69 protein-coding genes, 1 rRNA gene and 8 pseudogenes (1 of these 78 only partly in view) are annotated in these 54156 nt (G+C 54.7%); 21 read left to right on the top strand and 57 right to left on the bottom strand.

Annotated elements, in window-relative coordinates; translation table 11 throughout:
* The 4 genes and pseudogenes from lon to JCM15764_RS14875 form a co-directional block, all read left to right on the top strand.
* Positions 1-896, top strand: a pseudogene (lon, locus tag JCM15764_RS14890) (endopeptidase La); it begins 1422 nt to the left of the window's first position.
* A 7-nt stretch (positions 897-903) separates the two neighbouring features.
* Positions 904-1677 carry an MlaE family ABC transporter permease gene (locus tag JCM15764_RS14885; protein ID WP_054697098.1) on the top strand — a complete coding sequence of 258 codons (774 nt, stop codon included), beginning with the start codon at positions 904-906 and terminating at the stop codon, positions 1675-1677.
* A gap of 67 nt (positions 1678-1744) precedes the next feature.
* Entirely contained in the window at positions 1745-2545 is an 801-nt protein-coding gene (locus JCM15764_RS14880; RefSeq protein ID WP_279384475.1) for an ABC transporter ATP-binding protein, read from the top strand.
* Positions 2529-3611: an MlaD family protein gene (locus JCM15764_RS14875; RefSeq protein WP_054697095.1), complete on the top strand. Its 1083-nt coding sequence runs from the start codon at positions 2529-2531 to the stop codon at positions 3609-3611. The genes JCM15764_RS14880 and JCM15764_RS14875 overlap by 17 nt, the downstream gene beginning before the upstream one ends.
* A gap of 144 nt (positions 3612-3755) precedes the next feature.
* On the opposite strand, the gene JCM15764_RS14870 is transcribed toward JCM15764_RS14875, so the two are convergent.
* The 4 genes from JCM15764_RS14870 to JCM15764_RS14855 are packed head-to-tail and all read right to left on the bottom strand — an operon-like array spanning position 3756 to position 5648.
* The gene (locus JCM15764_RS14870; protein WP_243689102.1) at positions 3756-4343 is read right to left on the bottom strand and encodes a methyl-accepting chemotaxis protein; all 588 of its coding nucleotides are present in this window, start codon (positions 4341-4343) and stop codon (positions 3756-3758) included.
* Positions 4289-4891 (bottom strand): methyl-accepting chemotaxis protein, encoded by a 603-nt coding sequence (locus JCM15764_RS14865; protein ID WP_054697090.1) that lies wholly within the window; start codon positions 4889-4891, stop codon positions 4289-4291. Before JCM15764_RS14865 ends, JCM15764_RS14870 begins: the two co-directional genes overlap by 55 nt.
* Positions 4891-5343, bottom strand: coding sequence for a hypothetical protein (locus JCM15764_RS14860; RefSeq protein ID WP_054697087.1), 453 nt, complete (start codon positions 5341-5343; stop codon positions 4891-4893). Before JCM15764_RS14860 ends, JCM15764_RS14865 begins: the two co-directional genes overlap by 1 nt.
* Positions 5280-5648 (bottom strand): hypothetical protein, encoded by a 369-nt coding sequence (locus tag JCM15764_RS14855; protein WP_243689101.1) that lies wholly within the window; start codon positions 5646-5648, stop codon positions 5280-5282. Before JCM15764_RS14855 ends, JCM15764_RS14860 begins: the two co-directional genes overlap by 64 nt.
* Positions 5649-6153: 505 nt before the next feature.
* Here JCM15764_RS14855 and JCM15764_RS14850 point away from each other — a divergent pair.
* Together JCM15764_RS14850 and JCM15764_RS14845 are read left to right on the top strand one after the other, a co-directional pair.
* On the top strand, positions 6154-6462 hold the full coding sequence (locus JCM15764_RS14850) for a hypothetical protein (protein ID WP_054697082.1): 309 nt from the start codon (positions 6154-6156) through the stop codon (positions 6460-6462).
* A gap of 229 nt (positions 6463-6691) precedes the next feature.
* A complete protein-coding gene (locus JCM15764_RS14845) occupies positions 6692-7219 on the top strand; it encodes an RNA-binding protein (protein WP_243689100.1) in 528 nt (175 codons plus the stop codon).
* 70 nt (positions 7220-7289) lie between these two features.
* On the opposite strand, the pseudogene JCM15764_RS30010 reads toward JCM15764_RS14845, so the two are convergent.
* The 12 genes and pseudogenes from JCM15764_RS30010 to JCM15764_RS14800 all read right to left on the bottom strand — a co-directional run bounded on the left by JCM15764_RS30010 (position 7290) and on the right by JCM15764_RS14800 (position 14863).
* Positions 7290-7819 (bottom strand): annotated as a pseudogene (locus tag JCM15764_RS30010) (acyl carrier protein phosphodiesterase).
* 142 nt (positions 7820-7961) lie between these two features.
* Positions 7962-8312, bottom strand: a pseudogene (locus JCM15764_RS30005) (phosphatidylglycerol lysyltransferase domain-containing protein); the annotation flags it as partial.
* Positions 8212-8598: a phosphatidylglycerol lysyltransferase domain-containing protein gene (locus tag JCM15764_RS28600; protein ID WP_369412343.1), complete on the bottom strand. Its 387-nt coding sequence runs from the start codon at positions 8596-8598 to the stop codon at positions 8212-8214. The pseudogene JCM15764_RS30005 and the gene JCM15764_RS28600, both read right to left, overlap by 101 nt.
* A gap of 204 nt (positions 8599-8802) precedes the next feature.
* On the bottom strand, positions 8803-9243 hold the full coding sequence (locus JCM15764_RS14830; RefSeq protein ID WP_054697079.1) for a DUF4149 domain-containing protein: 441 nt from the start codon (positions 9241-9243) through the stop codon (positions 8803-8805).
* 13 nt (positions 9244-9256) lie between these two features.
* A complete protein-coding gene (nudC, locus tag JCM15764_RS24170) occupies positions 9257-9646 on the bottom strand; it encodes an NAD(+) diphosphatase (RefSeq protein ID WP_369412342.1) in 390 nt (129 codons plus the stop codon).
* A gap of 34 nt (positions 9647-9680) precedes the next feature.
* Positions 9681-9983: pseudogene (locus JCM15764_RS28595) on the bottom strand (NUDIX-like domain-containing protein); the annotation flags it as partial.
* A 266-nt stretch (positions 9984-10249) separates the two neighbouring features.
* A pseudogene (locus JCM15764_RS14820) lies at positions 10250-11885 on the bottom strand (methyl-accepting chemotaxis protein).
* Between the two features lie 36 nt (positions 11886-11921).
* Positions 11922-12982: pseudogene (locus JCM15764_RS24155) on the bottom strand (methyl-accepting chemotaxis protein); the annotation flags it as partial.
* A gap of 152 nt (positions 12983-13134) precedes the next feature.
* Positions 13135-13431, bottom strand: a complete 297-nt coding sequence (locus JCM15764_RS24150; protein ID WP_243689099.1) for a hypothetical protein — start codon at positions 13429-13431, stop codon at positions 13135-13137.
* Positions 13428-13559 (bottom strand): MCP four helix bundle domain-containing protein, encoded by a 132-nt coding sequence (locus JCM15764_RS24145; protein WP_243689098.1) that lies wholly within the window; start codon positions 13557-13559, stop codon positions 13428-13430. Before JCM15764_RS24145 ends, JCM15764_RS24150 begins: the two co-directional genes overlap by 4 nt.
* Before the next feature lie 348 nt (positions 13560-13907).
* Complete coding sequence (locus tag JCM15764_RS14805; protein ID WP_054697072.1) at positions 13908-14291, bottom strand: FxsA family protein; 384 nt, start codon at positions 14289-14291, stop codon at positions 13908-13910.
* Between the two features lie 29 nt (positions 14292-14320).
* On the bottom strand, positions 14321-14863 hold the full coding sequence (locus JCM15764_RS14800; protein ID WP_054697070.1) for a beta-class carbonic anhydrase: 543 nt from the start codon (positions 14861-14863) through the stop codon (positions 14321-14323).
* A gap of 258 nt (positions 14864-15121) precedes the next feature.
* Between JCM15764_RS14800 and JCM15764_RS14795 the strand changes: the two genes are divergently transcribed.
* On the top strand, positions 15122-15556 hold the full coding sequence (locus tag JCM15764_RS14795) for a hypothetical protein (protein WP_054697065.1): 435 nt from the start codon (positions 15122-15124) through the stop codon (positions 15554-15556).
* A gap of 359 nt (positions 15557-15915) precedes the next feature.
* On the opposite strand, the gene JCM15764_RS24140 is transcribed toward JCM15764_RS14795, so the two are convergent.
* Genes JCM15764_RS24140 through JCM15764_RS14785 form a run of 5 tightly spaced genes read right to left on the bottom strand, consistent with a single transcriptional unit; the run spans position 15916 to position 19195 of the window.
* A complete protein-coding gene (locus tag JCM15764_RS24140; protein WP_243689097.1) occupies positions 15916-16116 on the bottom strand; it encodes a hypothetical protein in 201 nt (66 codons plus the stop codon).
* Positions 16101-16613, bottom strand: coding sequence for an amylo-alpha-1,6-glucosidase (locus JCM15764_RS24135; RefSeq protein ID WP_243689096.1), 513 nt, complete (start codon positions 16611-16613; stop codon positions 16101-16103). Before JCM15764_RS24135 ends, JCM15764_RS24140 begins: the two co-directional genes overlap by 16 nt.
* Positions 16614-16630: 17 nt before the next feature.
* On the bottom strand, positions 16631-17152 hold the full coding sequence (locus JCM15764_RS24130) for an amylo-alpha-1,6-glucosidase (RefSeq protein WP_243689095.1): 522 nt from the start codon (positions 17150-17152) through the stop codon (positions 16631-16633).
* 14 nt (positions 17153-17166) lie between these two features.
* Complete coding sequence (locus tag JCM15764_RS24125; protein WP_243689094.1) at positions 17167-18075, bottom strand: glycogen debranching N-terminal domain-containing protein; 909 nt, start codon at positions 18073-18075, stop codon at positions 17167-17169.
* Positions 18076-18091: 16 nt separating this feature from the next.
* Positions 18092-19195, bottom strand: coding sequence for a glycosyltransferase family 4 protein (locus tag JCM15764_RS14785; RefSeq protein ID WP_054697063.1), 1104 nt, complete (start codon positions 19193-19195; stop codon positions 18092-18094).
* A 228-nt stretch (positions 19196-19423) separates the two neighbouring features.
* On the opposite strand from JCM15764_RS14785, the gene JCM15764_RS14780 reads away from it, so the two are divergent.
* Entirely contained in the window at positions 19424-19984 is a 561-nt protein-coding gene (locus JCM15764_RS14780) for a nitroreductase family protein (protein WP_054697060.1), read from the top strand.
* Between the two features lie 282 nt (positions 19985-20266).
* Here the strand turns inward: JCM15764_RS14780 and JCM15764_RS14775 are convergent, their stop codons facing one another.
* The 5 genes from JCM15764_RS14775 to JCM15764_RS14765 are packed head-to-tail and all read right to left on the bottom strand — an operon-like array spanning position 20267 to position 24765.
* A complete protein-coding gene (locus tag JCM15764_RS14775) occupies positions 20267-20950 on the bottom strand; it encodes an outer membrane lipoprotein LolB (protein WP_243689093.1) in 684 nt (227 codons plus the stop codon).
* Positions 20943-22610, bottom strand: coding sequence for an alpha-amylase family protein (locus JCM15764_RS24120; RefSeq protein ID WP_243689092.1), 1668 nt, complete (start codon positions 22608-22610; stop codon positions 20943-20945). The genes JCM15764_RS14775 and JCM15764_RS24120 overlap by 8 nt, the downstream gene beginning before the upstream one ends.
* Entirely contained in the window at positions 22607-23452 is an 846-nt protein-coding gene (locus JCM15764_RS24115) for an alpha-amylase family glycosyl hydrolase (RefSeq protein WP_243689091.1), read from the bottom strand. Before JCM15764_RS24115 ends, JCM15764_RS24120 begins: the two co-directional genes overlap by 4 nt.
* On the bottom strand, positions 23416-24453 hold the full coding sequence (locus tag JCM15764_RS24110; protein WP_243689090.1) for a hypothetical protein: 1038 nt from the start codon (positions 24451-24453) through the stop codon (positions 23416-23418). Before JCM15764_RS24110 ends, JCM15764_RS24115 begins: the two co-directional genes overlap by 37 nt.
* A 54-nt stretch (positions 24454-24507) precedes the next feature.
* Positions 24508-24765: a hypothetical protein gene (locus JCM15764_RS14765; RefSeq protein WP_243689089.1), complete on the bottom strand. Its 258-nt coding sequence runs from the start codon at positions 24763-24765 to the stop codon at positions 24508-24510.
* A 221-nt stretch (positions 24766-24986) separates the two neighbouring features.
* Here JCM15764_RS14765 and JCM15764_RS24105 point away from each other — a divergent pair, with 221 nt between their 5' ends.
* The 3 genes from JCM15764_RS24105 to JCM15764_RS14755 are packed head-to-tail and all read left to right on the top strand — an operon-like array spanning position 24987 to position 27015.
* Positions 24987-25382, top strand: a complete 396-nt coding sequence (locus JCM15764_RS24105) for a cobalamin-dependent protein (protein ID WP_243689088.1) — start codon at positions 24987-24989, stop codon at positions 25380-25382.
* A gap of 14 nt (positions 25383-25396) precedes the next feature.
* Positions 25397-26404, top strand: a complete 1008-nt coding sequence (locus JCM15764_RS14760; protein WP_243689087.1) for a B12-binding domain-containing radical SAM protein — start codon at positions 25397-25399, stop codon at positions 26402-26404.
* Entirely contained in the window at positions 26398-27015 is a 618-nt protein-coding gene (locus JCM15764_RS14755) for an acyloxyacyl hydrolase (RefSeq protein WP_243689086.1), read from the top strand. Before JCM15764_RS14760 ends, JCM15764_RS14755 begins: the two co-directional genes overlap by 7 nt.
* Before the next feature lie 48 nt (positions 27016-27063).
* Here JCM15764_RS14755 and JCM15764_RS24100 read toward each other — a convergent pair whose 3' ends face one another.
* From JCM15764_RS24100 to JCM15764_RS24000, 28 genes and pseudogenes are all read right to left on the bottom strand, one after another.
* Positions 27064-27690: an RND transporter family protein gene (locus JCM15764_RS24100; RefSeq protein ID WP_243689085.1), complete on the bottom strand. Its 627-nt coding sequence runs from the start codon at positions 27688-27690 to the stop codon at positions 27064-27066.
* Positions 27602-28036: a hypothetical protein gene (locus JCM15764_RS24095; RefSeq protein WP_243689084.1), complete on the bottom strand. Its 435-nt coding sequence runs from the start codon at positions 28034-28036 to the stop codon at positions 27602-27604. Before JCM15764_RS24095 ends, JCM15764_RS24100 begins: the two co-directional genes overlap by 89 nt.
* A gap of 47 nt (positions 28037-28083) precedes the next feature.
* Positions 28084-28863, bottom strand: coding sequence for an MMPL family transporter (locus JCM15764_RS24090; RefSeq protein ID WP_243689083.1), 780 nt, complete (start codon positions 28861-28863; stop codon positions 28084-28086).
* Between the two features lie 2 nt (positions 28864-28865).
* Positions 28866-29216 carry a hypothetical protein gene (locus JCM15764_RS24085; protein WP_243689082.1) on the bottom strand — a complete coding sequence of 117 codons (351 nt, stop codon included), beginning with the start codon at positions 29214-29216 and terminating at the stop codon, positions 28866-28868.
* A gap of 11 nt (positions 29217-29227) precedes the next feature.
* Positions 29228-29548 carry a hypothetical protein gene (locus tag JCM15764_RS24080; protein ID WP_243689081.1) on the bottom strand — a complete coding sequence of 107 codons (321 nt, stop codon included), beginning with the start codon at positions 29546-29548 and terminating at the stop codon, positions 29228-29230.
* A gap of 18 nt (positions 29549-29566) precedes the next feature.
* Entirely contained in the window at positions 29567-29704 is a 138-nt protein-coding gene (locus JCM15764_RS24075) for a LolA family protein (RefSeq protein WP_243689080.1), read from the bottom strand.
* Positions 29652-30011, bottom strand: a complete 360-nt coding sequence (locus JCM15764_RS24070; RefSeq protein WP_243689079.1) for a LolA-like protein — start codon at positions 30009-30011, stop codon at positions 29652-29654. Before JCM15764_RS24070 ends, JCM15764_RS24075 begins: the two co-directional genes overlap by 53 nt.
* On the bottom strand, positions 30008-30172 hold the full coding sequence (locus JCM15764_RS24065) for a LolA family protein (RefSeq protein ID WP_243689078.1): 165 nt from the start codon (positions 30170-30172) through the stop codon (positions 30008-30010). Before JCM15764_RS24065 ends, JCM15764_RS24070 begins: the two co-directional genes overlap by 4 nt.
* A 34-nt stretch (positions 30173-30206) precedes the next feature.
* The gene (locus JCM15764_RS24060) at positions 30207-31439 is read right to left on the bottom strand and encodes a beta-ketoacyl synthase N-terminal-like domain-containing protein (RefSeq protein WP_243689077.1); all 1233 of its coding nucleotides are present in this window, start codon (positions 31437-31439) and stop codon (positions 30207-30209) included.
* A 184-nt stretch (positions 31440-31623) separates the two neighbouring features.
* A complete protein-coding gene (locus tag JCM15764_RS14730) occupies positions 31624-32829 on the bottom strand; it encodes a beta-ketoacyl-[acyl-carrier-protein] synthase family protein (protein ID WP_054697048.1) in 1206 nt (401 codons plus the stop codon).
* A gap of 254 nt (positions 32830-33083) precedes the next feature.
* Positions 33084-33686, bottom strand: coding sequence for an SDR family NAD(P)-dependent oxidoreductase (locus JCM15764_RS14725; protein WP_243689076.1), 603 nt, complete (start codon positions 33684-33686; stop codon positions 33084-33086).
* Positions 33683-35089, bottom strand: coding sequence for a lipid biosynthesis B12-binding/radical SAM protein (locus tag JCM15764_RS14720; RefSeq protein ID WP_054697045.1), 1407 nt, complete (start codon positions 35087-35089; stop codon positions 33683-33685). Before JCM15764_RS14720 ends, JCM15764_RS14725 begins: the two co-directional genes overlap by 4 nt.
* Entirely contained in the window at positions 35089-35337 is a 249-nt protein-coding gene (locus JCM15764_RS24055) for an acyl-CoA thioesterase (RefSeq protein ID WP_243689105.1), read from the bottom strand. Before JCM15764_RS24055 ends, JCM15764_RS14720 begins: the two co-directional genes overlap by 1 nt.
* Complete coding sequence (locus JCM15764_RS24050; RefSeq protein ID WP_243689109.1) at positions 35268-35534, bottom strand: acyl-CoA thioesterase; 267 nt, start codon at positions 35532-35534, stop codon at positions 35268-35270. The genes JCM15764_RS24055 and JCM15764_RS24050 overlap by 70 nt, the downstream gene beginning before the upstream one ends.
* On the bottom strand, positions 35515-36168 hold the full coding sequence (locus JCM15764_RS14710) for an acyltransferase domain-containing protein (protein WP_243689075.1): 654 nt from the start codon (positions 36166-36168) through the stop codon (positions 35515-35517). The genes JCM15764_RS24050 and JCM15764_RS14710 overlap by 20 nt, the downstream gene beginning before the upstream one ends.
* Before the next feature lie 194 nt (positions 36169-36362).
* On the bottom strand, positions 36363-37319 hold the full coding sequence (locus tag JCM15764_RS14705) for a B12-binding domain-containing radical SAM protein (protein ID WP_243689074.1): 957 nt from the start codon (positions 37317-37319) through the stop codon (positions 36363-36365).
* Between the two features lie 72 nt (positions 37320-37391).
* Positions 37392-37652, bottom strand: coding sequence for a hypothetical protein (locus JCM15764_RS24045; protein ID WP_243689073.1), 261 nt, complete (start codon positions 37650-37652; stop codon positions 37392-37394).
* On the bottom strand, positions 37649-37843 hold the full coding sequence (locus tag JCM15764_RS14700; RefSeq protein WP_243689104.1) for a phosphopantetheine-binding protein: 195 nt from the start codon (positions 37841-37843) through the stop codon (positions 37649-37651). The genes JCM15764_RS24045 and JCM15764_RS14700 overlap by 4 nt, the downstream gene beginning before the upstream one ends.
* Positions 37844-38006: 163 nt before the next feature.
* A pseudogene (locus JCM15764_RS24040) lies at positions 38007-38651 on the bottom strand (lysophospholipid acyltransferase family protein); the annotation flags it as partial.
* A gap of 223 nt (positions 38652-38874) precedes the next feature.
* The gene (locus tag JCM15764_RS24035; protein WP_243689072.1) at positions 38875-39747 is read right to left on the bottom strand and encodes a B12-binding domain-containing radical SAM protein; all 873 of its coding nucleotides are present in this window, start codon (positions 39745-39747) and stop codon (positions 38875-38877) included.
* Positions 39748-39770: 23 nt separating this feature from the next.
* Positions 39771-40190, bottom strand: a complete 420-nt coding sequence (locus JCM15764_RS24030) for a B12-binding domain-containing radical SAM protein (RefSeq protein WP_243689071.1) — start codon at positions 40188-40190, stop codon at positions 39771-39773.
* Positions 40187-40399 carry a hypothetical protein gene (locus JCM15764_RS24025; protein ID WP_243689070.1) on the bottom strand — a complete coding sequence of 71 codons (213 nt, stop codon included), beginning with the start codon at positions 40397-40399 and terminating at the stop codon, positions 40187-40189. The genes JCM15764_RS24030 and JCM15764_RS24025 overlap by 4 nt, the downstream gene beginning before the upstream one ends.
* Before the next feature lie 8 nt (positions 40400-40407).
* The gene (locus JCM15764_RS24020) at positions 40408-40983 is read right to left on the bottom strand and encodes an SPASM domain-containing protein (protein WP_243689069.1); all 576 of its coding nucleotides are present in this window, start codon (positions 40981-40983) and stop codon (positions 40408-40410) included.
* Complete coding sequence (locus tag JCM15764_RS24015; protein ID WP_243689068.1) at positions 40931-41215, bottom strand: radical SAM protein; 285 nt, start codon at positions 41213-41215, stop codon at positions 40931-40933. The genes JCM15764_RS24020 and JCM15764_RS24015 overlap by 53 nt, the downstream gene beginning before the upstream one ends.
* Entirely contained in the window at positions 41212-41565 is a 354-nt protein-coding gene (locus tag JCM15764_RS24010; RefSeq protein ID WP_243689067.1) for a hypothetical protein, read from the bottom strand. The genes JCM15764_RS24015 and JCM15764_RS24010 overlap by 4 nt, the downstream gene beginning before the upstream one ends.
* Before the next feature lie 62 nt (positions 41566-41627).
* Positions 41628-42296 carry a glycosyltransferase family 2 protein gene (locus JCM15764_RS14680; protein WP_054697040.1) on the bottom strand — a complete coding sequence of 223 codons (669 nt, stop codon included), beginning with the start codon at positions 42294-42296 and terminating at the stop codon, positions 41628-41630.
* A 115-nt stretch (positions 42297-42411) separates the two neighbouring features.
* A complete protein-coding gene (locus tag JCM15764_RS24005; RefSeq protein WP_243689066.1) occupies positions 42412-42579 on the bottom strand; it encodes a DUF3473 domain-containing protein in 168 nt (55 codons plus the stop codon).
* The gene (locus JCM15764_RS24000) at positions 42573-43124 is read right to left on the bottom strand and encodes a polysaccharide deacetylase family protein (RefSeq protein ID WP_243689065.1); all 552 of its coding nucleotides are present in this window, start codon (positions 43122-43124) and stop codon (positions 42573-42575) included. Before JCM15764_RS24000 ends, JCM15764_RS24005 begins: the two co-directional genes overlap by 7 nt.
* A gap of 486 nt (positions 43125-43610) precedes the next feature.
* Here JCM15764_RS24000 and mltG point away from each other — a divergent pair.
* Together mltG and JCM15764_RS14665 are read left to right on the top strand one after the other, a co-directional pair.
* Positions 43611-44566 (top strand): annotated as a pseudogene (gene mltG / locus JCM15764_RS28590) (endolytic transglycosylase MltG).
* A complete protein-coding gene (locus JCM15764_RS14665; protein WP_054697037.1) occupies positions 44535-46481 on the top strand; it encodes a response regulator in 1947 nt (648 codons plus the stop codon). The pseudogene mltG and the gene JCM15764_RS14665 overlap by 32 nt, the downstream one beginning before the upstream one ends.
* A 40-nt stretch (positions 46482-46521) precedes the next feature.
* On the opposite strand, the gene JCM15764_RS14660 is transcribed toward JCM15764_RS14665, so the two are convergent.
* Positions 46522-46785, bottom strand: coding sequence for a hypothetical protein (locus JCM15764_RS14660; protein WP_054697034.1), 264 nt, complete (start codon positions 46783-46785; stop codon positions 46522-46524).
* Positions 46786-47001: 216 nt separating this feature from the next.
* The gene (locus JCM15764_RS14655) at positions 47002-47973 is read right to left on the bottom strand and encodes a sensor domain-containing diguanylate cyclase (protein ID WP_243689062.1); all 972 of its coding nucleotides are present in this window, start codon (positions 47971-47973) and stop codon (positions 47002-47004) included.
* A 296-nt stretch (positions 47974-48269) separates the two neighbouring features.
* On the opposite strand from JCM15764_RS14655, the gene JCM15764_RS14650 reads away from it, so the two are divergent.
* From JCM15764_RS14650 to JCM15764_RS14630, 8 genes are all read left to right on the top strand, one after another.
* A complete protein-coding gene (locus JCM15764_RS14650) occupies positions 48270-49793 on the top strand; it encodes a TolC family protein (protein ID WP_243689061.1) in 1524 nt (507 codons plus the stop codon).
* A 72-nt stretch (positions 49794-49865) separates the two neighbouring features.
* The gene (locus JCM15764_RS23985; RefSeq protein ID WP_243689060.1) at positions 49866-50237 is read left to right on the top strand and encodes a hypothetical protein; all 372 of its coding nucleotides are present in this window, start codon (positions 49866-49868) and stop codon (positions 50235-50237) included.
* Positions 50228-50845: a 4Fe-4S dicluster domain-containing protein gene (locus JCM15764_RS23980; RefSeq protein ID WP_243689059.1), complete on the top strand. Its 618-nt coding sequence runs from the start codon at positions 50228-50230 to the stop codon at positions 50843-50845. Before JCM15764_RS23985 ends, JCM15764_RS23980 begins: the two co-directional genes overlap by 10 nt.
* Positions 50846-51583 (top strand): FAD/NAD(P)-binding protein, encoded by a 738-nt coding sequence (locus JCM15764_RS14640; RefSeq protein WP_243689058.1) that lies wholly within the window; start codon positions 50846-50848, stop codon positions 51581-51583.
* Positions 51580-51693, top strand: coding sequence for an iron-sulfur cluster-binding protein (locus JCM15764_RS23975; RefSeq protein ID WP_243689057.1), 114 nt, complete (start codon positions 51580-51582; stop codon positions 51691-51693). Before JCM15764_RS14640 ends, JCM15764_RS23975 begins: the two co-directional genes overlap by 4 nt.
* Before the next feature lie 139 nt (positions 51694-51832).
* Complete coding sequence (locus tag JCM15764_RS14635) at positions 51833-52432, top strand: NADH-quinone oxidoreductase subunit B family protein (protein WP_243689056.1); 600 nt, start codon at positions 51833-51835, stop codon at positions 52430-52432.
* Complete coding sequence (locus tag JCM15764_RS30635) at positions 52425-52532, top strand: hypothetical protein (protein WP_500778431.1); 108 nt, start codon at positions 52425-52427, stop codon at positions 52530-52532. The genes JCM15764_RS14635 and JCM15764_RS30635 overlap by 8 nt, the downstream gene beginning before the upstream one ends.
* Complete coding sequence (locus tag JCM15764_RS14630; protein ID WP_369412345.1) at positions 52526-53701, top strand: Ni/Fe hydrogenase subunit alpha; 1176 nt, start codon at positions 52526-52528, stop codon at positions 53699-53701. The genes JCM15764_RS30635 and JCM15764_RS14630 overlap by 7 nt, the downstream gene beginning before the upstream one ends.
* A gap of 170 nt (positions 53702-53871) precedes the next feature.
* On the opposite strand, the gene rrf is transcribed toward JCM15764_RS14630, so the two are convergent.
* Positions 53872-53988: ribosomal RNA gene (rrf, locus tag JCM15764_RS14625) — 5S ribosomal RNA — on the bottom strand.
* Positions 53989-54156: the final 168 nt, after the last annotated feature.

The following is a 54156-nucleotide window of genomic DNA, read 5'->3' as shown; positions in this document are numbered from 1 at the left end:
TCGATCCGGTGCCCCCTGCCCTCAAGGACAGAATGGAAGTGATCAACCTTTCCGGATACACGGACGAGGAAAAGGAAAGAATAGCCGTAACCTATCTGATTCCCAGGGAGATCGAAGAAAACGGCCTGTCGAAATATCAGCCCAAGTTCAGTGAAGACGCCATCTACAAGATTATCCGCGACCATACCCGCGAGGCAGGTGTCCGCAACCTGCAGCGCCATATCGGAAGCATCTGCCGCAAGGTCGCCAAGGAAATCACCCAGAACAAGCCGCCACGGGAAATGATCACGCAGGAACTTGTGGAGGAATTTTTAGGACCGCGCAAATTTTTCGACGAGGTTACGGCAGAAAAAGACCGGGTCGGCGTCGTCACCGGCCTGGCCTGGACCGAAACAGGCGGCGACATCATCTTTGTCGAGGCGAGCCGCATGAAGGGCAAGGGAGACCTGATCCTGACCGGTTCTCTGGGAGAAATAATGAAGGAATCGGCACGGGCCGCCCTCTCCTTCGTCGAGGCAAATTGCGTCGAACTGAAGATCGACCCGAAGGAATTCACCGGCATGAATATCCATATCCACGTGCCTGCCGGCAGTATTCCCAAGGACGGTCCGTCCGCCGGCATCACCATGACCACCGCCCTGGTTTCACTGCTCTCAGGACGTGAAGCCCAGCGGGACGTGGCCATGACCGGCGAAGTCAGCCTTACCGGCCGGGTGCTGGCCATCGGCGGGCTCAAGGAAAAGGTGCTGGCCGCCCGCCGCGCCGGAGTAAAGAAGGTGATCGTACCGGAAAGAAATCGAAAAGATCTGGAGGATATCCCCCAGGACGTACGCGAGCAGCTGAATTTCATCTTCATCGAAGACGTCCGCGAAGCGTTTGTCCAGGCCCTGAAATAGCAATAACATGCCCATAAAGCTTATCGAAAACACGCTGAAGTCTTTCGTCCTTGAGGTCCAGGAACTCTTTTTTCTATCGACACGCGCCATTGGCTGCATCATCACCCCCCCATTCTATTACCGCGACTTCACCACCCAGTTGGACAAGATCGGAGTCGGCTCCCTGTTCATCGTCATTCTCACCGGCCTCTTCACCGGCATGGTCATGGCCCTCCAGGCGCTCATCCAGCTCAAGCCCTTTGCCGCCACCAGCTATGTGGGAGGAATGGTGGCAGTTACCATGGTCAAGGAGCTGGGACCGGTGCTATCTTCTCTGATGGTCGCCGGCAGGGTAGGCTCGGCCATCACCGCCGAACTGGGCACCATGGTCGTCACCGAGCAAGTGGACGCCATGCAGGTGGAAGGCACCGACATCATCAAGCGCCTGGTCACCTCCAGATTAAAGGCAATAGTAATTGCCATGCCGCTTCTGGCAATAATCACCGATGCCGTTTCCCTGGTGGGTGGTTACATCATGGCGGCCAATTATGATATAAACATCATCATGTACTGGAAATCCATCCCCCAGTTCATGGTTTTTCAGGACCTCATCGAAGGGGTGGTCAAGCCCGCCGTCTTTGGCTTTATCATCGCCATGGTCGGCTGCCATGTGGGACTCAGCACCAACGGCGGGGCGGCAGGGGTCGGTGAATCGGCAAAAAGGGCGGTGGTAATTTCATCGGTCAGCATACTGGTCACCGACTTTTTTATCGCTAAGATATTTATCGCCTTCAGGGGATGAATAAGCGGTGATTGGTGATTGGTGATACGGTGACGGGTGACGGGTGACGGGTGACGGGTGACGGGTTGTGATTGATATTCGGGAAAAAGGCATACGCATGGATAAGGTCTGTTACTCGGTCAACGGGCGGCAGATCCTCCATGATTTCGATCTTTTCCTCAAACCGGGGTTCAACCGGACCATTCTTGGCGTCAGCGGCGTCGGCAAGACCACCATTCTCAAGCTGCTCCTGGGACTGTTGCCGGTACATTCCGGCAGGGTCACCATCGATGGCCATGACATCGCCGGGCTCAAGCAGCGGGAGCTGATCCGGGTGCGGAAAAATATCGCCATCGTCTTTCAGGGTGGAGCCCTCTTCGATTCCATGACTGTCGGGGAGAATGTCGGCTACCGGCTTTTTGAGGAAGGGAACCTCTCACAGGGCGAAATAGAGAAGATCGTTCTGGAAAAGCTGGGGTTCGTCGGTTTGGAGCAGACCATAGATTTGTATCCGGCCGAGCTTTCCGGCGGAATGAAAAAGCGGGTTGCCATCGCCAGGGCCTTGGCCGCCGATCCCGACTACATCTTTTTCGATGAGCCGACCACCGGTCTCGACCCCATCGGCGTCTACAACATCTGCAACCTGATGCTGCGCCTGCAGGCGGAAGGGAAGACGACGCTGATGGTAACCCACGATATGGACACCGCCTTCAAGGTTTCCCAGCGGTTCTCTTTTCTCCACAACGCCCGGCTGGTCTTTGACGGCACAAAGCAAGAACTGTTGGACTTTCCGGCCACTGAAACGAGGGAATTCTTCTCCCCCAGCGACAAGTCCCTCTTTGCCAATAATTCAACGGAGAAAGTGATGGAACATGAAACGAAGCGATAACATAGGCTGGTCGCAACTGAAAGCCGGAATCTTCATCATTTTCGCCCTGCTCTTTTTTGCCGGCGGAATCCTGCTGATGGGTGAAAAAACCAAGTTTTTCATCCCCAAGGGAAAGCTTTCCGTAATCATGGGCGACGTGGCCGGGCTCAAAGTCGGGGCACCCGTCTGGCTGGCCGGGGTAGACGTAGGCATTGTCACCGATATCCAGTTCGAGAAACCCAATAAGACCAATGAAGTGGAGATTGTCCTGCAGGTGGAAAAGAGCGCCCTGAAGAAGATCGGCAAGGATTCGGCCATCACCGTCAAGACCCGTGGACTCATGGGAGAAAAATACGTGGACGTCACCCCCAGCCTGTACATCACCCAGGTGCCGGAAACCCGCCTCTACGGCACATCCATAACCAAGCTGGACGACGTCATGCAGAAGGCGGGCAAGGCCTTCGACAAGTTCAACCATTCCCTGGACAAGATGAATCGGGGAGAAGGTAGCCTGGGGCGTCTTGCCACGGATACCAAGCTTTACGACAACCTGGTCAGCCTCACCGCCGAGTTGGACAGCTTCGCCAAAACCGCCAACAGCGGCCAAGGCACCCTGGGCAAACTCAACAAGAGCCGGGAGCCCTATGACCGGCTCATGGCCATCCTCAACCGGACCGATGCCACCATGAAGGACATCCAGTCGTCCGAAGGTACCCTGAGCAAGCTTCTCCATGACCGTGAGCTATACGACAAGATGGTGGCCCTGGCCGACCAGAGTAAGGAGGCCGCCGAAGACGTGCGCGAGTTGAAGCAACGACTCACCTCACCAGACGGCACCTTTGGCAAACTCCTCCAGGACCGGGAATTCTACGACAAGGGAATGGCACTGCTGGAGCGGGCTGACACCTCAGTGAAGGCCTTCGAGGATGTGGCCATCAGGATCAACAGCGGCGAAGGGACCGCCGGCAAGCTGGTGAGCGATCAAGCCCTTTACGATAAGATGAACAAGATGATCGACGACATGAACCTGCTGGTGAAGGACCTGAAGGAGAACCCGAAGCGTTATCTTAAATTTTCGGTGTTCTAGGAGTCTGTCGGACTTAGGGATCGAAGCGAGAGAATGGAAAATCGAGGACGGATATTTGGAAATTTGAGAACGAATATGGACCGCCCCACAAGGCCCACTGCTTTTGAGTGGGCCTTGTAGTTTCCCCTTTATGTTTCTCTGGCGCTACAACCTGAACTGCCCCATCAGGCTTTGGAGATTATCGGCAAAACCGGAGAGCTGGGAAGTCGCGGCTGCTGATTCCTGTGCCCCGCGCGAACTTTGGTTGATTACCTGGGTCATCTGCACGATATTGTTGCTTATTTCGGTGGTGGTGTAGCTCTGCTGTTCCGCCGCCGTGGCCACCTGGCTTACCTGCATCGAAAGTTCATTCATCCTTTCAATGATCTCCTTCAGCGCAGAGTCTGACTGGGCGGCGGCAGCGGTCCCCTTGTCGACCTCAGAGACCCCCTCTTCCATCACAGCGACAGCCTTTCTGGTTTCACCCTGGATGCTCTTGATCATTTCGCCGATCTCCCTGGTGGCATTGGTCGTCCGTTCCGCCAGCGCCCGCACCTCGTCGGCTACGACGGCAAAACCGCGTCCCTGCTCTCCGGCGCGCGCGGCCTCGATGGCAGCATTGAGCGCCAAAAGGTTGGTCTGGTCCGCAATGTCCTCGATGGTGGCCACTATTTCACCGATCTGCTCGGAACGCGCCCCTAGCGCTGAGACGGTACTCGCGGAAAGACGGGTATTGTCCGCAATCCGTGCCATCCCGGAGATGGTCGACTCCACCACCTGGCGCCGGCAGCGGCGGCAGAATTGGCCAGTTGGGAGTGTTCGGCCGCCAGATTGCAGTTTTGAGCGATGCCGCTGATGGTGGCCGCCATCTCTTCGCTCGCCGTCGCCAGCGTACCTGCTTTGGCTGCCATCTCCTCGGTGGCGGCGGCCTGTTGTCCCGAGGTGGCGAAAAGCACGCCGGACGAGGAGGCAACCTGGGTCGCGGTCTTGGCAACCTGGCCGATAATGCCATGCAACTTGTCGATGAAGGTGTTGAACAGCCCGCAGACCTCGCCGATCTCATCTTTGCTGTTCACCGGAAGACGCTGGGTAAGGTCCCCCTCACCCTGGGCTATGTTGCTCAATACCGCCGTCATCTCCCTTATGGGTCGCAGAATGCTGCGCGACAGCGACCATGTCAACACCGCCAGAATTATGGCCGCAATAGAGATCACCAGGAGCAGGGTCATCATCCTGACCTGGGAGAAGTCGTATCCGGCCAGCATGCTCTTTGCCGCGAAGCTGTCAAGTTCCTCCCGCATCACGCTACTCTGCTTTTCGATTTCGGCGCTGGCAGGGCAATCTTGTCGCAATTTGCCTGGTATTCCAATGCCAGCTGCCGCATCCGATGATTGGCCTCCAGCGCCTTTTGTGCAGCCCCCATGAAGGGGGTACCGGTAAGCTGCCGCCGGGATTCGGTCACGTTGCTGATGGCCGTGTCCAGGTAGGCGATCAGCTCCTTACGCTTGCTGCTGTCCGTCTTTATGCGCAGGAAAAGAGTGCGGATATGGTGGTTGGTGCCGCTGTTCACCGAGGCACCGGCAAGAACCAGGCGTTCAAGGCGTGAAATGGACCGTTCACGGCCAGGGTCCGCCAGCTTGGCACTGGTATCGGCAATGAAACGGTCCGACTGCTCAATGGATAAGGCGGTCAGCTGGAAGATCTCCTTCTCGATGTCAAGGTTGCGCCGGAACAGCTTTGACGTATCCTGCAAAACCGCTTTGATTCCCGTAGAGATGCCAGCCGCCCACCGAAGGGGAGCTTCTTTATCTGTGCCGACTGTGCGCCCAGTTCGGCCTCCACCTTCTGCAGGTCACCCTGCCCATGCAGCAGCAACTGGATATCCACTCCAAGAGACTGCAGCCGCCCGACAATCATCCCCATCTCCTTGGCTTGCTCGCGCCTGGAGCGGACCTCATTTTGGCTGGAAAGGTAGAAAAATCCCACCACCACCAGGAGCAAAACCTGCAAAACAACCGGCACCTTCAGTTTCGTCGCGATACTAGACAATAACCCCATCTCAGCCCCCTTTGCCACTGTGTGCATTCCTGAATTCCGGCAGGTGCGACTACCGTTCTACCCTCTCTTATCGAAAACATTGTTTTATAACTTTAGATGTTTTTTAGAGCACATCTCACCAATCAAGAACCGGATGCAGAAAGGGAGGTATCATCGGTCCAGCACCCAACCCGTTCCACCCCCTTAAGTCGCTAATCACACTAGACGTACTCAAATTTTGTGGCCAAGAAAGGTCGCCCACCAAAGTCGTTCTTTTATGCACCAGAGACAGAAAATGATAAAACAATGTCTCAACCAAACTTCACGATCAGGCCTTGAAGATTTGAAGACTGGTGATAATGTTTCACCATGTCACGCAAACCTCCTATTTACGTAGCTGGAACTATGTACCACTGGAAAAATATTCCCATTCAGGCAAAAAGAGTGGAGTAACTGAGGCGGAATTTCCAAGTTCAAATCATCAGGCCTACCCGAGAACGGGAGAAAGAGAGAGAAAGGTGATTACATGCATCTGATCCAACTGCTGCTCCCTCTTTTCGACAACGACGGGCACCCCTTCCCCCAAACCATTTATCTCCAGGTGAGGGACGAGCTCGCCGAACATTTCGGCGGAATAACCACCTATGTCAGATCACCCGCCGAAGGTTTATGGAAAGAGGGGAAAACCAGCACGGTAAGGGATGAAATCGTCATTTACGAGGTCATGACAAAGGAATTGGACCGCAGCTGGTGGAAAGAATTCAGAGAGCGGTTGGAACTCCTTTTCAGGCAGGAATCCCTGGTCGTCAGGGCAAGCCATATCCATATCCTTTGAGATACTGAGTCGTGAATAATAAAAAAAGTCCCTGCGGCCTGCAAGGACTTTTTATTTTGTATTGCGCCTTTCGTGAGTTTGGGTGAGGCGGTGCAACAAAAAGATTACTTGTGGTTTGGTCGGAACAAGGTATATTACGCGCAAGAGGCTGTGCTAATGTGCGGAAAGAGCCGTCGGCGCCACAAAGAAGTGCAGCATAGGCTGCAACATTATTTAAAAAGGAATGAACATGTCAAAGGAACTTTACGTAGGACATATCTCGGACAATGCTTCGGAAGAGGACCTGCGCAAGCTGTTTTCGGTAATGGGAACGGTCACCTCGGTGCACCTGATCGTCGATCCCGAGACCAACGAATTCAAACACTGCGGCTATGTACGCATGGCATCGGGCATAGATCTTAAGGAAGTGGCGGAGACACTGGACGGGGCTCTGCTGGTGGATCGGGTGATCACGGTGAGTATTGCCCGGCCGCAAAAACCGGGCATGTCGAAGTCAGGCAGGTCGGGGAAGTTCGGCGGACCGAAAAAGCCGGGGCTGGGATCGAGAGGAAGCACGGCACCCAGGACCGGCACCGGCTCGAAGACACGTGGCGAAGCAAAGGCCGGGCCGGGAAAGAAATCGGCTGAAGGTTCAAAACAGACAGGAAGTGCAAAATTCACAGCCCCTCCCCCCAGTGCCGACTCCGGGAGGAAAGATCAAAGGAGCGGGCACGGCAGCAAAACGGGTGCTCGCCCGGCAGGGAGAAGGAAACCCTAGTGCCCCGATCGGTTAATTCATTCTTGCGGTGAACTAACCGCACGGGACACTAGCAGGTAATCTACAGACTTTATTCATTATCCTGAAAACTGCCGAGCAGATTCTCCACATGGGTTTGCAGCTCAGGGTAAAAGAGGAGAAAATCCTCTGCCAGCGCCAGATAATTCCTTTGCAGCTCACCGGCCCCCTCCGCCATTGGGTTTTGCCGCTTAAACCGCGCCGACATCCTCTTCAGCACCACATCTATGCCATCCACCTCCCGGTAAGAGGGAAGCCAGCTGCCGAACAGCTCAGACAGCCGCTGTCCCAGGCTTTCAGGAAGAACTTGGCTGAACCGGCAAACAGTCCTGTGGCTTGTATCGATAAACTGCAGCAGAGGTTCCTGGTGTAGAGGCGCCAGTTCCTCGCCAGGAAATGATCGTAGAAGAGGTCAACCAACGCGCCCCTGAACAGGCCGAAACGGCCGTCTATCCTGTGCCGGCTCCTGATAAAGTGCTCGCTGTCCTCGGCAAAGCGGTCGATCCTGCGGTGCAGTTCCAGCCCGAATTGTATCCCGGCAGGAAAGCGCCCATCCAGACGTCCCTTGACGAAATCCCCCATCAGGTTGCCGACCATGATCTCTGCCCTGTTGCCGGAAAGTGCCAGGTGGGCGAGAAAGTTCACGGGCGCCATCCCTCCTGCCGGCCCGATATTTCTTCACCAGTTCCAGCGGATGATAGGAAAGCTTCGATTCGCGCAGGTTCGCCTCCCCCAAGTCCTGTTCACGGTTGACATAGGTGCATTCGGTGAAGAGGAGACGGTTGAATTCGCGGTCCGTCAGCTGATAGAGCCCATCCAAAAAAGGATCGGCCTTCTGGAAATGACAGACGGAGGTCTGATCGTTGAGTTTTTCCCCCAGAACAAAAGCTTTGACCTCTCCTTCGACCAATACCACCAGTCCTTTTAATCCAAGCTGCTCAGCCATGAATAATGCCTCTCGGGCGGCATCCACTTCAAGCATGAATGATCCGCTCCCGGTCTGTGAATGGACACGATGCCATTCGTCGAGGAGCGCCGAAGCCCCTTGCCGGTGCTGATCCCCATAGGGCTCCACTAAGAACCGATGCCTGCCGGCAAAGTAATTGATGCGGTTCTTTTTTCTTGTGGTAGCGGTTGCCCGGCAGCTCGGCCAGGTCCGAGCGCAGATAAAGATAGTCGAAGTTGTCCCGGTCTTCCGTCACCTCCAGGTCGTCCCGCTGCAGATGTTGCCTGGCAAAGGCTTCATCGGCCCCATAGAGGGGCAATCCCTCGGCAAAGAGCCGGTTTGACGCCTCTCCCGCAGCCCCAGCCACAGGCGGCAGGAAGTAATTGCCACCATCATAACCCTTCCCGAGCACCACCAGCGCATCCCCACCATTGTCAGCCGATAACCATGGGCAGCACGAAACAGGTAAAGGTTGGCAAAGGTAAGTTCCGACACCTTCGGCTGCAGCCTGATGAAAACCTCGTCCAGGAGAGGTTTGTGGGGCAGGGCCAGGGGCGCCGTAGTCGGATAATGGGGAATTTCCATTCATTGACTCCTTCGACAGGAATAACCAACCCTGTTACAGAAGTATGACAAGAAGCACTCCCCCTCCGAAAACCGAGAGGTTGCTTACGGCAGAAACGGCATGAAGTCTTGTGAATTCCCGGCGCAGCGGGTGATCTTTCGCTGTTGTCTCGAAGGAAGGGATCTCCTTCTTGAGCGATGCCAGACGCGGCTCTATATAAAATGCAGAGAAGGACGTCATGATCAGCATCGCGACAATGACCAGCAGCGACGGGACGAAATTCCGGCCCCGCAGCACCAGCAGAGAGGCCAGCGCCACTGCACCGCAAACAAGCCCCCAGCGAAAGTAGGCCGGAAAAACCTCCCCGACGATGCGGCCGGCCATATCCCTGCCGAAGGACTTGAAGACGATAGGGGTGACGATAAAGGTGAAGATGCCGACTCCACCCAACCACAGGGCAACGGCGAGACGGTAAATGACGGCCAGTATCTGCATTCTGTCCTCCTTTTTATGTGTAACTGTCGATGATCCACCGGGCAATACTTCTCTTTGCCGGCAATGAGGGGGGCATGGCATCCCTGCTGAACCAGCGCACATCTTCCAGCTCTTCGCCGTCGATATTTATCTCGCCACCGGCATAATCGGCGACGAAGCCGGCCATGAGCTGGCTGGGAAAGGGCCAGTTCTGGCTCCCCACATAGCGCAGGTTCTCCACCTCGACACCCGCCTCCTCCATCACTTCACGATGGACGCATTCCTCCAGGGATTCTCCGAAATCGAGGAAACCGGCAATGAGGCTGTAGCGTCCCTCGGGCCAGACGCTTTTCCGCCCCAGGAGAAATTGATCGCCACGCTTCACCAGCACTATGACACAGGCTGATGTGGGGAAAATGTTCATAGGCACAAGACTGACAGCGCTTGCCCCAGGTGTTCTCAATTCTTTGCAGACTACCGCCGCAGCGGGAACAGACGGCACTGTTCCGTTCCCAATGGAGAGTCTGCAGGGCAAGGCCCCCCAGGGTCAGAAAAGATTCGTCCAGGCGATCATCTTCCGCCGCATTGAACGGTTCGGCAACATATGGTGCAGGGAGAATTTGATTTTTCCCGGCGACAACTCCATAGATGGGGCTGTTCTGCCAGGAGCCGAAGCAGAGTGGTTCGCTCTTCGCCTCAAGCCACGAAGGAAGGGTCCCTTCGTGCAGGAAAATCGCTCCCTGTTCCTCTTTTACGACCATTGCATTGCCCTGGATAATGATCCAGTACCCCGGTCCGCCTCCCAGCCCATCTCCGGGGCGGGCAAGCGTAAAGCGATCCTTTATGATTTCGCCGTTAAAAGGCAGGTTGACTGCAGATGGATATTTCAATTTTTCCTCCGATGGCGGTTTCTGACAGCATACCCTCCAATAGAGCCCGGTGCAACAACCTGCAAGGGACGTCATATAAAAAACGGGGGCATCTGACGATACCCCCGTTTGTGCGAAAGTTCCATGTAAAATTGCTGTCAAACCAGGCGGAACTGCCCCACCAGACTTTGCAGGTTTTCCGCCACCACCGACAACTGCCGTGCCGCAGCCACCGATTCCAGTGCCCCCTTGGCTGTTCCATGGACAACCTCGGTTATCTGATAAATGTTGTTGCTGATCTCACTGGTGGTTGCCGTCTGCTCCTCTGCAGCGGTGGCAATCTGGTTTACCTGCATGGTCACGTTGTTGATCTGCTGCAGAATTTCCTGCAGCGCTTCACCGGATCTGGCCGCGTCGCGGGTCCCGGCTTCCACCTCTTTTACCCCCTCTTCCATGGCGCCGACGGCATCCCTGGTTTCCTGTTGAATAGCCTTGATCATCTCGCCGATTTCCCTGGTGGCACGGGTGGTGCGCTCGGCAAGCGCCCTGACCTCGTCGGCCACCACGGCAAAACCACGCCCCTGCTCCCCAGCCCTGGCCGCCTCGATGGCGGCATTGAGCGCCAGCAGGTTGGTCTGATCGGCTATATCCTCGATGGTGCCGACTATCTCGCCAATCTGGTCGCTCCTTGAACCGAGACAGGACTGCCGAAGTTTTTACCCGCTCTGCTATGCGTCCCATTACGGCCACGGTCTCCTTGACCACGTCCACACCGGTCAAGGCCCTCTCGTCAGCCTGCTGCCCTCCGTCTGCAGCATGGTGACAGCTCTGGGCAATCTCCATTGACGTTGCTGCCATCTCCTCGCTGGCTGTGGCCACCGTAGCGGCCTGGGCGGCTACTTCCTCCGCACCGGTCGCCATCTGCTCGGAAGTACAATGGAGCTGTTCGGCTGCGGAAGCAACCTGTACACTGGTCTGGGCCACCTGGTTCATGGCGTCCATGAGTTTGACGGCCATTTCATTCACTTCTCCGGCCAGCAGGCCCATCTCATCCCTGGAATTGATATGGGTGCGGACCGTCAGATCGCCTGCCGCAACGCCTGCCAAAGTGTCGAACACCTCCTGCAGGGGCTTACTTATGGAGGAAGCGATAAAAAGACCGATGCCGAGCAGCCCCAGAACGGCAATAGCGATTATCGCCACCAGTAAGATAAAGGATCTGTCATAAGCAGCCATATCTTTGTCATGGGTGGCCGCAGCGCCTTTCACATTCATGTCCGCCAGTGCGTCCAGCGCCGTGGCCGGTTTTTCATAAAGGGGCGCCACGGCGGCTGTGGCATAGGCGGTTGCGGCTGATTTCTGTGTGGGATCATCGGCTCCGTTTCTTGCCATTTCCGCCAGCTTGTTCCCCTGAACCAGGTAGGCCTCGAATCCTTCTTTGAAGGAATCAATCAGCTTTTGCTCTTCGGGTTCTATGCCGCTCTTGGCAAACGCGGATATTTCAGACTTTATCTTCTGGCTGCGCTTGGCAATATCATCAGCCTTCTCGGCTATTTTGGCCTTGTCGTTCAAAGCCAGCATATACACCAGATTGAGGCGCACAGCCAAAAAATCGTTTTTCATATCCCCCAGCATATCCACATGCTTGACAGCCAGAGCCATGTCGCCTTCGTTCCCGGCAAGGGACTTCATGTTGCCCAGCCCCATGCCACCAACCAGCAGCAGGATCAGGAGTGCCATGAGGACCAGTGCCAGTATCTTGGTTTTTACCTTGAGATCAGACCAAAGGTTCATTTATTCCTCCATAAACTCATTTATTTAACACCGAACCTATAGTTTGAATTGTCCAACCAGCTGATGCAGCCCCTCGGCGAGGCTGGCAACCTTGCTGGCTGCGGCTGCGGATTCCTGGGCACCCTTGGCCGTCCCCTGAACCACCTCAGTTATCTGCTGCATGTTATTGTTTATCTCACAGGTGGTGGCGGTCTGTTCCTCGGCAGCGGTGGCGATCTGGTTCACCTGCATGGTGACTGCGCCGATCTGGTTCAGGATATCCTGGATGGCTTCTCCCGATTTGGCAGCCTCTGCCGTACCGCTTTCCACTTCCCTGACCCCTTCCTCCATGGCACTGACGGCGTCTTTTGTCTCAGTCTGGATCGCCTTTATCATAGTGCCGATCTCCCTGGTCGCCTTGGTGGTGCGTTCGGCAAGTGCCCGAACCTCATCGGCCACTACCGCAAAGCCGCGTCCCTGTTCACCGGCCCTGGCAGCTCGATGGCGGCATTCAGGGCAAGCAGGTTGGTCTGGTCGGCAATGTCCTCTATGGTACCGATAATGGCGCCGATCTGCTCCCCCCTGGCTCCCAGGCTTTCCACTGTCCGGGATGACGATTTCACCCGCTCGGCGATCCTTGCCATGACCGTAACCGTGGTTTCGACCACAGCCGCCCCGGTAGAGGCCGAATCACTGGTCTGCTTTGCCCCGGCAGCTGCATAGGTACAGTTTTGGGCAATCTCACCGGAAGTTGCGGCCATTTCCTCGCTGGCTGTGGCAACCGTGCCGCTCTGGGCAGCAACCTCTTCCGCACCGGTCGCCATCTGTTCGGAAGTGGAATAAAGCTGGTTGGCTGCAGAAGCCACCTGCATTGAACTTTGCGCCACCTGGTTAATGATGTCGTGGAGTTTTTCCATGAAGATATTGAAGGATTTCCCCACTGCCCCGATCTCATCGTTGGAAGAGACTATCAGGCGTTTGGTAAGATCACCTTCACCACAGGCGATATCATCCAGCATGACGTTCATCTCGCGGATAGGCTTGACGATGCTCTGCCTGATAAGCCAGGTGACAACGATGGCCAATACAATGGCCAGGATTGGCAGAACCAGGATGACCCGGCCTATGTACAGGTCCAGCTGATGGATTTCTTTCTCCTTGGCGTGGATCTTGTCAAAGGCCGCCTTGCTCGCCTCCGAAGTCTGCTTTTCCATCTTGTCGGCCGCATCCTCGAATTGGGCGATGGCCCGGTCGGCCTCTTCGGTCGTTTTTACCGTGCCGCTGCCAATAGCCGCCAGAACCGTCTTGAAACCGTCACCATATTTGACCATCTCGGCTTGAATCGCTTCAGAGTTCCACGTTCCTGGGGGGACAGGGGCATCTTTTCCAGCTCTGAAAACCATAAATCCAGCCGTTCCTTTTTCTCATTCCACTTCTTTACGTATTCACCCTGTTCCTTTGCATCACCCGCATGTACGAATACCTCCTTCTCATACAAGCGAAGAAAAAGGATGTTGGCCCTGGCCCGAGCAAAGAATTCCCCTATCTTGGATTCGGTGCCGATCATGCTTCACTGGTTTTGGCAATCTTGCCCGTTCCCCAGTAGCCGACGACGCCCACTGCAAGCAGAAGCAGCAACACAAGCCCGAATCCCAGACTTATACGGGTGCCGATACTCAGGTTTCTCAATGACATGACTCTTTTCCTCCATTTACAGGCAGATTGGTTTATTTGAATCCGATTCGCCTTCACGGATTCTTAAACCATATCGGAAGACTTGGTGTAAAACTTGAGGACAGGGTTCGTCTCTGGTTGGTGAAAGGGGAGTTACGAAGAAATGCGGTCAAAGGGGATATGCATCGGACAGGTCAGAAACGGGTGCGGATAATGAAATTGCCTAGGAGTCTGTCGGACTTAGGGATCGAAGCGAGAGAATGGAAAATCAAGGACGGATATTTGGAAATTTGAGAGCGAATAGTGGGCCTATTTGTCGAAAATTTACGGAGATCCGGACCGATTTGCCATTTTCGCAGCCGATTCATTCTAAGTCCGACAGACTCCTAGGCTTAGCCGGCGCTGCAGCCATAGGCCAAGCAGGCGTTTGATAAGGTTCCTGGAGGGAGGGAAGATAAAAAATATGCCGAGGAAGTCGGTAAAGAAACCGGGAGTCAGGAGCAGCACTCCTCCGACCAGGATCAGGGCACCATCCATGAGTTCCGATGCGGGCAGGCGTCCCTGGGCGAGTTCCGTTTGAATCCGTTGCAGGACGATGAATCCCTGATGACGCACCAGCCAGGCACCCACAAGGCTTATGGCCAAAAGAACCGCTACCGTCGGCATAGCGCCCATGAGGGAGCCGACCTTGAGAAGCAGGTAAATCTCAACCACCGGGACAAGGAGAAAAAGAAGAAAAAGCTTTGTGAACATTTTGGTTTCCGTGTGGTCAGCGGGGCAGTTCAGTAGCCGTTGACAACCACATCCAGGTGGCCGTCATTGGGGCAGAAAATAAGGCCGTGGACCGGTATATCCCTGGGGATAAGGGGACTGTCGCGAATTATGGATACTACCCGTTCCACGTTTTCCTCCGGGCAGGCAAAGGCGCCCATCCACTGTCCAAGGTCGGGGACCAGTGAATCGATGACACTCTCGTCAATGCCGCGCTCGATCATCTTCTGCTTCAGGTGGGGAGCATCGATGGTGGACATGCCGCAGTCCTTGTGGCCGATAACGAAGATCTCCTCGACTCCCAGGAGGAAGACCGCCACCACCAGACTGCGGATGACGCCGCCGTAGGGGTCGATGATTGTATTGCCGGCATTCTTGATTACCTTGGCCTCACCGCGCTTGATGCCCATGGCCGGCTCCAGGAAATGGACCAGCCTGGTATCCATGCAGGTAAAGATGGCCAGCTGCTTTTTCGGCGACTTGGGCAATGGGGGAAATGCATTAGGCTGGACGAACTTTTTGTTCGCCGCCAGTACGGAGTCGAGAAGTTTCATGGGGCCACCAATCAGGTAAAGTCATACAGCAAAGGAAGCATTTTATACTATGAAACGGCACCCTGTTTCCACACTTATTTAGTACAACAGTTGCGGCCGATTTCACCTCTTCCCCTGCCAATTAATGAGCCTCTATAAACTTTTCTCTGGTTTACATTCATTAATGCTTGTGCTATACGCTTGATACATGCCCTTCATTAACAGCTGACGAGACTCTGTTAGAGAATTGGGCAATTAAATTTTTAGGAGGAAGATTAAATGAAGAAACTGGTATTGATTGCAGCATGTCTCACCTTGGTTTTCGGCGTGTCTTCTGCTGCCCTTGCAGCAAAGGGAGACACGGAACTGGACTTCGGCATCGGCTTTGCCACTGCTCCGTATGATCGTGGTGACCTCGGCTGGGGGCTTAATTTCGGCGGCGGCTACGAATTCCTCCAGCTTTCCGCAACCCGCAACGACACCCTGCAGATCCGCGGCGATATCGGCTACCATTCCTGGTCAGACGATGACTTTGGTAATGATTTTGACTTCAGCCGGGTTCCCGTTTCTGTCGGCTGCCGCTATTACTATCCGATCAAGCAGGTTAAAAACCTGCGCGTTTTCGGCAGGCCAGCCTGGAGCTTAGTTTCGACTCCTTTGATGACTGGAACGGAATCGATAAATATTCCCATGACGAAACCAACGTCGGTGTAACTCCGGGAGCCGGCGTCGAATACATGCTGAACAAGAACATCTTTGTTCAGGCACAAATGAAGGAGCATCTCATCTCCGATCCTTACTTCACCATGCAGGGTGGCATCGGCTTCCGCTTCTAAAGGCCTGCTCGACCCGGCGAATCACCAAAGCCCTGTGCACCTGCGCAGGGCTTTTTTTATCCTGATCAGCCTACCTTCAGCGCCATACATTTCTCCCCTCTTGATGGGAGGGGCTGGGGGAGGGTGATAGAAATTAGTCAAAACAACGGCTTGCACCCCCACCCCCGACCCTCCCCCATCGAAAGGGGGAGGGAGATATTTGGAGGTGGGCGGAAAGTCAGTGCTGCTAATCGGATTTTATTTGGTAATGATCACTTCCACCGGCCCCTCCTTGCGCAGCACGTTGACCGAAACATCATTCTGGTAGCGTCTGAGCATGATATCCACTCTGGAATCGCCCACCGATAGTTTTTTGATCTCCACTTCGTTAAGGAATGGCGGCAGCACGGGATAGGTAAAGCGGAGCCTGCGGTTCCCCGCATCTATCTCCAGCCCCATGCAGCTCTGCAGCAGAAGATATACGGAGCAGCGGCCCAGGCCTGGGGGGCGCATGCCATCGGATAGAGGATGGGGCTCAAATCCTCCCTCCTCTTGAAGCCGCAGTAGAGTTCCGGCAGACGATGCAGGTCCATGGCCAGAGAGGCATTGAAGATCCCTTCCAGAATGAGAATGGCATGGCTGGTGAAGCCGTAGCGGGCAATGCCGCAGGCAACAAGGGCATTGTCGTGGGGCCAGATGGAGCCGTTATGATAGGACATGGGATTGTAGCGCTTTTCCGTATTGGCGATGGTTCGCACTCCCCATCCTGAATAGAAAGGCTCCGAAAGCAGCTGATCGGCAATTATCCCTGCCCGGCTGAAGTCTGCTATACCGGAAAAGAGGCAATGTCCCACATTGGAGGAACGAACCCGGCACGGCCGTTTCTGTCCATCCAGGGCCAGGGCGTAAAACGATATGTCGTCGCACCAGAATACCTCATTGAATTTCTGCTGCAACGCCTCCGCTTCCTTCCTCAGGCGCGCGCCATGCCCTCTTCACCCATCACCAGCGCCAGGATGGCAGCGCTGTTTTTGGCGTCGTAGACGTAGCCCTGGACCTCGCACAGGGCGATCGGCGCCTCTGCCAGGGTGCCGTCGGCATGGAACACCGAATCGTTTGAATCTTTCCACCCCTGCTGGAGCAGCCCATGATGGGAATGTCGGGCATACTCCACAAAGCCGTCGCCGTCGGCGTCACCATAGGTATCGATCCATTTCAGCGCCGCCAGGACATTCTCCCAGATACCGGCGATGAACTCCCGATCCCCGGTGCGCCGGTAATAGGCGCCTGCCAGAACGATAAACAGCGGCGTCGAGTCGACACTGCCGTAATAGAAGCCGAAGGGAATTTCCCCCAGTGCCGCCATCTCCCCCAGCCTGGTCTCGTGGATTATTTTACCTGGCTCGGCGTCTTTTTCCGCATCTATTGCAGTTGCCTGGGTTTTGGCAAGAAAGGAGAGGACGCCGCGGGCAATGCCGGGATTGGCCCAGAGCACCTCAAGGGCGGTGATTATGCCGTCTCTGCCGAAAGTGGTGCTGAACCACGGGACACCGGCATAGGGTAGATACCATGTGGTGTTTTGGAGGTCATCATGAGCAGGTCCGACTGGGACCGGCCCAGCAGCAGGTTGAAATGCTCGTTATCGGTGGAAATCTCGCAATAGCCTGCCTTGAGATCGGCAATATTGACAGCAGCCTCCTGGAAAGCTTCCTCGAAGGTTCCGGCAAAGCGCTCACATTCCCTGCATTCGCAACTGACGGTAACCTGGATGCACACCGATTCCTTCGGCTCAAGGGAAACCCGGTAATGGACCTCATCCTCTCCCACCTTGAGCGGCGTGGGCGAGAAATCCAGCCGCGTGGTCCGGGTCTGACCGTCCAGTCCCCGGTAGGAGAGATTGACAGCCGAGGCTTCCGGGACTACCGGCAACAACCTGCCCCGTTCCTTCCGCTTGTTGCCGCGCACCTCGAATATATCGGCAAAGTCGGCAGCAAACTGGATGGTGAAAGGTATGCTCAGCGGCTCCAAAGAAAAGTTGGTCATGCGCAACTGCTCGAAACATTTGCCCTTCCAGATGAATTTGGTCCGGTAGATGTGGATGGAATCACGGCGGATCTGCAAGTCACCAGCCATGAAATCCGGGTTCATCAGGTCCACCGAGAGAAATTCGTTCTGCTTGTTGATGGTGGAACCGAGCAGAAGCGGGCGGATACCGGCAAAACGCAGCTCCAGCTTGGAAAGGAAGCGGGTCCCTTCGTGGAAGATGCCCTGTTCTCCCAGACCGAGCGGCTGGATATCGCCGTGACAATCGAAAATGGCGAAGGTTTCCCCTTCCTTCAAGACCCTGGTACGGTCGGCCGCCCGGTCCGATGTGGCAAGAATATAATACTGATCCTCGATCTGGATTACTTCCTGCATGGCTCCTCCCGCGATATCAGCCGTTCTGACCGACCCCCATCATCCCATGCCGTGGCAGGACCACATTCTTCAGCGGCTTTATCTTGCTTGCCGCTGTGTCTTCAATTATGTCCTCATAGATATTCAGGTAATCGGCAGCCATGCGCCCCGCAACAAAATGCTCCTCGAAGTATCTCCTGCAACCCCGGCGGCTTATGGAGCCGATATCTGCCACAGCCGCCACTGCCCCCCCGATACCCTTGACCACATAACCGGAAACACCGTCTTTCACCACTTCCGGAACCGAACCGCGGCCAAAGGCTATGACTGGCGTGCCGCAGGCCATGGACTCTATCATCACCAAGCCGAACGGCTCCTCCCAATCGATGGGAAAGACAAGTGCCAGCGCTTCGCCGAGAAAGGCCTTCTTTTCCTCCTCGCCGATCTCCCCCACGTATTCCACCCATGGGCTATTCATCAGAGGCCTGATGATGTTTTCGTAATAATCCAGATTTTCCTTGTCGACCTTGGCGGCAACCTTGAGCTTGATGCCGCTCTGCTCGGCAATGGCAATGGCCACGTCAAGCCCCTTTTCCGGAGAAATACGGCCGAGGAAAGCCAGATAGTTTTTTGGCTGTTCCGTATAGGGGAGCAAATCAGGCGGCAGACCGTGATGAACGGTGCCGGTCCAGTTTATCCAGGGTAGAGGACGACGTTGGGCGTCGGAGATGGAAACGACCGGGATCTCCGAATATTCGCGATAAAGAGGCACCAGGTCGGGAATGTCCAGCCGCCCGTGCAGCGTCGTCACGCCGGGATAGCCGTAGCGCCGGGAAAAGGGAAAGTGGAAATAATCGGTGTGAAAATGAATGATATCGAATTCCTCTGCCCGGCGCATCACCTGTTCCAGCATCAGCAGGTGGTGGGGAATGGGATCGACGCAGTTCTTATCCAGGCGCAGGGAATTCTTCGAGCAGGGGACCAGACGGGCGGCAGTGATGGAATCGCCGCTGGCAAAGAGGGTAACATCATGCCCCATTGCCAGCAGCGCATCCGTAAGATAGGCGACTATCCGCTCCGTTCCACCATAGTAAAGGGGCGGCACCCGTTCGTATAAAGGCGATACCTGTGCTATTCTCATGGCATGTCTCCCGAAGGTGCAGGATAATGGAAAAGGGAAGCATATTAAATATCACTCATTTCAGTATAACATCTTGTGGCGCCCATCCAAGAGGTCCGGTTGCTGATTTTCACAACAGGCAGTGTGGAGCCACGCTTTAGATTTAGAGTCCCGATGAAGAACCCTTTCCATTGATGGGTTCTATGGTAGAATTCTGTAGTTTTGCAGTCAGCGACGAAGGAGGCATGAATGGATACAATGGAAGCAATCAGGACAAGAAGAAGCGTGCGCAAGTTTTCCGACCGACCGGTGGAGCCGGAAAAGCTCCAGGCAATGATGGAAGCCGCCCAGGCTGCTCCTTCATGGGCAAACATGCAGTGCTGGAGATTTATCGTCGTCAAGGATGCTGCCACACGGGAGAAGATCAGCGATCTTTCCTATGTGGAGGCCTTCTTCGCCCCCAAAGGCTACAAGACAAACCCGGCCAAACAGGCTCTCGCCGATGCGCCGGTGGTGATTGTCGCCTGTGCCGACCCGGTCCAGTCGGGGGACCTTCACGGGCAGCACTATTACATGGCTGATGTGGGCATAGCTGCGGAAAACATGATGCTCGCAGCCCACAGCCTCGGACTGGGCAGTGTCTTTGTCGGGGTTTTCGATGAGGAAGGGCTGGGGGAACTTCTGGACATCCCGCCGGAGGTCCGCATCGTCGGACTGTTTCCCATGGGCTATCCCCAGGATGAATGGAAACCGGGGCCGCCGCGAAAGCCGCTGGAGGAGATCTTCTTTCTGGAAAGATGGAAGGTATAGCTGGGTTTGCAAAGGTCCGCTTCCAGAGACTTCTTTATCTTGTCCATGGAGAGAGACGACATGAATGACAGGCAATGCACCTGCCCTGGTGGAATGCAGGACCTGCAGTGCGAGGTATGCAGCCAGAGACCTGCATACTGGTGCGACAACTGCAAAAAGGAAGTCCCTGAGAAGCGCTGCCCTTTGTGCGGGCTGAAAACACTAAAGATGAAATAGTCACTAATAAAAAGCCTCCACCGGTGCCGATGGAGGCTTTTTTGATTATTGTTTTTCCTTCAACGGCTAAAGCCCCCTGAATTCACTCAGTGGAAGGACGGTAAAGTTTTCGAGCCTCGGCTTCAATGCAGCTTCTTCAACTGGCTCATTTACCTCCGGATCGTCGAAGGCGATTTTCACCCGGTCTCCGTTCCGGTTAATCATTTCTATCGATTCGGGAAAAGCGACGCCGTTCACATCACGGTAACTCTGATATACGGCTTCGTCACCGTCCTCGGTCACCTTGCGCTGGACGAGCCCCTTGCTGTCAAAAAAGATCTGCTCCCGGCGGCCATCGGCCATGACAATTTCCCTGGCTCCCAGGGACGGCCCGGCAACAGGCGGCCGCTCCACCACCCACTTGATCAGGCCCCAGTTCTTCAGTCCTCCCTGTTCCGGCAATTCGGATAAAAGCCCCTGATATGCCACATCCCTGGAGGGTATGATGCAGGTCAACCGCTCTCCGTCACTGTACATCTCCATGACGGTAAAACCGAAGGGAGACAGTATTGCCATATGGAACTGGTCGGGATGCCTGAAGACCAGGTAGCCCCTGCCGCCGACACTGCGCTGGGCAGTCTTGACGGTGACGGAGACGGGAGATTGAACGGTTTCGATCTCTTTTCCGGGCGCCGGAACGGCTGTTGGTCTGGAAATGGTGGCACATGCCGTAGAAAACAACATCAACAGGATCGTAAGGTACTTAAGCATTGGGAATCTTGGCTGCAAGTTTGTCATTCCTCCACTTCCGCAGGTTTAACCAGGCTAAAAACTCTTTTACCTCGAAGCCTGCTTCCTGAGCTTTGCCTGTTATTTCCGTGATTTCCTTCTGTAGTGCCTTTGCCATGGCCATTAATTCGTCGGCGTCAAATTCCTTTTCCGTATCAAAAAGGGCAGCGACACCCAGCCAGGTCATCAGCATCTCGAAACGTTCCCTGTTGAACCATTCGTGATCGTTGCTCCGGTTGACAAGGAGGAACGTCCGGGCCTGCGTTTCTTCCAGGAGGGTGGTAAAGTCTCTTTCACCGTCTTTCTCCACTGCTGTAGAAAGCAACAGCTGATGTTCGATCATGACCCGGATCAGGCTGACGGCCGTAGCAGGGTCCATTCCAGGGAAACGCTGCCATACTTCTTCGGAAATGGCCTGGAAAGACTCTTCAAGAGGCCGGTAAAGACCAAACCTGGAGAAAAACTCGGCGGAAGCATGGGGATATGCCTTTTCATCCACCAGTCTGCCGGCCGCATGGAGGCAGATATGGGAATAACAGATAAGTCTGCCGATCCTTGTTCCCATTACCTCTCCGAATTGGAGCAGTGGCTCGTCGACGGGTACATCCCCGGTTTTATGTGTAGTCAGCCTGCTGAAAAGTGCATACTGCCGGGCAAGGGCAGTAACAAGGCGTTCCCATTTACCAACGTCACCTGTATGCTCTGCCAAGGCGACCAGAAATGCAGTCAGGCGGTTCCTGAATTGCTCGGCCACTGGTTTCTCTGTTTCTTCCTGGTCAACGGCCTGCAAGGCAAGGAGTTCGCGCAACCGGTTGTTCAGTCCCTTATATCGGACCTGCTTTACTTCCTCGTCCATACTCTGGGCCGGGCTGCCGTTCAATGAATGGCAAAGCTGGCCCCAGGTGCCGTATTCATCATCCCAGATCTCGCGAAAATCGAGAAAAGCGTGGTATTCAAAGGCTTTCAGCTCCACAAAGAGCCCGCTGTCGCTGAGCTCCCGCCCGGAACGGATATATTCCAGGCCAGATGCATAATCGCTGAAGATATAATAGCAACGGCCATCGCCATTGAAACATAATGCATCGCCAAGACTCTTCTGCACGAGCACCGTCTCGCCGTTGGCCCCCTTGACGCCGATCGCCGTCGATGTCCTGATCCAGCCGGAGGTTTCGGCAAACTTGTTGTGATAGAGGATGATGCCGCGCTCGCATCCCTTGAGGTTTGAGTAGGCAAAAACATCCTCGTTCACCTGACCGCCGGCAAAGAAGTCATAGAGGACAAAGTTTTCGGAGCCGCTGAAGAGCCAGCGCTTGCCCATGAGCGGAAAAATCTTCTCCTCGTGCATCCTGACCATGTGCTCGTCAACCTGTTCATCCCAGTGGGCGTGCCGATATTCCATGCCGTATTTCTCGCGAAAGCCCTCGATCTGGCCATGGCCGATCATGGGCAGGCCAGGCATGGTGACAAGGAGAACGCAGGCGCCGTAGTATTTACCTTCCTTGCCGAATTGCTCCACCGCCGTCTTTTCATCGGGGTTGTTCATGAAGTTGACGAAGCGGGGCAGAATGCGGTGGTCGTATTCGAGGACATTCTTGATAGTCTGGCGGTACTTGGCGTTTTCCTCCATCTTCAGCATGTTCATAAAGGCGCTGTTGTAGACCCGGTGCATGCCCAGAGTACGGACGAAATAGCTTCCATGAGCCAGAATGCCTCGGCCAGCAGCAGCGTTCCCGGAGCTTCCGCCGCCACCCTGTCCACCACTTCGCGCCAGAACTCCACGGGAAAGGCGGCATCGAATTCCTCACGGCTCATGCCATGTTCGGAACGGGAAGGGACACCGCTTCCGTGACCCGGCTGTGGATACCAGAGGCGCTGGTAATGCTTTTTGGCCAGGGTCATGGCAGCATCGAAGCGGATAATGGGAAACTGGCGGGCCACATGGAGAATGGTCTGTATGACCGCCTCGCGCACCTGGGGCAACAGATAATTGAGCTGGGCCGTGTCGTTCCAGGGGGTGGAGGTGCCGTCGTTGCCGTGGTAGATGTAGCGGGTCCTGCCATCGCGATGGTCATAATGCTTGAAGACGACTGCAGCATCGGTCTTGGTCCAGTAGCCGTCCTCAATGTTCAGACTGACCTCCGATGAAAAGGAGAGGTCTGGGCCATTGAAGGAATAGGCAGGATACGGCGGATAATCCAATTGGACGAACCAGTCGGGATGTTCCACCGTCCAGCGGGAATAGATGCCGGTGTGGTTGGGCACCATGTCGCTGGCCAGGCGTATGCCCCGCTGCCGGCAACGCTCCTTCAGGTTTGCCAGGGCCTCGTCCCCGCCCAGATCATTGGCGATGACATAATCGTAGAGTGAGTAGGCCGAAGAAAAGGCATCCGGATTCCCCGAAATCTGCTTGATGCGCTGGGAAGCCGGTGAGCGCTCCCAGAGACCGATCAGCCAAAGGCCGGTAAACCCCCACCGGGAAAGCATGTCCAGCTCCTCGTCCGGCACCTGATCAAGCGATGGACGGGTCTTTTGTACTGCTTCGACAACTGATCAAGCCAGACATAGACCATCTTCGCCAGCATGACCACATTGGCCATCCATTCGGCATCGGGAGAAAACCGGTCATATTCCGGATAATCGTACCCCTCCTTGCCAAGCCGTTTGCCCTTGAGGAATTCCAACACCTGGGGCCTGCCGGGGCCGCCCCAGAATTCCCGCTCTTCCTCCTTGACGATGTCCATGGCGGTAAGAAGCTCGGCCAGCAGGTCGGGAGGCAAGATTGAGCGCCAGTTGGCGCGAATATATTCGATCTGGCCGGGAAGGGAAAAAGGGGATGCGAGCATGGGAGCCCGCAGCAGGTGAGGCAAGGGAACACCGAAAGGTTCCATGGGCGGGGCATCGGCAAGCCCTTCATCCGCAGCAGTTTCCAGTCCCTGGTGCTCATCGGAGACTTTCAGGTCCGGTGCGTGAAATAAAGCACTAAACTGGTCCAGCGCCCTGTTCTCGCCGCTGAGTCGTAAAAGCAGGAGCTCTTTCAGCAGAAGCCCCCTGCGCTCCCCATTTTCGTCGGCAGCAACAAAGCGGGCTGCATCTTCCTTTTTCTCCAGAATGGAGGCGCCGGGAAAATGCTCGGCAAACCGGGTCAACACTGATCGCATTTGCGGAGAATCAGCTGGATAGCCTGAATCGCGGAGCACCTCATCAAGCACGGCCGGAAACTGTTCCCTTGCATAGAGCTCGAACACATACCGATATATCTTTTCCAACATGGCATAGAGATTAAGCAGCCCTGCAGGTACCGGCTGTTCCCGTCGTTCCGGCTGCTTGTTCAGGCGGTTCGCCAACTGGCGGATAAATATGATATCGGGCTGCCTCCTGGACCGGACTTCCTCCGCGACCTTCTCCAGGTCCAGCAGTTCCCACATTTTTTTCTGTATCTGAATACCGAACGGAAAATACACACCGTTTTTGTTATTAACGCTCATTTACACCTCGGACAGAGTCTAATTTCGTTAAGGAAACGTGACAAGCATTGGGGATTATTCTCCCTTGAAAGCCTTGCCTATATCCTTGCCCATACGTTTGAAAGCTTTGCCCGTGGCCTTGCCCGATTCCTTGAAAGCCTTTCCAACCGACTTTCCCGACTTTTTGGCAACCTTACCGGTTGATTTCCCCATTTGTTTGAAGCCTTGACCGACCTGTTTGCCACCCTCCTTAAAACCTTCACCGGCGCTGACAAAATTGGCAGGCAAAAGCATTAAAGCGGCTGATATTGCTATTATTCTTATCACAAACATCTCCAGATACTTTTATTCAGGGGCGTTGCTCATCCGGGCATTCGCCGTCACATGATATGGCTACCATTAAAGCTATATCACCCCGGATGGGTGGAGTCAAGTCAGCTAATGTCGCCACAAAATGGGCAAGAGCAGCGATGAGGTTTCAGTTTGATTTATTGGCGCAAACAATTTAGCATAGCTTTCTGATTCGACAGACTGCAATACCACAAGGAGCACCGTTGAAAGCACTATTTGTCCACCCCCACGGCAGAAACTGGCTGGGGAATCTGAAAGATATCAGCTCCATCTTCAACCTGATGCCCCCCTTGGGAATGATGAGCATCGCTGCCTATCTGGAGGCGAAGGGAATGGAAGTGGAGCTGATGGATTGCTATGCCAGGCCCATGCCCACCCCGGAGCTTGTTGCCCACATCATCGGCAGCAAGCCCGATGTGGTCGGCTTTTCCTGTACCACCTCATCCTTCCTCGAAGGTTATGGGATAGCCCATAGTATCAAGGAACAGGCACCGGAGATCAAGATCGTTTTTGGCGGCGCCCACGCCTGCTCGGTCGGCGTTTCGCTACTCGACACCTTTCCCGCCATCGACTATCTGATCATCGGCGAAGGGAGGTAACCTTTTACGAGCTATTGGCTGCCAACTTCAGCGGCGTGGAACACATTCCGGGCATCGGCCATCGCCGCGACGGCAAGGGAGTCTTAAGCGGCAACCGCCAGCATATCGCCGATCTGGATTCACTCCCCTTCCCGGCTTATCACCGGCTGGGCCAATTTCCCGGCAGATACAACCTGCCCCTCTTCAGTTATCCTGCTGCTCCCAATACCAGCATCATCTCCAGCCGCGGCTGCCCCTACCACTGCAGCTACTGCGACCGTTCGGTCTTCAGCCGAGGCTTCCGCTTCAATTCCCCCGGCTACATCTTCGAGCACCTGAAATACCTGCACCGGGACTTCGGCATCCGCCATGTCTTCTTTTACGACGATCTCTTCACCTTCGACCGAAGCAGGGTGGAGGAACTGTGCCGCCTGCTGGTGGACAACCGGCTACCGGTCACCTACAACTGCATCGCCCGTCTTGAGCATGTGGATGAAGAACTGGTGGGATTGTTGAAGAAATCGGGCTGCTGGCAGGTAAATTTCGGCATCGAGTCCGGAGACCCGGAGGTCCTGAAGAAGCACCGCAAATATATGGCACTGGACGCCGTGCATCAAAAGCTGAAGATGGTGAAAGCCGGCGGCATGAGGGTCAAGGGGCTGTTCATGGTCGGTCTGCCAGGGGAAGATGAAGCCGCCATCAGGCGCACCATCGACTATGCCCTGACACTGCCATTGGACGAAATCAACGTTACCAAGTTCACCCCGTTTCCTGGGGCTCCCATCTACGAGAACATTTGCCAGCAGGGGGAGTTCAGGGAGGACTGGCCGGACATGAACTGCATGAACTTCGTCTTCATCCCCCACGGCATGACCCTGGAGCAGATGGAAAACCTCTATAACGAATTCATCAGGCGCTTTTACCACCGCAGCCGAATCCACTGGGGCTACACAAAGATGCTCTGGAAGTCGCCCCACAGTATCAAGATGTTCCTGCGCAATCTGCCGGAGATCCTCAGGTTCGAGATGAAGCAGAAATGGTAAGGGTGCAGATGGGGAGAAGGAAAACCGTTTACGGGAAGATTTTAGCTGTCGCCCTGACAATAATCCTTTGCAGCAGTGCAGCTGCTTACGCTGAAGAGGTTACCGTCAGAAACGCCACCGGCGAATATACGCTGCTTTCCGGCTACGGCATCACCCACCGCGGTTTCGGCGACACCAGGACCCAGGTCCAGACCTACGACACCATCGCCCGTTTCGGCTGGTTCCTCTCCGATGAGACGGGTCACGGCTGGTATCGGGGCCGTCATGAGCTGTTGATGGAACTGCCGCTGCATCTGACCATCGATCCCAGGGTGCGGGCCATGACCGGCGGCTACCTGCTGGGAAGTTGGAAATTCACTTCCCTGGAGGATTTTGCACCCTATGTCTTTGCCGGTGGCGGAGTGCTTTTTGTGGATCTGGGACTGCCGACCATGGGAAGCCGCCTGGATTTCTCCTACCAGGGGGGAACCGGCGTCCAGTACTTCATTGCCAAGGACAAGGCAGTCAGCCTGGAGTACCGCTACCACCACATTTCCAATGCCGGCACCGCCTTCCCCAATGAGCCACTCAATTCCAGCAAAATTCTTCTGGGGATTACATTATTCCGCTGATCAGGCTGATTCAGGAACGTCTGTGGCGGCAGATCATCGCCGGCAGGGTCACCAGGCGAAGAAGCCGGTGGCGGCAATGCCGTAGTTGGTGGCCCAGCCGATGGAGGACATGGCCCCGTAATCGGTAAAGGCAAGAGAGCCGAAGCCGGCAATGGTGGTCAGCGCCGACAGAAGAACCGCCCGCCCGGACTGGACGAACTGCTCGCCGGCTTCATACATATCCACCGCCGTCACCCGGTGCAGGACATGCATGCCATAGTCGCTCCCCATGCCGACGATGGTCACCAGGACCATGGCGTTCATGAAATTGAGGCGCATGCCGGTCAGAACCATCAGCCCCAGCATGGCTATTACCCCTCCCACCACCGGGAAGAGTGATTGCCAGATCTCCCCCAGTGATGAGAAATGGGATAGAAGCAGAAACAACACCAGCGCGCCACCCAGCAGGAATCCCCAGAAAAAGCTCTTCTTCACGGCGCCGCCAAGCTGTTCGCTGACCAGATCGACGCTGGTGGCGCGGGCAGAGGGTTCAATGGCCGCCAGCTGTTTAAGGAACGTTTGTTGATTGAACTCCTCTCCACGGTAATTAATGTAGAGAAGCAGATGGTAATTGCCTTTGTCTTTGATCAGATGGCGCTCCACCACGCCCCGCAGGTGAACGGCCAAGATGGTCAAGGGCTTCGCTCTCATCCACGGGCGCGGCGTGGCTGAGACCGGCAAGACTGTCCAGAAACGGCCCGAATGCCTCAGGAGCAAAGCCCTTTTCCTGCAATGCCCCCCGTACCTCCTCTGAAGGCCGCTTGCCTGCTAAAGATTGTTGCAGGGAATTCAGCACCTCAGCCTGTACCCCCCGATTATTCAATACCTGACCGAGGGAAGACCAGGAAACAATATTGCCGCGCCGCTGATACTCTGCCAACAGCGTCTCAACCCGCCCCCCCCGCTCCATCAGTTCCGCCGGCAGCTGCCCGTCCAGGGCCACCAGCATCTGCTTGGGGCTCAAGCTCAGGTGTTTTTCCATTTTTTCCTGGGCAAGGAAGGCCTCCGAATGGCGTGGCTGGAGATTTTTCAGATCACCTTCAAAGCTGATGAAACATGCAGCAACCAGAAGAACGCAAAAAAGCAGGGCAGAGATGCGACAATCCAACCGGAACGGGTCAGGCACTTTTTCCAGATCCACCCCAGCCCAAATCTGGGCAGCGGACGGTATGACACGGCAGGAAAGCGCCGTTCAGCAGCAATGATAAACGGCGGCAGAAAGAAAAATGTCGCATAGAGAGAGAAGATCACTCCCAGGCCCACAAGCAGGCCAAGCTCGGAAAGGGCGCGTACGTCGGAAATGGTGAGCGCCAGAAAAGGCAGCGCCGTGGTGGCAGCAGCGGTGAATATGCCATGGCCAGTTTCGACGATGGCCAGTTCCATTGCTTCAGCGGTGTCGCGGCCAAGGCTTCGCTCGCTGTAATAGCGGTCATAAAGGTGGATGGAGTAATCGGTACCGAGGCCGATAATCAAGGCCGTAAAGGCAAAGGAAATGATGCTGATGGATGAGAGAAAAAGACCGGCAGTCCCCAGGGCAAGGGCGACGCCGTAAAAAAGAATCAGCGGAATGAGCAGAGTGGGAAGCACCCGGCGGTAGGTCAGGTAGAACAGCCCCAGCACCACAATCAGGGACGAAACAATGCAGGCGATTATATTTTCTTTCATCACCCGCTCGTCAATTACCGCGGAGAGGTGGGCACCGGCACAGGAAACATTCACCTTCATACCGCGGCGGACCTCTTCAATGCCTGCCACCAGTTTTCTGGCAAAGGCGATATTCTGCACCGGCAGGGCCGGCTCGGCGATCATGATCAGCACCTGCCGTCGCGGGAAAGAAAATAGGGCGAAGTGGTATCAAGGGCCAATGCCTGACTTGCTTTTTTCAGACGCGGCAGAATCAGCTCGCGCAGGTAGAGCGGATCTGCGGCAATTATGTCCCGCATTCCCATTCCCACCTGGCTGGCAAGCTCTGCTCCGGCCCTGTCCAGAGGCTTATTTATTGCCGGCTGATCAAATTTCAACCCGTAATTGCCTGCTTCGGCAGGATCCAGATACAGTTGGGGATGGGTTACGGCATAGGCGATGAACCGGGCGAAGGATGCTGCCTCGGAGGTATCGTAGACACGATATTTGACATTGCGGAAGGCGGTTGCCCCATCCACCTGCAGCGTCTTCAGCCTGGCCGCCAGTCTTTCAGCCTCGACTGGCAGAAGGATGGTTCCCCCTCCAGCAGAAAATAGACATCCTTGGCGCCGCCGGTCCATTCCAGGGAATCGAGGAACAGCTTGAGAGGACCTGCCTGGGACGGGAAGAGCTTGAAGATATCGGCTTCAAATCTGGTGGTGGCAATGGAAGCAATGGAGGATAGCAGGAGCAGTAAAGCCATGACCACCACCCGTCGCGGATAGGTGGTGGTCATGCGATGGATCCATGCAAGATGACGATGGACGAGCTGCTGAAACGAACGGGTTACGGTGCGGATGACATTGGGCATGGGAATAATGGTCTGGATCTAATCCAGGAGGAAGTCCTTTTCTGTCAGGCCGGCATTGCGCCGCATGTTGGCAAACTTGATGACGGTTCGGTCTCCGTTTCGCTCATCGATTGCCAGGCGCTTGATCTTGCCGTCGGCATCGAAGCTGATGGCCAAGTCCTTGACTCCACTTGCCCTTGGGAGACAACTGGACATTCCAGGTGCTCCCTTGACGGTCGGCCCGCACCTCCATCCCTTCCGGAAGCTTGGTCATGGGTTTTGCCAGGTACGAGAACCATTTATCGAGGCTCTCTTCCGGCGGCAGCACGATCCGGTCGGTTACCCCCTGCTCGGGCAGGCGCATGGTCAACACGTTGTCCCGCAGGAGAAGGCGGCTGGCATAGGGAGGCAAAAGCTCCATGAAGAAGGTGCCGGGCTTCCTGAAGCGAACAACCCCTTTTGAAACCATCTTCCGCTTCATCATGCCATCTGCTTTTCCTGGACAATATCGGCGGTAAAATCGTTCATGCCGGAAAAACCACGCCGCAGTGTCTCCAGTGCTTCCAACGCCTTATTGGGGGCAGCATGGGCAGATTGCCCCAGACAGAAAGAAATAAACAGCAATATAAGCAGGATCTTTTTCATTGTTTTCTCTCAGAATAGGTTATGGGGAATGGTGTCATCCCAGACTGCCCACTGCAAGGGTCAGGATTGCGCTGGCGATGGATATTCCCTCCCCCAGCACTTCCCCTTCCACCATGTGCAGTGTGCCAAAAGACTTGACGACACGCGCAGAAACCAGATATTTCCCCGGGTCCATTGCGGCAGGGATTCGCCCTTGGCTGACGGCGGCAAGGACTCCCCCGGCCCCGGCCACCTGCCCGGCGGCAATGCCCCCCACCTGGGCCATGGATTCAATCAGCAGAATGGGGGGAAAAGGACCGCTGTCCGCTGTAATGACAATCTCTGCGGTTGCACTGACACCGGGCTCACGGCTGATGACTTTGTCCACGAAGAGAAATGGGGGGCGGTGGGGAAGATACTGGGAGGCATCTGAATTAAACAGGTGATCCTCCCCTGAATTCAATGGCGTAGTAAGGTCCTTCCGGCGAGGCCGCCACATGCAGGCCGGCAGCCCCTGTGGAAGGGAGAGGACAAGGGCGGCCATGGCAAGCCCGCCCATACCAAGTGCCCGCCCAATGATGTTACCGGTTTCGAGGCGTTCCACAGCGGGCAACCGCTCCATCAGAGTCTTCTCGGCAACTGCTGTTCCGGAAAGCCCTGCCAGCTTGATATCTTCTACTCCGGAAAGCAGCCGGTCCACCCCTTCGGCCTCAAGGCCCGGGATCAAACGGCCAATGGTCCGTACTTCTCCCACATGCCCCTTGATCACGGCATTACGCCCCCGGGCGTGGTCGCCCCTTTCCAGCACCAGAATACCGGCCCCTTCTCCGAAACCCGCCCCATTGCGTCTCAACTGTCCAGCCGCCTTGACCCCCCTGACCATGGCAGTGGTCAGCTCATCGACGCCGCCGGTGAGAATGATATCGGCACGCCCTTCCTGCAAAAAGCGGCAGGCCATCATGAAAGCCGATTCGGCCGAGCAGAAACGCTGAACGAAGGTGACATTGGGGCCTTTGAGGCCGTTTTCGATTGAGGCATTGCTGGCCGGGGCATTGGGAACGGTGTTGGGAAAAAGCATCGGTGAAAGACCTTCTGCACCGGAGCAGAAGTAGCCGCGCAGGAATTCCTCCGAATTGGCAATGCCGCCGAATCCGCAGCCGAGGACAATGCCTATTCTGCCGGCAGCTATGGAGCCACGGTCGATGCCCGCATCCTTGAGCGCCATCCCGGCGCCAACAACGGCAAAAAGACTGCAACGATCGAATTTCCGCGCCTTGAGGGGCGGCATGAAATCGCCCCCCTTGAAGGCGTCAGCCTTACCCCACAGGTAGCCGTCCGAACCGGCGATATCTGCCGGGATCGGCTTGAGCAGACTTTTGCTTCTCCCAATGCAGTAACAAGGGGATCAAGCCCGACACCAGCGGCAGAAATGGCCGCCATGCCGGTAATTACTATGTCATTGGCAATATTCTTCATTTACCGAGCACCAGACTTGTTATGTTTCCACCGAAGGCAAAGGAGTTGGAGACGGCCAGCATGGCATTGCTCGCCTTTAACCCCTGGTGGCAATAGTCAAGGTCACACTCAGGGTCTGCCCCCCTGAAATTGAGCGTCTGGGGAATAAAACCGTCTCTCAGGCCGATCACGGTGGCCAGGGCTTCAATGGCCCCGGCAGCGCCGAGACAGTGGCCGGTGAGCGCCTTTGTGGAAACCAGCGGCACATCCTTGGCCCGTTCACCGAATACCAGTTTCATGGCCTTGGTCTCCACCACGTCATTGAGAGGCGTAGCGGTACCGTGGGCATTCACCCAGCCGATATCCGCGGCGGAGACACCCGCCTGTTTCAAAGAGGCCGCCATTAGCTCGGAGGCATCGACACCGTCCGGTGCGGGAGCGGTCATGTGATGGGCCTCTCCCGCCACTGCATAACCAAGCACATAACCATGGATCTTTGCACCGCGCTCTTTTGCGGCGTTTTCCTCTTCTAAAACAAGGAAAGCAGCCCCTTCTCCCAGGGATATGCCGCGCCGCCCCAGGCTGAAAGGGGCGCAGGGTTCCGGATCGATCACTCTCAAGGAATTGAAGCCGGCAAAGGTCAACATGCAGAGACAATCCGAACCGCCACACACGGCTGCCTTCAATCTGCCGGAGGCGATGAGGTCGGCACCCCAGCCAATGGCGTTTGCAGATGAAGAACATGCAGTGGTGATGCTCCCCTGATAGCCGCCGATTCCATATGTTTCGGCAATGGCCGTGGAGGTGCGGTCGGGAAGTATGCCTCGCAGAAGGGAGGGGTCCGGTTTGCTGCCGGCGATGGTCTCGTTCAGCCATTGCTCGGCATGAAGCATGCCGGCAGAGCCTGCGCCCATGGATATGCCCACATCGTATGGTGAGTAATGTTGCAAAGCGCCGCTGTCAGCCAAAGCTTCACCGGCGGCAATGACGCCGAACTGGTCGGCACGGGAAAGCTTTGCTGCATTTCGCGCGCTGAAATAGTCGAGGGGATTGAAGCCTGGAACCTGGGCACCGATCCTTGAGGAAAACCGGCTTACATCGAAAAGGTCGATGGGACCCATGGCACATCGGCCGTTAAGAAGGGCATCGGTGAAGGAAGTTATATCTTTGCCGGCGGCAGCGAAAACGCCCAATCCGGTTATTGCTATTCTTTTTCTTTCCATTGTTCTCTTCGTGGCATCTGGCTAACTTGTTCGCTAATGAAATGCCATTTTAACCGGAAAAGGAACAATAAATAAAGCTTTTCTTTGGCCCGGGAAAGCCCCTTTCAGACTATTCCCCCGTCCACCACCAGGCACTGGCGGTATATAGGAAGCCTGTTCCGAAGCAAGAAAGGCAACCGCCCCGGCGACCTCTTCCGCCCTGCCGATACGCCCGAGGGAGGAGGACTTGACGATTCTGTCCACCATGTCGGGCTTCATGCAGCGGTCATTTCCGTTTCGATCAGCCCCGGAGCCACAACGTTGGCCCTGATGCCCATTGGCCCCACCTCCCTGGCCAGGGAACGGGTAAAACTTATGGCGGCTCCCTTGCTGGCCGCATAGTTGGTCTGACCAGCCGTGCCGCTTAAGGCGGAAACGGAGGAAAGATTGACGATAACGCCGCGCCGGTTGGCGATCATCTTTCTCACTCCCCACTTGCAGCAATGGAAAAGGGGATAGAGATTGCCGCGGACAACGGCATCCCAGTCGTTTTCCGACATCATGGGCAGATAGCAGTCGCGGATTATGCCGGCGTTGTTGACGAGGATATCAATGGAGCCGGTGGCTGCCGCCGCTGACTCCACAAGTGACATGGCGCCGTCGGCAGTGGCAACATCGGCTTTCACCGTACTGATGGCACCGGCAAGACCGGCGGACTCTTCCTGGAGGGCAGCCGCTGCTGTTTCATTAGTCAGGTAAGCTGCCGTGACCTGTGCTCCAAGGCGGGCGAAATGCAGTGAGATAGCCTTGCCTATGCCCCTGGTGCCGCCGGTGACGACGATTATCTTGTCCTTGAATTCCATAATTGCCCCACTCATCCGGCATTCTCAACGGCAGGAGCCGACATTGGCCTGACCCGACTCCTGCCCAGCCGTTTCATCAGCTTCCACAGCGGTCCTCGCACCGGAAAATGGCGTAGCGCCTCCAGCATGGCATCGCTCATATTGATCTCCAGCCCCGGCGCCACCCAGGTCTTTCGGGCCAGTGCCCGCTCCGTGACCATCTGGCAGAGGGTCTCCCGGATGGGGGGCGAAATATAGAAAACGGGTTCCAGCAGTGATGTTTCCGCAGCAAGGGTGCCGTCGGCCAGGGCGGAAGCATGCAATGGCGTGCCGGGGAAGATGCGGATGCCGGTCATGGCAATGACGGCAGTCGGTTCAAGCTCGTCCATCAGGGCAAACGTCTCGTCGATGGTTGCTTCGCTCTCACCAGGTCCACCGAAGAGAATATAGTGGGCAAAATCCGCCCCTGCTTCCCGGCACAGGCGTGAGGAGTTGCGCAGATCATCGACGGTAAATGATTTACCGAGATTGCGCAGCATCGAGGCTGAACCCGATTCACTGCCGAATTCCACGGCGTCGCAACCGGCGGCAATCATGGTCTGCAGCAGGGACGGCGTGATAAAGGCAGGGTTGATGAAGGCGGTCCAATTGATCTGAAGTTTCTCGGAGATCATGGCCTGGCACAGTTCCTCGGCAAATTCGGGGGGATAGTTGAAGATATCGTCGACAAAGTAGATGTAACTGATGCCGAAGCCCTCCACCAGAGATCTGATCTCGGTGATGATGTCGCCGATCGGCCGCACCCTGATCGCCCTCCCCTCCAACAGGGGATAGGTGCAGTAGATGCAGGAAAAGGGGCAGCCCCGCTTGGTCTGGAGGTTGGCCATCCCTCCTTCCCGGTAGTACCGTTCCAGCGGGAAAAGGCCGCGCTCGGCAGGTCTTATGCTCTGGATGAGTCTGGCGGGCAAGAAACCGGTTTTTTCCCTGACCAGCACCCCCGGCAGGGACTCGGGAGTCAAACCATCGGAGATGCATGTCAGCAGTTCCGGTAAGATTTCCTCTCCCTCGCCGACCACGCCGTAATCGGCATCCAGATAGGCGAGAATCTCCGCCGGCATGATGGAAAAGCCCGAACCGCCGGCAATAACCGGTACCCTGCCGCGGCAGATATCGACGATCTTTTTCACCCCGGGCAGGTAGGAACGGCTCCTGGGAAAGGTGACGTTGTCGATGTTTCTGATGGAAAGAACCACTGCATTGGGAGTGAACTCGTCGAGAGCTGTACTTACGGCAGATTCAGGATCATCGGCAAAGCAGAGGTCAAGGACCTTCAAGCGGTGTCCCCGTTCGGCCAGCGGGCCGGCAAGATAGGAAAGACCGAGGGGGAAAACCGGATACGGGGTCCTTTCCCTGTTGGCTGAGATAAGCAGGATATCCATCACACCCCCAGAAACGCCATCATCTTTTCAAGCCTCTCGGCAATAACCGGCGGCAAGGTATACTGCAGGACCCCATTCATGTCGGTCAGGACGTGCACGGTCCTTCCCGAGGCGGTCAGCTGTCCATCTTCGCCGACAATATCACAGGTAAATTCGAGAGTGCTCGTCTCGGTGCGTTTCACTCTCGTGCGTACCCGCAGCTCCTCGCCGAAGCGGGCAGGTCTTTTGTATTTGATGCTGAGATCCACCACCGGCGCATGAACCCTGCATCGGAGATTTGCTCCACCCCCACATCGAAGCGTTCGGCAAGGTCATTGCGTCCTATTTCCATCCATGCCACATAATGGCCATGCCAGGCAACCCGGTAAGCATCCACCTCATTGAAACGCACTTTGATCAAGGTCTCGTGGAAATTCACGGCACTCTCATTTCTGGTCAGTTTCACTGGCTATCCAGCGGTTGTACTTTTTCAGCGCCTCGCCTGCGCCTATCTCGTGAAATCTCTTTACCCCCATACCAACCAGGGCACGGTAGGTTCTTTCCCAGTAAACCGGCATACAGAGCTGTCTGAACATGAAATCGGGCAGGTCTTTTGCTTTTAATCGGTTCTGCTCCAGGTGATCAATGAGAACTCCGCAGGGCTCAGCATAGCTGTAATCGGCGAATATCTGCCGCAACGGTGTTTCCAACTCAGAAATGAGAGGAGTGTGAAGGGGCGCGTCGCAATCAAAGACTTTTGCCGAAAAGGCTCCTTGGGCAAGAGCCTCGGCAACGGCTGTTTCAATATTTTCTTTCCTGCCACAGAGAAGAAAGTGACGGGAAGTGTTATGATTGGCCAGATGAGTGCCACTGTTACCGGCAATGGCCAACACCGGCTCGCAGGTCAAGCCGATGATGCAGCCAAGGGCAAAGCCCCGGTTCTTGCCCATTTCTGCCAGGCATGCGCCAACCCGCCAGGTAAGTTCAATTACCTCTGCCTCGGGAAGGGAAGAGCACGCAGCCAGTGCCGGATAAATTCCCATGCTGTGCTCAGCGACCACAGCAGGTTGAATCCCTGCAGACCGCTTTTTACGGTTCATATACAGCTCATCCCTACGCCATAGAGCTGGAGGCCGACATTTTCGGTGCTCTCCTGCCGAAGCCAGCTGGAAGTGAGCAAGTCGAAGCCGGCCCTTTGCCTCACCAGTTCCGCAATGGAGGTAAAGCCTCATCCGGGGGCAGAGCGGCGCCTCGGGCCAGTGGTTGTCCAGGGAACATGAAACAATCCATCGGCCTACACCATGACCTTGGCCGTGCGCCGGATGGCGCTCCGGAAACCGAAATTCATCGGTGCAAAGACCTGCACCGATCGGTGCAGCTTGAAAATCCGCCGGTACATGGAGGAAAAGGAATAAAACGACCGGTTGAGCCAGTCATGGCCAGCCTGCAGCTCGGCTGCGCTCATGCCCCGCGGAATGAAATTCACATGCCCCATATCGTAATCGCGCCAGTCATTGGAAGTTATGCGCCCCTCTGTTTCCAGCCTTTCACGAACCTTGGTGCCGGGATAGGGGGTCAGGATGGGGAAGATGGCAGCCTCGATCCGCGCCGCCTCGCAGAAACGAAGTATGGGTTCGAAGATGGCAGGAGTATCACCGTCGGAGCCGAGGACGAATGAGCCGAGAATACCGATGCCGTGGTCGCGAAAGACTTTTGCCTGCTCAAGATAGGATGTGGCCTGGTTGGTCACCTTGCCCATGGCCACCAGCGATTCCTGGTTTAGGGATTCGAAGCCGACGAACATGCCGATGCAGCCGGATTCGCCGGCAGCTCGCATCAACTCGGGATCACCGGCAAAGTCGATGGGGGCATGGGAAAGCCATTTGAATCCCATTCCCTTCATGGCCGAGAACAGGGACAAGGCGTAGCGGCGGTTGGCCACCAGATTGTCATCGACGAAAAAGGCGAAGGAATTCTGCTTGCATAGCACTTCAAGTTCGGCAAGCACCTGCTCCACCGGCCGCTCCCGGTATTTTCTGCCGTAAAAGGCGGTGACTGAACAGAACTCGCAGTCAAAGGGGCAACCGCGGGTGGTCTGGAGCGTGTTTGTGAGCAGATAGCCTTTGCCGGCAAAGATCTCCCGCCTGGCAATCGGCAGGTCCGCCATATCCAACATGGCGTCGGGGCGATAAACGGGGCTGCAGGGTTCCCTTTTCAAAATCCGATACCAGCCGGGGCCAGACCAGATCACCCTCGCCCACAACCACCGCATCAACATGGAGAAGAGCCTCATGGGGAAGATTGCTGGCGTGGAAGCCCCCCATCACCACCTTGACTCCCTTGGCACGAAATTGGTCGCAATCTCATAGGCGCGGGGCGCCTGGGGGGTCATGGCGGTGATGGCCACCAGATCCGCATGGCCGGCAACATCAAGGGGCTCCACGTTCTCGTCGCACAGGGCCACCTCCCAATGTGGCGGGGTAGCTGCGGCAATGGCTGCGAGGGAAAGGGATGGAAATTTGAATCCCAGCTCGCCCCACAATCTCCCCTTGGGCCAGCCTGGAGAGATGAGAAGCAGTTTCATTTACGGTGTTCCGCGATGAATTCTGCCATGGTCCTGACGGAGCGGAAAACCTTGTTGCCGGTCTCTGCATCAGGGACGACAACGCCGAATGCCTTTTCCATCCCTACCACCAGTTGCAGAGCGTCGATGGAGTCGAGCCCCAACCCTTCGCCGAACAGGGGAGCGTCCGTCTCGATGTCGCTGATCCCCATCCCCTCGATGCGGAGGCTGTCTATAATCAGTTGTTTCACCTGGTCGATCAATTCTTCTGACATCTATAAACTTTTCCTTGTTGATATTTTCCCTGCCCCAGTAGTCGAAGAAATTGTACCACTGGTCCGGGTACCTTCTGATGTATTTCTCGAAAACCCTCAGAATGCGCTCTGTCCCGTCCCCGATGGACCCGGCATGGTCGGCATGCCCTCCCCTGAAGTAAATGGGGGCTTCCATGATAGTGGCGTAGTGATTCCCCTCCAGAGGCACGAAAACGGGAATGACCGGCGCTCCGCTGGCCATGGCCAGATAAGCGGCGCCAACGGGAATGGAAGCCTGCCTGCCGAAAAAATCGAGAGTCATGGTATGGGAGGAGCCATCGCGCTCTCCAAGCAAAGCAAGTATCTCGTTGCGGCGAAGGGCGTTGACCGCCTCGATCACCGCCAGCGGCGACGTATCGTTCCGGTCCACATAGATAAAGCGTATACCCCGTTCAAGCCGGACCTGCTCCCTCAACTCGTTTACCTTCTCATCCGGCTCCCTGAAGGTGAGGACATTCAGGGTGTACCCCATGTCCGCAAGCCCCAGCCCACCCAGCTCCCAGTTACCCAGGTGCGGGGAAATGAGAATGGCGCCATTCCCTGCAGCAAGCGCTGCGTCGAGAGGACCGCCGTCCGACCTCCTGCCGATCAGGGACTGCAGCTTAGAGCCACGCCACCTCATCATCAGCATCACGTCGCACCAGTTGCGGGCGAACTTGTAATAGGTGGCCAGCACCAGCAATTCAACGTTCCGACTGCCGGTGATGATCCTGATGTTGGACCTGATCCCACGTCTTTTTCCCGCCAGAAGCAGGTAAAAAAGCCCGCCCCAGAAGATGGCAAAGAGGGTGCATGAATCTGGGGACGAGCACGGTAAAGAGTCTTATGAAAAACAGGTTCAAACTGCTGTATAGCGCCAAGGGAAGCCTTCTTCCAACAAATCAGTTAATCTTAGAAAAAAAGGTCATAGGCACAGGTCAACATCCTCTTCAGGCTGAGTCCTGGGTTTTGCCATAGTCCCTGAAATCGTCCTTCGCCTTCTTCGATCGCCGGTAGAACCGCAGATAAGCCTTGATCAGCAAGAACTGAAGCAGATGTCGATTGATGCGCGGATGGCGGAAGACAAGGTGGAGAGCATCGTAGAATTTCCAACGCTTGAGAAATATCCGCTCCTTTAATTCCCTGTAAAGGGGGGTGCCGGGATATGGGGTCAGGATGGAAAACTGGGCAATATTGGTGTTCAGGTCAACCGCCATCTGGATGGTCCGCTCCACATCCTTGGCAGTCTCATTGAGATGGCCGAGAATATAGCTGCCAAAGACCTCGATGCCATTTTCCTGCAAAAGCTTTACCGCCTTTGCGGTTGCCTCCCCCTGATTCTCTTTCCCCAGTGTTTTCAATGATTCGTCATCGGCACTCTCGATGCCGAGAAAGACCGTTTTGGACCCGGCCTGTGCCATGGCTTGCACCATCTGCGGGTTACCGACGATGTTATCGACGCGGGAGAAGTTCCACCATTGCAGATCATAGGAGCGGGCGCGGATTCCATCGGCAATGGCAATGACACGCTCCGGGGAAAGGCTGAAGTTGTCGTCGACAAAGGCAACGGCACGGAAGCCGTAGCGGTTATACACCTCGTCGAGCTCTGCCAGCACCGATTCCGGACTGCGGCTGCGCCAGCGGCGCCCGAAGAAAGAGGAAGAGGAACAGAAAGAACATGCCCCGGGGCAGCCTCGGCTTGTTACTACCGGCGTAAGGGGAATACCGTTCAGGGACGCGCTGTACTTGCTCAGATCCAGAAGATGACGGGCGGGCAAAGAAAGCAGTTCCGGGTCGGGAACTGGACCGTTGGCCGTCTCCACCAGCTTCTTCCCGTCACGGAAGATTATGCCTCAACCTCGGCCAGGTCTTCACGCCGTTCCAAGCTTTGAAGCAACCGGGGAAAGGTCAGATCACCTTCTCCCTTGACTATGCAATGCACATGACCGGTACGAAGGATCTCTTCTGCCATGAACTGCGGATGGGGGCCACCCATAACTACCGGACGGCCTATGGCTGCCGCCTGCCGTGCAATCTCCATGGCTTTTTCTATGCGAGTCGTGTCGGAAGTGATCCCGACAACATCTGCTGCTTTGATATGAAAGGGATCGAGACCCGACGGTTCACACTGCAGGTCGATAACCTGTACCTTGTGACCAGCCTGTTCAAGGCTCGCTGCAATGTAGAGCAGCCCCATGGGCGGCAGACTGACCCCGAAGGTGGTAAAGACCCCTGTTGATGGCGGGTTTACCAAAAGGACATTCATGCTTTTACAGAACCGGCCCGCTTTGTCTCTCCTGCTTCAGCGGTAAATTCCATTTTCCAGGCCGGGTCGGCAATCCTGGCATAATCAGTAGCGTACTTGTCCATGTCCCCCGCCAGGTCGGTGAAAATTTCACCTGCCCCCTCGTGAGTGGAGTAGGTGCCTTCCATGGCAAACATTTCACGCCCCACCTCAGGATGATCGATCAGCATGCAAGGTCTCAGCAGGTTTTCGTGGGAGCCTGTTTTTCTCTGATCTTACGGAAGAGTGGCGATTTCAGTGCCTCGTTTATTGAAGTGCGGCGTATGTTGTCCACGGCAAAATGGCAGAAGACGCAGGGTTCGATATCGCCATTGGCATTGACATGGAAATATTTACGGCCACCGGCAATGCAACCGCTGATGATGGGCCCGTCATTCCAGAAATCGATGATCAGCATGGGCTTTGAACCGCGGAAATCGGCTGTCCTTCGCCGCATCAGGTCTCGCTGTTCCGGGGCAGGCATCAAGGCCATATCCGGGTTACGCCCCACCGGAACATAAGAAAAAAGCCAGAGGGCAAAACAGCCCTTCTCAACCAGCATGTCAATATAACTGCCATCGGTAATAATATCCGTATTCCTGCTGGTGTGGGTAAAGGAGCCGCAGAATGAAAGCCCTGCATTTTTCAGCAGATCCATGGCGTGCATCACCTTCCTGAAGTGGCCAGGGCCGCGTCGTTCATCGGTCTCGGTCTCATAGCCTTCAAGGGAAAAGGCGGGCATGACATTGCCGACCTCGATGAGTCGCTCCACCATAGCCTCGTCTATCAACGCCGTGGGTGAAGACGAGGAACGCCATATCCGAATGCTTTCTGAATATCTCGAATATATCATCCTTGAAGAAGGGTTCCCCCCCGGAAATAACGGCGAAATACACCCCCATTTCCTTCATCTGGGTAAGCACCGAGTCGATCTCTTCCAGGGAAAGCTCCAGGGACTTTTGATAGTCACCGGCATAGCAGCCGTAGCAGGATAGATTGCATTTCATGGTCGGCTGATCACAACTGTCGAAGGGGGATAGTAGCCTTCCCGGTCGGCCCAGGCTTTCCGCTTATTGGTTCCGGAGAGCAGATGGTTGACAGCAAGGTTTGTGATCCATTTATCCCGCTGGTTGGGATGCAAATCACGAAGGATGCGGCGGGGAAACTCCATACTTGGATGGTTGTCACGAAGCAGCTGGCGCATCCATCTGATGCGATCCCTGTAATAATCCTTTTTCGGGATCAGTTCCATCAGGTAAGTCATCCTGGCCAGGTTTTCATTGGACGAATTGGTCGCCAGCGAAAGGAGCAAAGAAACTATTTTTTCTGTCGAGTAGTTTTTCAAACTCTGGAGCATGTTCACCCACTTCATGAAACTATTTAAAGATTATAAGGGCTTTCCCAACCTGAAGTCCGTTTTCAAGCACGCATGTAGCGCAAAAAGGTCATACAGATATTCCAGGTATCGCGTACCGGTCTGTAATGGCTTGTAGCGCGCCCATCCGCCACGCGCGCCGCTATCGGAATGGAACCAATAGTAAACCCGCCACGCCAGGCCTTCATCAGTATTTCCATCTCCAGGTCATAGCCTTCAGAGACAAGATTGATGCTGCGCAGCAGATGACCGGAATAGTAGCGAAAGCCGGACTGGCTGTCGCTTATTTCGAAACCGGTACGCTTTCTCATGCACCAGACGCCGAAACGGTTCCAAAAACTGCGCAGCCCGGCCATCTGGTCAAACTGGGAAAATCGCGATGCTATCAGGATGTCAAGATTGTTCCCCTTGGCATGTTCAATCAGGCAACCGATGGCGGAAATGTCGTGCTGGCCGTCGGCATCAATTGTCACAATCCCCTCGAATCCATGCATCAGCGCCCAGTTGAACCCGGTTCTCAGGGCGGCGCCTTTACCCATATTACGGCGATGGCTGATGAGATTGAGCGGCAAACCCTTGATGCAGGTGGCGGTCGCGTCCATGGAGCCATCATCGACTACCAGCAGCGGTAAACCTGAAGACAATGCTTCCTTAACCACGGCAACAATTGTCTTTTCGGCATTATAGGCCGGAATAATTATGCAGCTTCCCACTTTTCCACCAACTGTCTCATGGTACAGAACTTGAGTGATTGCAGAAGATGCCTGAGCCGGCCCTCGGCGTCGCTCCTGGTTCCATATGCGGCAAAGGATTTCAGGGGCGGAAGGCTCAAGCGCGGACCAGATGGTCCATTTCCCGAGGATGGAGATAAAAAACCGCAGGCATTCCCCCATTGTTAAGTTTCCTGGCAGTATGGGTGATCAAACCCAAGGGGAAAAATCGGAATCCCCATCCGCCACCGGTCGGGAGGTTGCCGATGGGAGAAGGTGTCACCATGGGCGGCACCTCGACAATACTGCTCCCGTGGTCGCAATAGCAAAAGGAGTGCGAGGCCCCTTTCGGTCACCCACAAATGGAAGCGGATTGTAACTGGAATCGTACAGGTAACCCTCCTCTTGGAGGATATCCACTGCCCAAGAGATCCCTGGGCCAATGGACCATTGGGGCGCCCTGAAACCGACAGGCTTGCAGCCGGTTTGCCTGCCTATTACTTCCGCCGTCCGTCTAATCTCATCCCTGAAATTATTCGGCCCCAACCGAGGCACCAGTGTATGAGAATACCCATGGGATGCAATTTCGTGTCCGTCTCTGACTATATCGCCAGCCAAAGTCGGCTCCTCTTCGGCGACGGAGCCGAGCATGAAGAAGGTGGCCTTGATATGATACTCGGCCAGAATTGCCAGGATACGCTCGACATTCTGTCGCACCCGCCTGGACTCTGGAGGTAAAACCGGCTTCGCCTCGTAATTGCTGACGTGATACCAGTCTTCCACATCGATGGTCAGCGCATTATGCACATTTTCAGGATCAAGCCTTTTCAAAGATCCGCCGGTGTCCGAGTACTCGGTTAAACTCTTCTGTTCCCACTGCAAAACCTACTATTTATGAAAATTCCGCCAATTTAGCCATCAAAACAGGGCTGGCAACCTGAGATAAACAAGAAAAACGGTCCTCTCACGGTAAAGCTAATTAGCAGAGCAGGTTACACCATGTAAACAGCTAAGTCAATAAAGCAGCCGTCGGCATATCCGGGGTGACGAGCAGGCTCGTATCGGCAGGGATGCCATAGTAAAATATGGGCTTTTGGCCTTGACATAAAGGCTAATATAACCTACAAATGGCTGAATATTGGCCTTTTATGGGCAGTAGCCACCAAAATGCAAGACACTGGGACATGAAATTTAACTTCTTAAAAAAGAAAAAAAAAGTACCGCATTCCAGCAGTTCTCCTGCTGTTGCTGCTGCTACCGACGCTGCGGCTGGGATTTTTTGCCGGCAATCCCGCAGGCAGCGGCAAAACTATTGAAATGATTACCATCTCTCCGGGAATGACTCCCGGCAAAATAGCTGCAGAACTCCATAGAAGAAAACTGGTCTCCAGCACACGCCTTTTCACACTTTATGCCAGGCTTCGCGGCCTTGATGCCCGGTTAAAGGCTGGCACGTATCAATTCAACGACGGCATGTCCCCCGGAGAGATACTGGGCAAGCTGGCTACAGGGGATGTCTACCGGTGCCTGTTTGCCGTACCCGAAGGCTACTCCACTTTCCAGATTGCTGAAATGCTGGAGGCAAAAGGCTTCTTCAGTAAAAAATCCTTTCTCAAACAGTGCCGTGACAAAAAAATGCTTCACGACCTGAATATTCCGGGCTTGAGCGTTGAAGGCTACCTCTATCCAGGTTCCTACAATGTTGTGCCGGGCATGTCGGAAAAGGACCTGATCGAGCAAATGGTGGAGAAGTTCCATGAAGTATACTCCGTCAGGTTCGCCGACAGGGCAAAAGAGCATCCCTTCGACCAGGTGAAGGTCCTCACCATGCCTCCATGATAGAAAAAGAGGCCATAGATCCGTCAGAACGCCCCCTGATTGCCGCTGTTTTCCATAATCGCCTTAAAATGGGGATGCGCCTTCAAAGCGACCCAACCGCGGTATACGGGGTAAGAGCCTTTGCCGGCAACGTCTCCAAGCAGGACATCATGCGCAAATCATCGTACAACACCTACAGGATCAAGGGATTGCCGCCGGGGCCCATCGGCAATCCAAGCAGCGCCGCCATCGAGGCGGTCCTCAATCCGGCACCTGCAGATTATCTCTATTTCGTAGCGAAAAAAAACGGCAATCATCATTTTTCGACCACTCTTGAAGAGCACAACCAGGCGGTGAACCGATACCTTAAATCCTCCTCCAAATCCGCTCCCCCAACATCCGGGAAAACGGCGGGGTACGCAAATGACTACCCGAGTATTACTGGCAGAAGATAACGCCGCACTGGCGCAGATGCTGCAGACCTTTCTTGCGGCGCAAGGTATGGAAACTATCATTGCCGGGACCGGTACTGAAGCCATGCGTGTTCTTGCCTCAAGCCCGGTGGATCTCCTGCTCCTAGACCTGAAGCTGCCGGAGCTGAGCGGCGTGGAACTGCTGCAGAGACTGCGCAAATCGCCTGAATTGGCATCTTTACCCGTCATTATCATGACCGGTGTATACAGGGGAGAGAAATATGCTTTGGGGGCACAAAAACTGGGAGTTCGTCACTACCTGGAAAAGCCCTTCTCCAGGCAGGCGTTCTTGAACGCGGTGAATTCATCATTGACAGATGTTCGAGAAATTGGAGAGGCGCAGAATCTCTTCAGCAAAATTCTCAGCATCCATGAAACCGGAAAAAGCGGCACGCTCTCACTGCCCCAGGGGGTCCGCGTAATATTTCTCCATGGGGAGCCGGTTTCATTCATATCCAAGGGGGAACGTGGTTTTGCTTCCTTTCTGACCTCCACCGGGAAAATAGCCGGCGATGACCTGAATCTTTTCCTCAGTTCTGGCGAAGGGCGGCTTTTCTTTAACCACACCGGCCTTCTCACCTATGATGATCTGGTCGAGGAATCACGGCTTTTTCTTACCGCAGCAATCATTTCCGCCCTGAGGGAGAAGACAGGCTTCAGCTTCCAAGAGGAATCTTCACCAAATGTGGAATTTCCCCTGACTCCCCTGTCGGTACCCCGTCTCTTATACCAGGCAGCCAGGGAAAACAGCATCCCCTTCGAAAGGGAACAGTTCATCAGTGTCAATGGCGGAAAGTACCCGGTCAGAACTTCGCTCTTTTTTCGCCTCACCAACCTACTCACGCTTCGCCGGGAAGAAATCGACTTCCTGCAGCAGCTGGCCGCACGGCGACCCCTGAAGGAATTGGTTGCCGCGGCCGAAACGCCCGGCGAAGCGGCTGCATTTTTTTATTTTCTCTTTGCCATGGGCATGCTGGCTTTCCGAGACGTTCAGTCGGCAGATGATGAACCCGATTTTGTGCAAAGGAACCTGTTCAATCGCCCAATGGAGGAGGTCAAAACCGCCGATGAACCAGCTGTCGGTTTCGACGATCTGGTGGAAGAGGTATCGGAAACACTGGAACTAGTAGTGGGCACCGACGGCATGGCGGCGCCGCTTTCCTCGGAAGATATAAATTTCGAACAGACTGTCCAGCGCGAGTATGCCGGCATCCAGCATAAAAACTACTACGAAATCTTCGGGCTCAGCCAGAACACATTCAGCTTCAATGCCCTGAAGGAAGCCTATTTTGCCAAGACCCGCCAGTATTCACCGGAAAAGTTCATGGAACTTTCCGGCACGACCATGAATATCGCCCAGGACATTCTCTCCCATTATGCCAACGCCTACAACACACTCTCCAGTGTAGTTGCCAAGGAACGCTACGATGAGATGCTCAATGCCGATACCACCCTGGGCCTTGACGGAAAGCAGGACGACAGGCTCCAGGCAAGGATCCAGTTTCAGTCAGGAAGCGTCTTTATGGAAATGGGCGAGTTCGAGAATGCGGAAAAAGCGCTTCAGGATGCCTACACCCTTGAACCGGACAATGCAAGCCACTGCGCCTTGCTTGCCCTTGCCATTTACAGGAACCCGGCCAACCGCAGCTCAAAGGCGTCACTGGAAAAAGCAAAGATGCTCCTTGCCAAGTCGCTGCAAATCGAAAAAAACGCAGAGGCTTATGCCTTAAGGGGCTGGATGCTCATGGATGAGGGACGTGAAGGGCTCGCCGAGGGAGAATTTCAGAAGGCACTGAAAATTAATCCTAAGGAAAGCAATGCCCGCAAGGGCTTGAATATGATCGCCGAAAAACGTGAAACCGATAAAAAGGGGCTCTTCAGGAAAATATTCAGCTGAGCTTGCTACTCCACCTTATCCATCTATTCCCCAAGAATCGTTATGTAATCACCAGTTCCCGCACCACGTCCCCCATAATCCTGCGGACTGTCTTTTCCTCAACCAGCTGAAAGAGACGGCTGCCGCTAAAGGCTATTTCCAGGCAATCCTGCCAGCTACTTACCCTTACCGGAACTTCCGTCACGCCATTACCGACAAGACCGTCGAAAATATGCTCCACTCCACCCGTCCTTTTGCGCGGCGCCCTTTCGTGCAGGTCTAGATACACCGCCTGGCCTAAACTATCGTTGGTGATATATATCATGCGGCACCTCCATGGTTTTCTACAGTTAACCACAGAAATACGACACAATACGTCACAATCGGCCATTTCAAAGATGCTACATTCAATAACCCGACAGCATCAGCATTTCGCCTAAGCAGTATCTCTATTTCACCGATTCACAGATCAACCTCTCCCCAAGGTTCAATCTGGGAGAAGATAAGCATCTGGCGCCCTGCAGCTTTTATAAAAACCCTTCTAGCTGCTCATTTTTATGGGCGTACTTCTCACGATACATGTTCCGGTCAGCTTCAATGAGCGCTTCCTGTAATGATTCCGCACTCTCTGCCGTTGCCGCTCCAAGTGAGATGTTGATTTTATGACTGTGCCCCTCAAGGTTGTGGCAAGCAAAGGCTGCTTGATGCGATCGACCGTTTCATCAGCTACGGCTCGCCCTGCCCCAGGAATAATCAGGACAAATTCATCGCCACCAACGCGGGCCAGGGTGTCCCCTGAACGTACCACCTTTCTCAGTACCTGGGCGGTGGCCCTGATTAGTTCATCTCCCGCCGCGTGACCACAGGTATCATTGACGACTTTCAGGCTATCCAGATCAAAGGAAATGATGCTCACGGGGAAGACATCGGCTGCCGAAATTCTTGCCACTTCTGCCTCGAAAAAACTGCGGTTATTGATGCCTGTTAAGGAATCATGGGCAGACAGATGTTCCAGCCTCCTTTCAACCGCCTTCCTTTCACTGATGTCATAGCAGGAACCGATGTAGCCGGAAAATTGGCCACGAAGATCGTAAAACGGCATGCCATGATCGATTATCCAGCGATATTCCCCGTCTGCACGTCGTAACCGGTACTCCATGACGAACGGCATGCGGTTCTTGAAAGAATCCAGATAGATGTTAAGGCAGCGGTCAAAATCCTCGGGGTGCACACCCTCTGTCCAGCCATCCCCCAACTCCTGCTCCATGGTCCGGCCGGAGAACTTGAGCCAGGTCTTGTTGAAGTAATTGCATTTTGCATCAGTCCCAGCCCGCCAGATGAGAGCGGGAAAGTCTTCAAATATTTTCAGATAAAAATCCCGTGAGCGGCTGATTTCGTCAATATAGTGGCTGACCATCCAGTGAAGGATTAGGGAAGTGACAACAACAAAGGCAAGACCCTTGAAAATGGATAAACGCGCGATCATGGAGGCATCTCTGACGATAGCGGTCACAATCATATCCGAAAATAATATCCACAGGCACCCAACAATAAGGTAGCTTCCTGATATCTTGGCAGTTATTACTCTGGCATTACCCTGTCGATCCATTTTTATCCCTTGGCGAAATTCCAACCGATTCCAGCCCTACTAGAAGAGTCGGTTTTTATAGATTAAAACTTTAGCTTCATTTCATAAAAATCCCCTTTACAGTTGCCTGAATAATCGATAAAAATGACCTCTTGTCATCGGGCATGACGTGGCAACTAATTGTATTGCTGCATCTCGGTACAGAACAAAAAGGAATCGTCATGAGACCCCAGATTAAAATATCACTCACCATTCTTTTCTCCATTTATCTGGGTGCTGCTGCCGGCATGGCTTCAGCCGAAGAAGGAGCATTGAGTCTTTCCATGAAAGACGCCATAAAACGGGCGGCTGAAAACAACCTGGACGTTAAGATCGAGCTCTATAATCCTGCCATTGCCGAGGCCGACATACGGAGAAACGCAGGCATTTACGATACCCTGTTAAATGCCCTGGTCAATTACAACAACTCCACCACCAAACCATCAAACGTGGTCATTACAGGGACCGATATCACCAAGCAGCAGTCCTTTGAGTTCAATGCCGGAGTCAGTCAGCTTATCCCCACAGGGGGCACAGTGGCAATCGGCTTCAATAACATCTGGTACAACAACAATTTTGATGCCACCAGGACCCTCACCAACTATTACCAGTCGGACCTTGCCCTTTCACTGAGCCAGCCGCTTTTGAAGAACTTCGGCAGAGAGAACACAGAGCTCGCCATCAATGTCGCCAGATTTGCCAAGGAAGGCTCACTGGAAACTTTCAGGACGAGGCTCAATAACACCGTTTCCCAAGTACTGAACGAGTACTTCAAGCTTTACAGCCTAAGGCAAGACCTGGAAGTAAAAAAGGTATCTCTTACTCTGGCCCAGAGGATCCTGTCCGATACCCAGGGAAGGGTTAAAGCAGGGGTACTGCCGGCCATGGAGATACTCAACGCGGAGTTTGGAGTTGCCACCAGGGAAAAAGATATCATCGATGCACAACGGGCTTTGAACGATGAGATGGACCTTATTCGCGTGCTGTTACAGTTGCAAGGGAACCAGGAAATCATACCCACCGACACTCCCACAAAACAGGAGCTTACCGTGGAGGAAGACGAGGCACTGACCTTGGCCTTTGCCACCCGTCCGGAATTACAAACCCAGCGGGCCAACCTGAAAAGCAGGGAACTGCAGACACGAGCCCTGAGGAATCGCACCCTCCCAGATCTGACCTTTAGAACCAGTGTCTCCCTGACGAGCCTCGATAGAAGCTATGCCAACGGCATCAATAATATCAGCTCCGCCGATTATCCGGTATGGGGGCTGGGTCTGCAGTTGTCCTATCCCCTCGGCAACCGCGCGGCGGAGAATGAATATATTCAAAGCAAGCTGGCACTGGAGCAGACGCGAACTCAGCTGAAAGCAATTGAAACCAATATTGCCAACGAGGTACGGACGGCCATAAGGGGGCTCAGGGCTAGCTTCAAGCAGCTGGAAGTTACCGACCGGGGCAGAGCTTTCGCTGAGGAACGGCTAAACGCCTTCATCAAGAAGAACCAGGCAGGACTCGCCACGACAAAAGATGTGCTCGACGTTGAAAATGATTTGGTAACAGCTCAAAATAACCAGATTCGTGCACTTGTGGATTACAACAACTCCATCACCAGGCTTTGGCTGACAACGGGGCAGCTTCTGGACAAGCAAGGCATAAAGGTAGATGAAAAGCAGGCCGACTCACTGTATGACGAAGCCCGCCGATAAGTTTCCCATCCCATAAAAAAGTTGTCTGCCACCGAATTAGCGTTAGAATTGCAAAGGTAACGCGGAGGTCGTGTGGCAGATAAATTCCTGGCAAGTGAGTCACTGGAAGATTTTTTATCCGACCTGATGCAGATTGGTACCCTTCATGGTCCAACCATCAACCGCCAGGGGGTGTTATCTTTCAATCCTGTTTCTTCTATTTCCGACCTGAACCTGGATTACCACCGCACTCTCCTCCCCAAATACCTTCTCCCTCCAAGACAAGAAACATTGCACTTTGAATCAGCTATTGGCTATAGCTCCCAGCCTCACCCACTGAACGGACTGTACTTTTCGGTCTCCATGCCTGCGATTTGGCCTCCATCGCCTACCTTGACCGCGTTTTTCTGGAAGACCGTTCTGACCCGATATATCAAAGCAGGCGCAGTCGTCTTGTGCTGGTAGGCATTTCCTGCAAGCCCGATGAATTTTGCTTCTGCGGCGAACTGGGAATTGAGTCATCATCGGTGCCATACGACCTATTCCTGGCCAAAGGGGAAGGTGGCTTTATTGTCCTCCAAGGGAGCCAATTGGGGGCAGAGATTATTGCGGGACTTACCAATCTGACAGAAATCACCAGGCTGGCTGGCAAAACGGCAGTAGCGGCAGAAACGGCCGCACACATAGACCGTGCAGTGCAAAGGCACGAGACTTTTGATGACAGCCCCCTCTGGGATGACTTCGCCAGACGTTGTCTTTCCTGCGGCGCCTGTTCCCTTTGCTGCCCGACCTGTTACTGCCTGGACGTGCGAGAGTATGGAGCCCTTGATGGACAGACGGCAACACGTATCCAGGAGTGGGACAACTGTCTTTTCAAAGCCCACGGTGAGGTCACCGGAGGAATAAATTTCAGAAAAACAAGACGGGAGCGGTTCCGCTATCGTTTTTTGCACAAGTACTATGGATTCGGCCCGCTCCGAGGCGTCATCTCCTGTGTCGGTTGCGGCCGGTGCCGGGAGGTGTGCCCGGTCAGAATCGATCTTCTGGAGCTGTTCTGTGAGCAAAGGAACTAAATGACCGGAAACCCTATAATTCACATACCTGCACCAGCAAAAATCATCGGCTTGAAGTCCTTGACATCGGACATCAAATTGTTTCGGCTTCGATTTGTTAACAATGAAACTGGCCGTGGATTCAGATTCATCCCCGGCCAATTCTTGCAGGTATCGGCAACCGGGGTTGGAGAAGCCCCGTTCTCACCTGTTAGTGGTCCCGGATCAGATGGGCTCCTTGAGCTCTGCATCAGGCAAGCAGGCCACGTGACATCTAAGCTCCATACACTGCAAGAGGGAGACCTCGTCTATGTACGCGGGCCCTTCGGCAACGGTTTTCCTGTGCATGAAATGAAGGGACATAACCTGTACCTGCTGGCTGGCGGTCTCGGCATCGTGCCGTTGCACTCGCTGCTCCGCTATCTGGTTGAACGGCGGGAAAGCTTCGGCGCAATCACCTTCATGTACGGCGCCAAGGAGCCCTCCGCCCTCCTTTTGCGTGAAGACCTGCAGGAAGTTTCCTGCGAGAAAAATGTGAAGCTCATGCTAACAGTTGATTTTGCCACTGAAGATGAGGCCGGCAAGCTGCTCTGCAACATCGGGCTGCTACCGGATCTGTTGAGGGGTACCTCTATTATTGCAGAGAAGAGTTATGCCGCCGTCTGTGGTCCCCCTGCCTTTATAGATGCCTTGTCGGCGAGCTTGAGTCGTTGGGCTTTAGAGACGAATGCATCCTGCTCAGCCTGGAGAGAAGAATGAAGTGCGGTCTCGGGCGTTGTGCACACTGTGCAGTCGGACAATCGCTCTGCTGCATCGACGGCCCCGTCTTTCGCTACAGCGAGATCAAGGACATCGAGGGTGCCATATGAGGCCGACTATTGCCTTTGCCGGTCTTACGGCTTGTTCAGGCTGCCAGCTTACCTTGCTCAACTGCGAGGAAGAGCTGCCCCAGGTTGCCGAGAAATTTAGTATCATCAATTTTTCCCTGGGCATGTCCGGGGGAGATGAGTGTTCACCCTTGATGTTGCATTTCTCGAAGGGGCAGTCTCTACACCTGAAGACCTGGAGATTCTGTTGAGCCTGAGAAATCGGAGCCGCCTGCTCATTGGCGTCGGTACCTGCGCCAGGTGGGGAGGGATCGCGGCCATGAAGAATGATCAGTCCCGCAAGGAGCTTGCTGAGGCCGTCTATGGAGATTCAGCTCACTCCCTTTTGACCTTTGCTCCTGGTCCACTGCATCGCTTCGTCACAGTGGATTTTACCATTGTCGGCTGCCCCCCGGAAAAAACCGAGGTACTGGCTACTCTTGCATCGCTCCTTCACGGCACCCTGCCGGTTTTCCCAGACTACCCGGTCTGCACCGAGTGCCGCAACAGTGAAAATCTCTGCCTCCTCATAGAAAAAGACGAACTGTGCCTGGGCCCGCTGATTCAGTCTGGGTGCAATGCCCGCTGTCCCGCTGTTTCCATTGTCTGTGAGGGATGCAGAGGGCCGGTTGTCGAGGCTAACGTTGCCGCAGAACTAGCTCTGCTTCTGGAAAAAGATTTCAGCAAAGAGGAGATCATGAGCAGGATGCGCCGCTTTTATCCGGAGTGGAACAATGAGTAACATTATTGAAATAAAACCGCTGACCAGAGTGGAAGGACACGGCGGCGTCCGTGTCTACATGGATGGCAGCCATGTGGACCGTGTTGAGCTGGCCTGGTAGAACCACCGCGGCTGTTCGAGGCGCTCCTGCGGGGAAAGCATTTCCGGGAAATTCCTGATATCATCTGCCGCATCTGTTCTCTTTGTTCAACGATCCACCGTGTCACAGCGCTGATGGCCGTGGAAAAAGCTTTCGGTATCATTGTATCTAGTGAAACCTATCTTTACCGTCAGCTTATTGTCCTGGGGGGGCACATCCAGAGTCATGCTCTTCATTTATTCTGCCTTGCTCTGCCGGATCATTTCAATGCTGCGGGTTTTGCAGACCTGGCAAAACTGGCACCTGACCTGTTAAAGCGCGGTCTGCGGATAAAAGCGGTAGGTAATGATATTCAAGAGACAATTGGCGGCCGCCTGATTCATCCGGTCAATGTGAAAATCGGCGGTATGGGGCAGTATATTGCCAACAATGACCTCCTCCGTCTACAGCAAAGCCTTAAATCAATACTTGCCGATACTACCAGCACCGTCGAACTCTTTTCATCATTCGCAACGCCAGGACCACCTCTGCCACCTCCCGTCTATCTGGCAGTGAAAGGTGAAAATGCGCCACCACTTTTCGGAGACATGCTGACCACAAGCACTGGAATAGCGGTTAAAGGTTCCGATTATAGATCTGCATTGAAAGAGAGCGTAAGTGATCACTCCAATGGCAAGTTCAGCCATTTTGGTGATGCAAATATTGCTGTGGGTGCCCTTTCCCGACTGAACATGGACATACGGTTAACAGAAGCGGCAGGAAAAGCCTTTGACCAGGCAAAGAGAAAGCTTGTTAATGGAGACATGTGGCAAAATAACCTTGCCCAAGCAATCGAGTTAGTTTTTGCCGTAGAGTCTGCCATGGAGATAATAGATTCTCTTCTGCAAACCGGGCACGGTCATTCAGCGACTGACAGTATTCTAACGCCCCAGGGCGAAGGAACTGCCATTACTGAAGCACCCAGAGGGGTCCTCATCCACAGTTACAGCTTCAATAGTAGGGGATATTGCGTTGGCGCAGACATCATAACCCCCACAGCCATAAACCAAGCTGCCATCGAGCAGGACCTCCTCTCTTTGGCAAGAGCCACGGAAGGGGCAGGAGAGCAGGAAATGAAATTTAAACTAGAGATGCTGGTAAGAGCTTACGATCCCTGTATCTCATGTGCTGTTCACCTTATATCCCTTTGAGGTAGCAATCAGAAAAATGCTTGAAGGAGTAACGACATATGAAGAAGTTGTGGCGATAACTGGGTAAGAGGGAGTGGAGACAGGTGAGGGCGAGGAATGAGGTATCGGTAGAAAAAATCCAGAAATAAAAAAGCCCCAACTGAAAGAACAGTTGGGGCTTTTGAATTAAATCCCGGCGGCGACCTACTCTCCCACACAGCTACCCGTGCAGTACCATCGGCCCTGAGAGGCTTAACTTCCGTGTTCGGGATGGGAACGGGTGTGACCCTCTCGGCATAGCCACCGAGAAACTTTGAGGCAGTGACAGGTGACCAGTGACTAGTGACAGGTTTCGCTCGTTACCCGTCACTCGTTACTCGTCACTGCCGTAGTCTATCTCGGCAATCGCATATATTTGATTTGTAGTAGTAGAGATTGATTTAATATTAGGGGGTGGGGTTGCCACCCCCCTTTTG

The organism is Geotalea toluenoxydans JCM 15764 (genome assembly GCF_001311985.1).
Classification (GTDB): Bacteria; Desulfobacterota; Desulfuromonadia; order Geobacterales; family Geobacteraceae; genus Geotalea; species Geotalea toluenoxydans.
The sequence above is the reverse complement of the archived record's forward strand: the minus strand, read 5'-3'. Positions and strand labels throughout refer to the sequence as shown.

Excerpts from the sequence above, each read along its gene's own strand:
- JCM15764_RS14700 (WP_243689104.1), bottom strand. The coding sequence starts at position 37,843 with ATGGGGATCAGCGACATCGAGACGGACGCTCCCCTGTTCGGCGAAGGG.
- JCM15764_RS14780 (WP_054697060.1), top strand. The coding sequence starts at position 19,424 with ATGGATACAATGGAAGCAATCAGGACAAGAAGAAGCGTGCGCAAGTTT.
- JCM15764_RS14640 (WP_243689058.1), top strand. The coding sequence starts at position 50,846 with ATGACCGGAAACCCTATAATTCACATACCTGCACCAGCAAAAATCATC.
- JCM15764_RS14725 (WP_243689076.1), bottom strand. The coding sequence starts at position 33,686 with ATGAGTGGGGCAATTATGGAATTCAAGGACAAGATAATCGTCGTCACC.
- JCM15764_RS30635 (WP_500778431.1), top strand. The coding sequence starts at position 52,425 with ATGAGTAACATTATTGAAATAAAACCGCTGACCAGAGTGGAAGGACAC.
- JCM15764_RS14730 (WP_054697048.1), bottom strand. The coding sequence starts at position 32,829 with ATGGAAAGAAAAAGAATAGCAATAACCGGATTGGGCGTTTTCGCTGCC.
- JCM15764_RS24140 (WP_243689097.1), bottom strand. The coding sequence starts at position 16,116 with ATGGGGCTGGAGATAGATGCGGGGAACCGCAGGCTCCGCTTTACCTAT.
- JCM15764_RS14785 (WP_054697063.1), bottom strand. The coding sequence starts at position 19,195 with ATGAGAATAGCACAGGTATCGCCTTTATACGAACGGGTGCCGCCCCTT.
- JCM15764_RS24110 (WP_243689090.1), bottom strand. The coding sequence starts at position 24,453 with ATGAGCGTTAATAACAAAAACGGTGTGTATTTTCCGTTCGGTATTCAG.
- JCM15764_RS14795 (WP_054697065.1), top strand. The coding sequence starts at position 15,122 with ATGAAGAAACTGGTATTGATTGCAGCATGTCTCACCTTGGTTTTCGGC.
- JCM15764_RS14665 (WP_054697037.1), top strand. The coding sequence starts at position 44,535 with ATGACTACCCGAGTATTACTGGCAGAAGATAACGCCGCACTGGCGCAG.
- JCM15764_RS24145 (WP_243689098.1), bottom strand. The coding sequence starts at position 13,559 with ATGTCATTGAGAAACCTGAGTATCGGCACCCGTATAAGTCTGGGATTC.
- JCM15764_RS14845 (WP_243689100.1), top strand. The coding sequence starts at position 6,692 with ATGTCAAAGGAACTTTACGTAGGACATATCTCGGACAATGCTTCGGAA.
- JCM15764_RS24080 (WP_243689081.1), bottom strand. The coding sequence starts at position 29,548 with ATGCCCAATGTCATCCGCACCGTAACCCGTTCGTTTCAGCAGCTCGTC.
- JCM15764_RS14660 (WP_054697034.1), bottom strand. The coding sequence starts at position 46,785 with ATGATATATATCACCAACGATAGTTTAGGCCAGGCGGTGTATCTAGAC.
- JCM15764_RS14865 (WP_054697090.1), bottom strand. The coding sequence starts at position 4,891 with ATGCGGGAGGAACTTGACAGCTTCGCGGCAAAGAGCATGCTGGCCGGA.
- JCM15764_RS24005 (WP_243689066.1), bottom strand. The coding sequence starts at position 42,579 with ATGGTGACACCTTCTCCCATCGGCAACCTCCCGACCGGTGGCGGATGG.
- JCM15764_RS24125 (WP_243689094.1), bottom strand. The coding sequence starts at position 18,075 with ATGCAGGAAGTAATCCAGATCGAGGATCAGTATTATATTCTTGCCACA.
- JCM15764_RS24025 (WP_243689070.1), bottom strand. The coding sequence starts at position 40,399 with ATGCTGATCGATCATCCTGAGGTGGGGCGTGAAATGTTTGCCATGGAA.
- JCM15764_RS14870 (WP_243689102.1), bottom strand. The coding sequence starts at position 4,343 with ATGGCACGGATTGCGGACAATACCCGTCTTTCCGCGAGTACCGTCTCA.
- JCM15764_RS14800 (WP_054697070.1), bottom strand. The coding sequence starts at position 14,863 with ATGAAACTTCTCGACTCCGTACTGGCGGCGAACAAAAAGTTCGTCCAG.
- nudC (WP_369412342.1), bottom strand. The coding sequence starts at position 9,646 with ATGAACATTTTCCCCACATCAGCCTGTGTCATAGTGCTGGTGAAGCGT.
- JCM15764_RS14650 (WP_243689061.1), top strand. The coding sequence starts at position 48,270 with ATGAGACCCCAGATTAAAATATCACTCACCATTCTTTTCTCCATTTAT.
- JCM15764_RS14855 (WP_243689101.1), bottom strand. The coding sequence starts at position 5,648 with ATGGGGTTATTGTCTAGTATCGCGACGAAACTGAAGGTGCCGGTTGTT.
- JCM15764_RS24090 (WP_243689083.1), bottom strand. The coding sequence starts at position 28,863 with ATGATCGCCGAGCCGGCCCTGCCGGTGCAGAATATCGCCTTTGCCAGA.
- JCM15764_RS14850 (WP_054697082.1), top strand. The coding sequence starts at position 6,154 with ATGCATCTGATCCAACTGCTGCTCCCTCTTTTCGACAACGACGGGCAC.
- JCM15764_RS24010 (WP_243689067.1), bottom strand. The coding sequence starts at position 41,565 with ATGCTCCAGAGTTTGAAAAACTACTCGACAGAAAAAATAGTTTCTTTG.
- JCM15764_RS14755 (WP_243689086.1), top strand. The coding sequence starts at position 26,398 with ATGGTAAGGGTGCAGATGGGGAGAAGGAAAACCGTTTACGGGAAGATT.
- JCM15764_RS14775 (WP_243689093.1), bottom strand. The coding sequence starts at position 20,950 with ATGCTTAAGTACCTTACGATCCTGTTGATGTTGTTTTCTACGGCATGT.
- JCM15764_RS14830 (WP_054697079.1), bottom strand. The coding sequence starts at position 9,243 with ATGCAGATACTGGCCGTCATTTACCGTCTCGCCGTTGCCCTGTGGTTG.
- JCM15764_RS24150 (WP_243689099.1), bottom strand. The coding sequence starts at position 13,431 with ATGATCGGCACCGAATCCAAGATAGGGGAATTCTTTGCTCGGGCCAGG.
- JCM15764_RS24115 (WP_243689091.1), bottom strand. The coding sequence starts at position 23,452 with ATGCTTTCCCGGTGGGGGTTTACCGGCCTTTGGCTGATCGGTCTCTGG.
- JCM15764_RS24030 (WP_243689071.1), bottom strand. The coding sequence starts at position 40,190 with ATGAATGTCCTTTTGGTAAACCCGCCATCAACAGGGGTCTTTACCACC.
- JCM15764_RS14875 (WP_054697095.1), top strand. The coding sequence starts at position 2,529 with ATGAAACGAAGCGATAACATAGGCTGGTCGCAACTGAAAGCCGGAATC.
- JCM15764_RS24060 (WP_243689077.1), bottom strand. The coding sequence starts at position 31,439 with ATGCCGCCCCTCAAGGCGCGGAAATTCGATCGTTGCAGTCTTTTTGCC.
- JCM15764_RS24120 (WP_243689092.1), bottom strand. The coding sequence starts at position 22,610 with ATGAACATGCTGAAGATGGAGGAAAACGCCAAGTACCGCCAGACTATC.
- JCM15764_RS24065 (WP_243689078.1), bottom strand. The coding sequence starts at position 30,172 with ATGAAAAAGATCCTGCTTATATTGCTGTTTATTTCTTTCTGTCTGGGG.
- JCM15764_RS24020 (WP_243689069.1), bottom strand. The coding sequence starts at position 40,983 with ATGGTGGAGCGACTCATCGAGGTCGGCAATGTCATGCCCGCCTTTTCC.
- JCM15764_RS14805 (WP_054697072.1), bottom strand. The coding sequence starts at position 14,291 with ATGTTCACAAAGCTTTTTCTTCTTTTTCTCCTTGTCCCGGTGGTTGAG.
- JCM15764_RS14710 (WP_243689075.1), bottom strand. The coding sequence starts at position 36,168 with ATGAACCGTAAAAAGCGGTCTGCAGGGATTCAACCTGCTGTGGTCGCT.
- JCM15764_RS24095 (WP_243689084.1), bottom strand. The coding sequence starts at position 28,036 with ATGGAAAAACACCTGAGCTTGAGCCCCAAGCAGATGCTGGTGGCCCTG.
- JCM15764_RS14765 (WP_243689089.1), bottom strand. The coding sequence starts at position 24,765 with ATGTTTGTGATAAGAATAATAGCAATATCAGCCGCTTTAATGCTTTTG.
- JCM15764_RS24045 (WP_243689073.1), bottom strand. The coding sequence starts at position 37,652 with ATGAAACTGCTTCTCATCTCTCCAGGCTGGCCCAAGGGGAGATTGTGG.
- JCM15764_RS24070 (WP_243689079.1), bottom strand. The coding sequence starts at position 30,011 with ATGATGAAGCGGAAGATGGTTTCAAAAGGGGTTGTTCGCTTCAGGAAG.
- JCM15764_RS14885 (WP_054697098.1), top strand. The coding sequence starts at position 904 with ATGCCCATAAAGCTTATCGAAAACACGCTGAAGTCTTTCGTCCTTGAG.
- JCM15764_RS24015 (WP_243689068.1), bottom strand. The coding sequence starts at position 41,215 with ATGAAATGCAATCTATCCTGCTACGGCTGCTATGCCGGTGACTATCAA.
- JCM15764_RS14720 (WP_054697045.1), bottom strand. The coding sequence starts at position 35,089 with ATGGATATCCTGCTTATCTCAGCCAACAGGGAAAGGACCCCGTATCCG.
- JCM15764_RS23975 (WP_243689057.1), top strand. The coding sequence starts at position 51,580 with ATGAAGTGCGGTCTCGGGCGTTGTGCACACTGTGCAGTCGGACAATCG.